At 70.4% G+C, this 51,026-nt stretch carries 58 protein-coding genes and 1 pseudogene; 31 read left to right on the top strand and 28 right to left on the bottom strand.

The window, feature by feature from the left end; all coding sequences use genetic code 11:
- Window positions 1–594: 594 nt before the first annotated feature.
- Window positions 595–1,023 (bottom strand): hypothetical protein, encoded by a 429-nt coding sequence (locus ACFYR3_RS30150; protein ID WP_389285214.1) that lies wholly within the window; start codon window positions 1,021–1,023, stop codon window positions 595–597.
- A gap of 393 nt (window positions 1,024–1,416) precedes the next feature.
- Window positions 1,417–2,154: an alpha/beta hydrolase gene (locus ACFYR3_RS30145; protein ID WP_355847804.1), complete on the bottom strand. Its 738-nt coding sequence runs from the start codon at window positions 2,152–2,154 to the stop codon at window positions 1,417–1,419.
- A gap of 351 nt (window positions 2,155–2,505) precedes the next feature.
- Between ACFYR3_RS30145 and ACFYR3_RS30140 the strand changes: the two genes are divergently transcribed.
- Window positions 2,506–3,039 carry a hypothetical protein gene (locus ACFYR3_RS30140; RefSeq protein WP_355847807.1) on the top strand — a complete coding sequence of 178 codons (534 nt, stop codon included), beginning with the start codon at window positions 2,506–2,508 and terminating at the stop codon, window positions 3,037–3,039.
- Between the two features lie 218 nt (window positions 3,040–3,257).
- Here the strand turns inward: ACFYR3_RS30140 and ACFYR3_RS30135 are convergent, their stop codons facing one another.
- Window positions 3,258–3,503: a WhiB family transcriptional regulator gene (locus ACFYR3_RS30135; RefSeq protein ID WP_355847810.1), complete on the bottom strand. Its 246-nt coding sequence runs from the start codon at window positions 3,501–3,503 to the stop codon at window positions 3,258–3,260.
- 271 nt (window positions 3,504–3,774) lie between these two features.
- Here ACFYR3_RS30135 and ACFYR3_RS30130 point away from each other — a divergent pair, with 271 nt between their 5' ends.
- Entirely contained in the window at window positions 3,775–4,566 is a 792-nt protein-coding gene (locus tag ACFYR3_RS30130; protein WP_356783268.1) for a VOC family protein, read from the top strand.
- Window positions 4,567–4,808: 242 nt separating this feature from the next.
- Here the strand turns inward: ACFYR3_RS30130 and ACFYR3_RS30125 are convergent, their stop codons facing one another.
- From ACFYR3_RS30125 to ACFYR3_RS30110, 4 genes are all read right to left on the bottom strand, one after another.
- Window positions 4,809–5,846, bottom strand: coding sequence for a LacI family DNA-binding transcriptional regulator (locus ACFYR3_RS30125; protein ID WP_355847816.1), 1,038 nt, complete (start codon window positions 5,844–5,846; stop codon window positions 4,809–4,811).
- 231 nt (window positions 5,847–6,077) lie between these two features.
- Window positions 6,078–7,109, bottom strand: a complete 1,032-nt coding sequence (ligD, locus tag ACFYR3_RS30120; protein ID WP_355847819.1) for a non-homologous end-joining DNA ligase — start codon at window positions 7,107–7,109, stop codon at window positions 6,078–6,080.
- A gap of 153 nt (window positions 7,110–7,262) precedes the next feature.
- The gene (locus tag ACFYR3_RS30115) at window positions 7,263–8,471 is read right to left on the bottom strand and encodes a tyrosine-type recombinase/integrase (protein ID WP_389285213.1); all 1,209 of its coding nucleotides are present in this window, start codon (window positions 8,469–8,471) and stop codon (window positions 7,263–7,265) included.
- A gap of 14 nt (window positions 8,472–8,485) precedes the next feature.
- Window positions 8,486–9,142 carry a hypothetical protein gene (locus ACFYR3_RS30110; RefSeq protein ID WP_389285212.1) on the bottom strand — a complete coding sequence of 219 codons (657 nt, stop codon included), beginning with the start codon at window positions 9,140–9,142 and terminating at the stop codon, window positions 8,486–8,488.
- Between the two features lie 108 nt (window positions 9,143–9,250).
- Between ACFYR3_RS30110 and ACFYR3_RS30105 the strand changes: the two genes are divergently transcribed.
- The 13 genes from ACFYR3_RS30105 (at window position 9,251) to ACFYR3_RS30045 (ending at window position 22,603) form a co-directional block, all read left to right on the top strand.
- Window positions 9,251–9,478 carry a helix-turn-helix domain-containing protein gene (locus ACFYR3_RS30105; RefSeq protein WP_389285211.1) on the top strand — a complete coding sequence of 76 codons (228 nt, stop codon included), beginning with the start codon at window positions 9,251–9,253 and terminating at the stop codon, window positions 9,476–9,478.
- A complete protein-coding gene (locus ACFYR3_RS30100) occupies window positions 9,478–9,693 on the top strand; it encodes a helix-turn-helix transcriptional regulator (RefSeq protein WP_389285210.1) in 216 nt (71 codons plus the stop codon). Before ACFYR3_RS30105 ends, ACFYR3_RS30100 begins: the two co-directional genes overlap by 1 nt.
- Window positions 9,694–9,837: 144 nt before the next feature.
- Window positions 9,838–10,293 carry a hypothetical protein gene (locus ACFYR3_RS30095; RefSeq protein ID WP_389285209.1) on the top strand — a complete coding sequence of 152 codons (456 nt, stop codon included), beginning with the start codon at window positions 9,838–9,840 and terminating at the stop codon, window positions 10,291–10,293.
- The gene (locus tag ACFYR3_RS30090) at window positions 10,290–10,841 is read left to right on the top strand and encodes a hypothetical protein (RefSeq protein ID WP_389285208.1); all 552 of its coding nucleotides are present in this window, start codon (window positions 10,290–10,292) and stop codon (window positions 10,839–10,841) included. Before ACFYR3_RS30095 ends, ACFYR3_RS30090 begins: the two co-directional genes overlap by 4 nt.
- 139 nt (window positions 10,842–10,980) lie before the next feature.
- Window positions 10,981–13,677, top strand: coding sequence for a hypothetical protein (locus tag ACFYR3_RS30085; RefSeq protein WP_389285207.1), 2,697 nt, complete (start codon window positions 10,981–10,983; stop codon window positions 13,675–13,677).
- Window positions 13,678–14,002: 325 nt separating this feature from the next.
- Complete coding sequence (locus ACFYR3_RS30080) at window positions 14,003–15,598, top strand: DEAD/DEAH box helicase (protein ID WP_389285206.1); 1,596 nt, start codon at window positions 14,003–14,005, stop codon at window positions 15,596–15,598.
- A 457-nt stretch (window positions 15,599–16,055) separates the two neighbouring features.
- Window positions 16,056–16,412 carry a helix-turn-helix domain-containing protein gene (locus ACFYR3_RS30075; protein WP_389285205.1) on the top strand — a complete coding sequence of 119 codons (357 nt, stop codon included), beginning with the start codon at window positions 16,056–16,058 and terminating at the stop codon, window positions 16,410–16,412.
- Window positions 16,413–16,500: 88 nt separating this feature from the next.
- A complete protein-coding gene (locus tag ACFYR3_RS30070) occupies window positions 16,501–16,683 on the top strand; it encodes a hypothetical protein (RefSeq protein ID WP_389285204.1) in 183 nt (60 codons plus the stop codon).
- Window positions 16,680–16,970 carry a WhiB family transcriptional regulator gene (locus ACFYR3_RS30065; RefSeq protein ID WP_389285203.1) on the top strand — a complete coding sequence of 97 codons (291 nt, stop codon included), beginning with the start codon at window positions 16,680–16,682 and terminating at the stop codon, window positions 16,968–16,970. Before ACFYR3_RS30070 ends, ACFYR3_RS30065 begins: the two co-directional genes overlap by 4 nt.
- A gap of 91 nt (window positions 16,971–17,061) precedes the next feature.
- A complete protein-coding gene (locus ACFYR3_RS30060) occupies window positions 17,062–17,709 on the top strand; it encodes a hypothetical protein (protein WP_389285202.1) in 648 nt (215 codons plus the stop codon).
- 144 nt (window positions 17,710–17,853) lie between these two features.
- On the top strand, window positions 17,854–18,075 hold the full coding sequence (locus ACFYR3_RS30055) for a helix-turn-helix domain-containing protein (RefSeq protein WP_389285201.1): 222 nt from the start codon (window positions 17,854–17,856) through the stop codon (window positions 18,073–18,075).
- A 65-nt stretch (window positions 18,076–18,140) separates the two neighbouring features.
- On the top strand, window positions 18,141–18,560 hold the full coding sequence (locus tag ACFYR3_RS30050) for a hypothetical protein (RefSeq protein ID WP_389285200.1): 420 nt from the start codon (window positions 18,141–18,143) through the stop codon (window positions 18,558–18,560).
- Window positions 18,560–22,603 carry a phage tail tape measure protein gene (locus tag ACFYR3_RS30045; RefSeq protein WP_389285199.1) on the top strand — a complete coding sequence of 1,348 codons (4,044 nt, stop codon included), beginning with the start codon at window positions 18,560–18,562 and terminating at the stop codon, window positions 22,601–22,603. The genes ACFYR3_RS30050 and ACFYR3_RS30045 overlap by 1 nt, the downstream gene beginning before the upstream one ends.
- Before the next feature lie 171 nt (window positions 22,604–22,774).
- Here ACFYR3_RS30045 and ACFYR3_RS30040 read toward each other — a convergent pair whose 3' ends face one another.
- The 5 genes from ACFYR3_RS30040 to ACFYR3_RS30020 all read right to left on the bottom strand — a co-directional run bounded on the left by ACFYR3_RS30040 (window position 22,775) and on the right by ACFYR3_RS30020 (window position 25,109).
- Window positions 22,775–22,978, bottom strand: coding sequence for a hypothetical protein (locus ACFYR3_RS30040; RefSeq protein WP_389285198.1), 204 nt, complete (start codon window positions 22,976–22,978; stop codon window positions 22,775–22,777).
- Window positions 22,975–23,436, bottom strand: coding sequence for a hypothetical protein (locus tag ACFYR3_RS30035; protein ID WP_389285197.1), 462 nt, complete (start codon window positions 23,434–23,436; stop codon window positions 22,975–22,977). Before ACFYR3_RS30035 ends, ACFYR3_RS30040 begins: the two co-directional genes overlap by 4 nt.
- A gap of 87 nt (window positions 23,437–23,523) precedes the next feature.
- Window positions 23,524–24,369 (bottom strand): helix-turn-helix domain-containing protein, encoded by an 846-nt coding sequence (locus tag ACFYR3_RS30030; RefSeq protein ID WP_389285196.1) that lies wholly within the window; start codon window positions 24,367–24,369, stop codon window positions 23,524–23,526.
- Window positions 24,366–24,902, bottom strand: coding sequence for a DUF6879 family protein (locus ACFYR3_RS30025; protein ID WP_389285195.1), 537 nt, complete (start codon window positions 24,900–24,902; stop codon window positions 24,366–24,368). The genes ACFYR3_RS30030 and ACFYR3_RS30025 overlap by 4 nt, the downstream gene beginning before the upstream one ends.
- Before the next feature lie 3 nt (window positions 24,903–24,905).
- Window positions 24,906–25,109, bottom strand: a complete 204-nt coding sequence (locus ACFYR3_RS30020) for a hypothetical protein (RefSeq protein WP_326787868.1) — start codon at window positions 25,107–25,109, stop codon at window positions 24,906–24,908.
- 229 nt (window positions 25,110–25,338) lie between these two features.
- Here ACFYR3_RS30020 and ACFYR3_RS30015 point away from each other — a divergent pair, with 229 nt between their 5' ends.
- On the top strand, window positions 25,339–25,833 hold the full coding sequence (locus tag ACFYR3_RS30015; protein ID WP_389285194.1) for a hypothetical protein: 495 nt from the start codon (window positions 25,339–25,341) through the stop codon (window positions 25,831–25,833).
- 187 nt (window positions 25,834–26,020) lie between these two features.
- Window positions 26,021–26,455, top strand: a complete 435-nt coding sequence (locus ACFYR3_RS30010; protein ID WP_389285193.1) for a hypothetical protein — start codon at window positions 26,021–26,023, stop codon at window positions 26,453–26,455.
- Window positions 26,456–26,633: 178 nt separating this feature from the next.
- On the opposite strand, the gene ACFYR3_RS30005 is transcribed toward ACFYR3_RS30010, so the two are convergent.
- The 13 genes from ACFYR3_RS30005 to ACFYR3_RS29945 all read right to left on the bottom strand — a co-directional run bounded on the left by ACFYR3_RS30005 (window position 26,634) and on the right by ACFYR3_RS29945 (window position 33,734).
- Window positions 26,634–27,011 carry a hypothetical protein gene (locus ACFYR3_RS30005; RefSeq protein WP_389285192.1) on the bottom strand — a complete coding sequence of 126 codons (378 nt, stop codon included), beginning with the start codon at window positions 27,009–27,011 and terminating at the stop codon, window positions 26,634–26,636.
- A gap of 288 nt (window positions 27,012–27,299) precedes the next feature.
- Window positions 27,300–29,411: a cell division protein FtsK gene (locus tag ACFYR3_RS30000; RefSeq protein WP_389285191.1), complete on the bottom strand. Its 2,112-nt coding sequence runs from the start codon at window positions 29,409–29,411 to the stop codon at window positions 27,300–27,302.
- Window positions 29,412–29,497: 86 nt separating this feature from the next.
- Entirely contained in the window at window positions 29,498–29,674 is a 177-nt protein-coding gene (locus tag ACFYR3_RS29995) for a hypothetical protein (RefSeq protein ID WP_389285190.1), read from the bottom strand.
- A gap of 2 nt (window positions 29,675–29,676) precedes the next feature.
- Entirely contained in the window at window positions 29,677–29,850 is a 174-nt protein-coding gene (locus ACFYR3_RS29990; protein WP_389285189.1) for a hypothetical protein, read from the bottom strand.
- Window position 29,851: 1 nt separating this feature from the next.
- Window positions 29,852–30,064, bottom strand: coding sequence for a hypothetical protein (locus ACFYR3_RS29985; RefSeq protein ID WP_389285188.1), 213 nt, complete (start codon window positions 30,062–30,064; stop codon window positions 29,852–29,854).
- A gap of 83 nt (window positions 30,065–30,147) precedes the next feature.
- Window positions 30,148–30,471, bottom strand: a complete 324-nt coding sequence (locus ACFYR3_RS29980; RefSeq protein ID WP_389285187.1) for a hypothetical protein — start codon at window positions 30,469–30,471, stop codon at window positions 30,148–30,150.
- Window positions 30,468–30,641: a hypothetical protein gene (locus ACFYR3_RS29975; RefSeq protein WP_389285186.1), complete on the bottom strand. Its 174-nt coding sequence runs from the start codon at window positions 30,639–30,641 to the stop codon at window positions 30,468–30,470. Before ACFYR3_RS29975 ends, ACFYR3_RS29980 begins: the two co-directional genes overlap by 4 nt.
- Window positions 30,638–31,858, bottom strand: coding sequence for a hypothetical protein (locus ACFYR3_RS29970; protein WP_389285185.1), 1,221 nt, complete (start codon window positions 31,856–31,858; stop codon window positions 30,638–30,640). Before ACFYR3_RS29970 ends, ACFYR3_RS29975 begins: the two co-directional genes overlap by 4 nt.
- A complete protein-coding gene (locus tag ACFYR3_RS29965; protein ID WP_389285184.1) occupies window positions 31,855–32,109 on the bottom strand; it encodes a hypothetical protein in 255 nt (84 codons plus the stop codon). Before ACFYR3_RS29965 ends, ACFYR3_RS29970 begins: the two co-directional genes overlap by 4 nt.
- Window positions 32,106–32,483, bottom strand: coding sequence for a DUF6907 domain-containing protein (locus ACFYR3_RS29960; RefSeq protein ID WP_389285183.1), 378 nt, complete (start codon window positions 32,481–32,483; stop codon window positions 32,106–32,108). Before ACFYR3_RS29960 ends, ACFYR3_RS29965 begins: the two co-directional genes overlap by 4 nt.
- The gene (locus ACFYR3_RS29955) at window positions 32,480–33,001 is read right to left on the bottom strand and encodes a hypothetical protein (protein ID WP_389285182.1); all 522 of its coding nucleotides are present in this window, start codon (window positions 32,999–33,001) and stop codon (window positions 32,480–32,482) included. Before ACFYR3_RS29955 ends, ACFYR3_RS29960 begins: the two co-directional genes overlap by 4 nt.
- The gene (locus ACFYR3_RS29950; RefSeq protein WP_389285181.1) at window positions 32,998–33,156 is read right to left on the bottom strand and encodes a hypothetical protein; all 159 of its coding nucleotides are present in this window, start codon (window positions 33,154–33,156) and stop codon (window positions 32,998–33,000) included. The genes ACFYR3_RS29955 and ACFYR3_RS29950 overlap by 4 nt, the downstream gene beginning before the upstream one ends.
- Window positions 33,157–33,266: 110 nt before the next feature.
- Window positions 33,267–33,734 carry a hypothetical protein gene (locus ACFYR3_RS29945; protein WP_389285180.1) on the bottom strand — a complete coding sequence of 156 codons (468 nt, stop codon included), beginning with the start codon at window positions 33,732–33,734 and terminating at the stop codon, window positions 33,267–33,269.
- A 213-nt stretch (window positions 33,735–33,947) separates the two neighbouring features.
- Here ACFYR3_RS29945 and ACFYR3_RS29940 point away from each other — a divergent pair, with 213 nt between their 5' ends.
- The 3 genes from ACFYR3_RS29940 to ACFYR3_RS29930 all read left to right on the top strand — a co-directional run bounded on the left by ACFYR3_RS29940 (window position 33,948) and on the right by ACFYR3_RS29930 (window position 36,525).
- Window positions 33,948–34,175 (top strand): hypothetical protein, encoded by a 228-nt coding sequence (locus ACFYR3_RS29940; RefSeq protein WP_389285179.1) that lies wholly within the window; start codon window positions 33,948–33,950, stop codon window positions 34,173–34,175.
- 132 nt (window positions 34,176–34,307) lie between these two features.
- A complete protein-coding gene (locus ACFYR3_RS29935; RefSeq protein WP_355847916.1) occupies window positions 34,308–35,378 on the top strand; it encodes an ATP-dependent DNA ligase in 1,071 nt (356 codons plus the stop codon).
- 178 nt (window positions 35,379–35,556) lie between these two features.
- On the top strand, window positions 35,557–36,525 hold the full coding sequence (locus tag ACFYR3_RS29930) for a DUF3048 domain-containing protein (protein ID WP_355848096.1): 969 nt from the start codon (window positions 35,557–35,559) through the stop codon (window positions 36,523–36,525).
- A gap of 138 nt (window positions 36,526–36,663) precedes the next feature.
- On the opposite strand, the gene ACFYR3_RS29925 is transcribed toward ACFYR3_RS29930, so the two are convergent.
- On the bottom strand, window positions 36,664–37,128 hold the full coding sequence (locus tag ACFYR3_RS29925; protein ID WP_389285178.1) for a MarR family winged helix-turn-helix transcriptional regulator: 465 nt from the start codon (window positions 37,126–37,128) through the stop codon (window positions 36,664–36,666).
- A gap of 271 nt (window positions 37,129–37,399) precedes the next feature.
- On the opposite strand from ACFYR3_RS29925, the gene ACFYR3_RS29920 reads away from it, so the two are divergent.
- The 7 genes and pseudogenes from ACFYR3_RS29920 to pcaC all read left to right on the top strand — a co-directional run bounded on the left by ACFYR3_RS29920 (window position 37,400) and on the right by pcaC (window position 42,843).
- Window positions 37,400–38,182 carry a CoA transferase subunit A gene (locus tag ACFYR3_RS29920; protein WP_389285177.1) on the top strand — a complete coding sequence of 261 codons (783 nt, stop codon included), beginning with the start codon at window positions 37,400–37,402 and terminating at the stop codon, window positions 38,180–38,182.
- Window positions 38,182–38,829, top strand: coding sequence for a CoA transferase subunit B (locus ACFYR3_RS29915; protein WP_389285176.1), 648 nt, complete (start codon window positions 38,182–38,184; stop codon window positions 38,827–38,829). Before ACFYR3_RS29920 ends, ACFYR3_RS29915 begins: the two co-directional genes overlap by 1 nt.
- Window positions 38,830–38,879: 50 nt before the next feature.
- Window positions 38,880–39,011, top strand: a pseudogene (locus ACFYR3_RS29910) (3-oxoadipyl-CoA thiolase); the annotation flags it as partial.
- A gap of 10 nt (window positions 39,012–39,021) precedes the next feature.
- On the top strand, window positions 39,022–39,792 hold the full coding sequence (gene pcaH, locus ACFYR3_RS29905) for a protocatechuate 3,4-dioxygenase subunit beta (RefSeq protein ID WP_389285175.1): 771 nt from the start codon (window positions 39,022–39,024) through the stop codon (window positions 39,790–39,792).
- A 2-nt stretch (window positions 39,793–39,794) separates the two neighbouring features.
- On the top strand, window positions 39,795–40,358 hold the full coding sequence (gene pcaG / locus ACFYR3_RS29900) for a protocatechuate 3,4-dioxygenase subunit alpha (protein WP_389285174.1): 564 nt from the start codon (window positions 39,795–39,797) through the stop codon (window positions 40,356–40,358).
- Window positions 40,355–41,704: a 3-carboxy-cis,cis-muconate cycloisomerase gene (gene pcaB / locus ACFYR3_RS29895; protein WP_389285173.1), complete on the top strand. Its 1,350-nt coding sequence runs from the start codon at window positions 40,355–40,357 to the stop codon at window positions 41,702–41,704. The genes pcaG and pcaB overlap by 4 nt, the downstream gene beginning before the upstream one ends.
- Entirely contained in the window at window positions 41,701–42,843 is a 1,143-nt protein-coding gene (gene pcaC / locus ACFYR3_RS29890) for a 4-carboxymuconolactone decarboxylase (protein WP_389285172.1), read from the top strand. The genes pcaB and pcaC overlap by 4 nt, the downstream gene beginning before the upstream one ends.
- 362 nt (window positions 42,844–43,205) lie before the next feature.
- Here pcaC and ACFYR3_RS29885 read toward each other — a convergent pair whose 3' ends face one another.
- The gene (locus ACFYR3_RS29885; protein ID WP_389285171.1) at window positions 43,206–45,872 is read right to left on the bottom strand and encodes an ATP-binding protein; all 2,667 of its coding nucleotides are present in this window, start codon (window positions 45,870–45,872) and stop codon (window positions 43,206–43,208) included.
- 501 nt (window positions 45,873–46,373) lie between these two features.
- Between ACFYR3_RS29885 and ACFYR3_RS29880 the strand changes: the two genes are divergently transcribed.
- Window positions 46,374–46,655, top strand: a complete 282-nt coding sequence (locus tag ACFYR3_RS29880; RefSeq protein WP_389285170.1) for a hypothetical protein — start codon at window positions 46,374–46,376, stop codon at window positions 46,653–46,655.
- Window positions 46,656–46,840: 185 nt separating this feature from the next.
- Complete coding sequence (locus ACFYR3_RS29875; RefSeq protein WP_389285169.1) at window positions 46,841–47,845, top strand: DUF2510 domain-containing protein; 1,005 nt, start codon at window positions 46,841–46,843, stop codon at window positions 47,843–47,845.
- A 213-nt stretch (window positions 47,846–48,058) separates the two neighbouring features.
- Here ACFYR3_RS29875 and ACFYR3_RS29870 read toward each other — a convergent pair whose 3' ends face one another.
- Entirely contained in the window at window positions 48,059–48,676 is a 618-nt protein-coding gene (locus ACFYR3_RS29870) for a TetR/AcrR family transcriptional regulator (RefSeq protein WP_356783257.1), read from the bottom strand.
- A 232-nt stretch (window positions 48,677–48,908) separates the two neighbouring features.
- Between ACFYR3_RS29870 and ACFYR3_RS29865 the strand changes: the two genes are divergently transcribed.
- Window positions 48,909–49,859 (top strand): phosphatase PAP2 family protein, encoded by a 951-nt coding sequence (locus tag ACFYR3_RS29865; protein ID WP_355847949.1) that lies wholly within the window; start codon window positions 48,909–48,911, stop codon window positions 49,857–49,859.
- Window positions 49,856–50,827, top strand: coding sequence for a hypothetical protein (locus ACFYR3_RS29860; RefSeq protein WP_355847952.1), 972 nt, complete (start codon window positions 49,856–49,858; stop codon window positions 50,825–50,827). The genes ACFYR3_RS29865 and ACFYR3_RS29860 overlap by 4 nt, the downstream gene beginning before the upstream one ends.
- Window positions 50,828–51,026: the final 199 nt, after the last annotated feature.

Genomic DNA, 51,026 nt, shown 5'->3' with positions numbered 1-51,026 from the left:
CTCGCCGTCAACCGGCTCTTCGGCCGACGGAGACTCTGCAGGCATGGTGACCTCCTGGGACTGGGCAGTGGAAAGCACAGCTTGTCACGGCGGGCCCCCTCGAGGCACCCGCTCCTCCCATCGCCAACCGCCATCGCGGCTCGTCCCTTCAGGGACAGCCGCCGTGCGTACGGTGCGGACGGCCCGTCCCGGCAGCTCGAATGCCGGGGACGGGCCGTTGTTCGTCCGATAGCGGGTCGGCCGAGCCGGACGATGTCCAGAACGGACAGGTGACGCGGGGACCGGTTCGCGAAACAGATGACGGACGAGTGGCCGACGGGCGCGATCCGGACGTCCTCGTCCTCGAGGCCTCACGTCAGCTGGTCCTCCCGGCATCCCCCGCCCAAGGCCCCACGTCAGCTGGTCCTCCCGGCCAGTCGTACCGCTACGGCACACGCGCCCGGAGGCCGTGGAGGGGGACCGACGAAGCTCGGCTCCGGAGGTGACGCAATGCACCGAGCGCGGGCAGCAGACCGGGGGGACGCAGCGTGTGTTGGCACGCTTGCCGGCCGCTCCGAGCGTGGCAGTTGGCCGGCTTGACGAGCGCCCTGCCGGTCAGCAATTGATGGGAGGGTTACCGGAAGCGACTCGGCAGTAGTCCGACCCGAGTCCGCCGTCGACGGTGCCGGCGTTCGGGCCGACGAAGATGGAGTCGCCTTCGGCTCCGCCGAGGATCTTGCCGGTCGCCGTGGTTCCTGTGTTGGCCGTGATGGAGTCGCCACCGGCGCCGCCGTCGACGGTGCCGGCAACGATGCCGTTGATGACGATGTAGTCGCTGCCGCCCAAGCCGTTGACCTTGTCGCCCGAGGCGAGGGCGCCACAGCTGATGTAGTCGGAGCCGGCAGTACCGCTGACGGTCGTACCGGACACGGGGCTGCCGTTGACCGTGCATGCCGTCAGGGCTTGTGCGGGCGTTGCCGTCAGGGCGAGGGGGGCGGCCACGAGGGCGGCGGCGCAGAGTGCACGTATCGCATGTCTGATCATGCGATGAGTGGCTCATGACGATTTCATGATCGCAATGCTGCACCATCGGTCGCGCCACCGTTCGGGGCAGTCTGCCCCCCGGACGGGCCATCGAGACCGACGGTCGGACGATCAGGGTTTGCGACGGGTGTCCGAGGCCGGAGTAAGGGCAGGTGTCCGAGGCCCGGGTAAGAGGGAGCCAGGGGTCCATCCCGCAGGTTCCCAAGCCGGGAACCTGCGGGAACCGCCCCCACCGACGACACCGACGCAGGGAAGTTTCGTTCGACCTTCTGCCTCAGCGAACCCGAGCGCGCGGTGCGTACGCTGGGGGTGGTGGATGGCCGGGGCCTGTCCTCGATGACGGCATCATGGCCGACGCCGCTTACCGTCTGCTGCCGGCCTGACGGCCCGGCCTCACTTCAGGTGCCGGGCGAAGAACCGAGCCCCGTCCTCCATCTCGGACCGCGGGACGCCGGTGTGCCCGCCGAGGTTGGCGTGCAGGGACTTCTCCTTGGAGCCGAAGGCGTCGAACAGGTCGAGAGCCGCCTGCCGGTCGTTCCCTTCGTCGTCCCACTGCAACAGGACCCGCAGCGGAATGGTGACCTGGCGGGCCTCCTCGAAGATGGCGGCGGGGATCAAACTCCCGGCGAAGAAGCCGGCAACCGCGATGCGCGGCTCGACCAAGGCAAGGCGGATGCCGATGGAGATCACTCCTCCCTCGAATCCGACCGGGCCGCCGATCTCCGGCAGCGAAAGGAGCGCGTCCAGGGCGGCCTGCCATTCCGGGACCGCCTTTTCGACCAGCGGGAGGACGAGGGCGTCGACGATCTCGTCGCCTACCGGCTCGCCGGCCGCCATCGCCCCGCGCAGGTCGGCGCGGGCCTGCTCGACGGCGGGCCAACGGGGCCGGTCACCGCTCCCGGGGAGCTCGATGGTGGCCGCGGCCCAGCCGTACTGCGCCGCGTAGTACCGGGCCCGCCCCGCCAGCCGGGGGTACATCTTGCGCAGTCCGAGGGGAGGGTGGCCGATCAGGATCAGCGGCGCCGGTGCTGATGCGGATGCGGGCGTCCACAGGATGCCGGGGATCTCGCCGAGGGTGAATTCGCGCTCGAGGACGCCGTCGTCGAGGCGCTGCTCAGAAGTGAATTGCATGGTCGTGCCTTTCGGGAGTGCTCATGTACGGCGCTCCCGGACGACCTATCGCCCGACCGTGACCCCGGAGGAGAGCACCCACGTCAATACGTTCACGGGTACCACCTCCTCGTTCTCTCGCACGGCCTCCCGAAAGTTAGCAGTCGTCTCCGTGGTCCGCCAAACGGGTTTTCGCGGAGGCTCTGGGGCCGGATGAGAGCGCCGCGGCGCGCGCACCGCGGGCCTGCGGCGGTGACGGGAGGGTCCTGTGGCCGGGTTGTCAACTTTGGCGTGTAATGGAAGGTGCGCGACGCGCGCCGACGTGCATCGGCGGCAAGACACTCCGAGGCGATCGCAGCCGGAGGACTTCTCGTGAAGTACCACACCCGAGCATTCATCGCAGCCACCGGAACGGCACTCTTCCTGTCCGCGGCCACCGTGGCGTACGCCGATGGCAGCAGCCACGGTTCGGCAGGCACCGTACAGGCAGCGCGATCGGCGGTGAGCGCATCGTCCTCCGCGACGGTGTCCACCAAGTCCGGTCCGCTCGGCAAGATCCTGGTCAACAGCAAGGGGCACACCCTCTACCTCTTCCAGGCCGACAAGACCAACAAGTCGACCTGCAACGGAGACTGCGCCAAGGCTTGGCCACCGCTGAAGGCGCACGGGAAGCCGACCGCCGGGGGCGGCGTCAACAGCAAGCTGCTGTCGACCACCACGCGCAGCGACGGCTCGAAGCAGGTCACGTACAAGGGGCACCCGCTCTACACGTTCATCGACGACACCAAGGCCGGGCAGACCAACGGGCAGGGGCTCGACGCCTTCGGCGCCAAGTGGTACGTGCTGGGCACCGACGGCAAGCAGATCACCAAGACCTCGTCATCGTCACAGAGCGGCGGCTACTGACCGGCCCGCCTGGCGCCGTCCGAACCGGTCACGGTCCCGGCGCCCGAAACCCGTTGAGCTGCCACAGCGCAGCTGTGTACCAGCGGTTTCGACGATCTGCTGCGGGGTCCGACCCTTGGGGGGACTGCGCCTGTCGACGGTGGAGCGGCGAACCCGATTTTCCGGTGCGGGCGGCGGGCACCCGCCGCGTCATGTGGCCGCGGACGACATGGTTCGCGTCATTCCATGGCGCGTCGCAGGCCCAGGCGCTCCTTCTCGGAGAGTCCGCCCCACACGCCGAAGCGTTCGTCGTTGCTCAGCGCGTACTCCAGGCACGCGGAACGCATCGCGCACATCCCGCAGATGCGTTTCGCCTCGCGCACCGAGCTGCCCGGCTCGGGAAAGAAGAAGTCAGCCCCCGTCTGCGCGCACAACGCCTGCTCCTGCCAGGCGAGGTCGGACGGAGTGATGGTTTCCAAGTACATGGTCAAGATCGTGCCTCGCGGCGAAAAACGTTCGATCAACGCAGGATCAACGCCACGTTCCAAGGCTCCCGGCGGCCTCGATGATGGCCCCGCGACAGGGCCCCGGGCACGGCGGCGCGCGGGAAGGACGAGAACAATACGAATCGCGGCGGCCACCAAGAGTAACGACAACTGTCGCTCCCGGGCGCTTTGCGCGTCTCGACGGCGATTGTCAGTGGGCGGTGGAAGACTCGGCACCAAAGGCAACGGGACCCCTCAAAGGAGGGCAATCATGCTCACCACCCACTTCGTCAACGGCGCCCCGAACTGGCTGGATGTCGGCACATCCGACATCGAGGGCGCCACCACCTTCTACGGAGGCCTTTTCGGCTGGCAGTTCCAGTCGGCCGGGCCCGACGCCGGTGGCTACGGCTTCTTCCAGATCGACGGAAAGACCGTGGCCGGCGGCATGCAGATCACCGCCGAGCAGGGCCCTCCGTCCTGGAACGTCTACTTCCAGACCGAGGACGCCGAAGGCACGGCCAAGGCCGTCGGGCAGGCCAAGGGCACGGTGCTCATGCCGCCCATGGACGTGATGGGCGAGGGCCACATGGCCATGCTCGCCGACGAGGCGGGCGTGACGTTCGGCATCTGGCAGCCGGCCCGGACCAAGGGCCTGGGCATGGCCGGTGACCCGGGCTCGCTGTGCTGGGTCGAGCTCTACACCCCGGACGTCGCGGCGGCCGCCGCGTTCTACAACTCGGTCTTCGGGTGGAACACTTCTGCGGTTCCGTTCCCCGGCGGCACCTATACCTGTATCAACCCAGCGGGGACCGAGGAGGAGAGCATGTTCGGCGGCGTCATGGCGCTCGCCGACGACCCGGTCGAGGCGAAGACGGGTGCGTACTGGCTGCCGTACGTCGAGGTCGCCGACACGGACGCCGTGGTCGCCAAGGCCCAGGAGCTCGGTGGCACGGTCCGTATGCCCGCGACGGACATGGAGGGCGTCGGCCGCATGGCCAAGCTCGCCGATCCGTACGGGGCACGCTTCGCGGTGATCAAGAGCGCACCGCAGCAGGGCTGACGTCTCCGATCGGCGGGACCCCGGCACGCGCGGCCCCGCCGATCACCGTCGCCATCACCCGCCACCCGCCACCCGCCACCCGCCACCCGCCACCCGCCACCCGCCAGTCTCAGGCGTCCCTCAGGCGTCCCTCGGGCGTCGCCGTCACGCGTCACTTCAGGCATCGGCGTCAACCGTGCCCACTCCGCCGCCACTTGAGCCCGCGCCGGGAGTGAGGAGACCTGCGCGGAGGCCTGTCAGACCTACGCGGAGACCCGTCGCACGACCGTCGTCGGCAGGACCACTCCGGAAGGCTCGGACACCGGGCCCTCCGCCCCCGTCCCGCCCTCCAGGCCGCGAATCAGCAGCCGGGCCATCAACCGGCCCATTTCCTCTATGTCCTGACGAACCGTCGTCAGCGGCGGATCCGTCTGCTCGGCGATCGGCAGCATGTCGTCGAAGCCGATCACGGCGACGTCCTCGGGCACCCGTCGCCCGTTCTCGCGCAGCACGCGCAGCACACCGAGGGCCGACAGGTCGTTCGCCACGAACACCGCGTCCACGTCGGGGCACCGCTCCAGCAGCTCCCGCATCGCGCGTTCGCCGCCGGCGGGTGTGAAGTCGCCCTGCGCGACGAGCGCCGGATCGGCGTCCGCCATGACGTCCCGGAAGCCGTCCAGCCGGTCGACCGCGGACGTCTGGTCGAGGGCACCGGTGATGTGGGCGATGCGCGTCCGCCCGAGACCGAGGAGGTACCGAACGGCCTGCCGGGCGCCGCCCCGGTTGTCGCAGTCGACGTAGACCGCCTCGCGGACGCCCTCGCCCCAGCCGGGCCGCCCGCCGAACACGGTCGGCACGCCCGCGCCGTGGATCAGGCCGGGCAGCGGGTCGTCGAGGTGCAGCGAGAAGACGAGCGCACCGTCGACATGGCCGCCGGTGAGATAGCGGGCGACGCGGGCGTGGTCGTCGCGGCCCTCCGTGAGCAGCAGCACGAGCTGCGAGTCGTTCGCTGTCAGTTCCTTGCTGATGCCGCGGAGTTGGAGTGCGAAGAAGGGGTCGGCGAAGACCCTGGTCTCCGGCTCGGCGATCACGACGGCCACGGCGTCGTGGCGCCGGGTGACGAGGCTGCGGGCGGCCTGGTTCGGCACGTACCCGAGTTCTTCGACGGCCCGGCGCACCCGTTCGACGAGCGGTTCGCGGACCCCGTCCCCACCGTTCACCACCCGCGACACGGTGGCCCGGGAGACCCCGGCCCGCGCGGCCACGGCCTCCAGCGTGGGGCGCGACACTGTCTCGGTCACCTCAGGGCACCTCCTCGGCGGATGCGGATCAGGATAACCGCGCGGCCGCTCCCTCAGTGAGAGCGCTCCCCGATCATCGAAAACGGCTCGAACCGATCACATGGAGGGGCCTGGAGGGGGTGCCTGCCACGAGGGTGGAAATGGGCCCGGCGGCCGCGCCCGCCCGCCGCTGACCCGCGCCGCTGATCCGCCCGCCGGACGTCCGGCCGAGAGAGAGCCGGCCAAGGGAGATCAACTGCTAGGCGGCTGAGCGTCCTCGTGCTTGGCGCGGCTCGGTTGTACCCGCTTGGGCTCGCCCGGCATCTTCGGGTACTCGGGCGGGTACGGCAGGTCGCCGAGGCCGTGGTCGTGCTCGTCGCGGCTGGCGAGTTCCAGCAGGGCCTCCAGGGAGAAGGCGTGGTCGTCCATGTCGGCGTGCACATCGCCGAGTTCGGCGAAGCGTCCCGGCATGGTCGCCAGGTCGAAGTCCCGGGGTCTGGCGTCCTCCACCTCGTCCCAGCGCAGCGGCGCGGAGACCGGGGCGTGCGGGCGGGGGCGTACTGAGTAGGCGGAGGCGATGGTGCGGTCCCGCGCGGTCTGGTTGTAGTCCACGAAGATCTTTTCGCCTCTCTCCTCCTTCCACCAAGCGGTGGTGACCCGGTCGGGCATACGGCGTTCGAGCTCGCGGCCGACGGCGATGGCGGCCCTGCGTACCTGGGTGAAGGTCCAGCGCGGCTGGATCGGCACGAAGACGTGCAGCCCGCGGCCCCCGGAGGTCTTGGGCCAGCCCCGCAGATCGCCGTACTCGTGGAGGACCTCGCGCAGTTCGTGGGCGGCGCGCACCGCGTCGGCGTAGTCCGTGCCGGGCTGCGGGTCGAGGTCGATGCGCAGTTCGTCGGGGCGGTCGACGTCGTCGCGGCGGACCGGCCACGGGTGGAACGTGAGCGTGCCGAACTGCGCGGCCCACAGCACGGCGGCGGGCTCGGTGGGGCACATCTCGTCGGCACTGCGGCCGCTGGGGAAGGTGATGTGGGCGGTCGGGATCCAGTCGGGCATGTTCTTGGGTGCGCGCTTCTGGAAGAAGGACTCGCCGGTCACTCCGTCCGGGTAGCGCTCCAGGGTGGTGGGGCGGTTGCGCAGGGCGCGCAGGATGCCCTCGCCGACGGCGAGGTAGTACTGGGCGAGGTCCAGCTTCGTGAAGCCGCGCTCCGGGAAGAAGATCTTGTCCGGGCTGGACAGACGTACGCTCCTGCCGGCCGCTTCGAGTTCCACCGCATCGCCCATGCGAGCCACGGTAGGCGCACCGCGCAGACCGCGCACACCGGGCGGATGCCCGCGCCGCCGCGCAGAATCGAAGCATGGTTCTGCGAGACTTTCGATAGATGCAGGTCAGACGCCATATTTGCCCACCGTCTCACGCTGTTCTCTCACAATCTCTCACCCCAGCCCGTGTAGGCCGTCGAGCGCGGCGGCCGCCGAACGAAGATCCTCGGCGTCCGGAGCGACGTACTTGGCCTTGGTGAAGGCCGCGTTGGTGTGCCCCGCCCACGCCGCGAGGACGACATCCGTGACGCCGTTCACGGCGAGGTACTTGAGGACGGCATGCCGCGCGTCGTACAAGCGCACCCGCCTCAGGCCGAGTTGCTCCATCAGCCCGCACGCGTGGTCCCGGAGGTTCCTCGTATCGAGCGGCAACCCGAGTTCGTCCACGAGCACGTACCCGGAGGCGGTGTATGCCTCGCCGGCCGCGAGGCGCTCGCGGGCCTGCAATGCCTTGAAGCTCTTGAGGGAGTCCCAGACCAACCGCGGGAGCGGCAGGGTGCGTTCGCCGCTGGTGGTCTTGGTGTCCTTCTCGACGGTGTAGTGATTGCGGACCATCGTCCGGGTGTTGAGCACCGACACGGTGCCGCGCACCAGGTCGACGTCCGGCTCCCAGCGCTGACCCGCGACTTCGGCCGGGCGCATCCCCATCAGCGACTCCATGAGCGGAGCGCACAGCCGATCGCTACGGATGCCGGAGACGTACTGCTGTACCTCCGCGACGTTCCACGGCTGGACCTTGGTGCTGCGCCGCTTGTCCTGCTTGCGGACCTGCTTAGGAACGTGCACGTACTCGGCGACATTCGCCCGCACCATCTGCCGGACGAAGGCACGGCCGAGGATCTCCTTCAAACGGGAGAGGATCGTGTCGACGCTGGTGGGGCGCAGCCCGGTCAGGGTCTCGACCGGCTGCTCAGGGTTTCCGGTCTGCACGATGATGGGGCGCCGGCGCCCTTGAGTGAGCAGCCACTGCACGAAGTGGATGCAGTCGTCCTCGGTGAGGGCCTGGAGGCGGGTATCCCCGAGCCGGTTCTTGATGTAGCCGAGCTGGGTCTCGTAGCTGGGGATCGTGGTGGGCTCCAGGTCCTCCTTCTTCTTGGCGAACCACTCGTCGACCCACTCCCCCACTGTGATCTTGTTGGGGACGATGAGCGTGCCCGCGTCGCGCTGGTGCCGGATGCGGGCGTACTCGGCTTCGGCCTCCTTCTTCGTGTCCTTGGTGATGGTGAGTTGCTTGCGTTTGCCGGTCTCGTCGCGGCCGACGTCGACCACGAACCGGTATCGGACCCTGCCGTTCTTCAGCGGGATCTTTTTGATCTCGGCCATGTACTCCCCCTTCTCTATCCAGGCGCAACCGCGACCACGGAAAAGTCCGGGGCAAGCTGCGCGTCCAGACCTTCCTTCTTCGCGTGGTGCAACCACGTATTCACGGTGGCGGTCGACGCATCACGCTTCTCCGCGACAACCGTTGCCGGAGCCTTCTCTCCAGCCGCCGCCGCTGCGTTGTACTCAAGTTGCACCTCTGCAAGCCGGATAAGGCGCCTCCAGCGCCGCAGCGCACCAGGGCCACCGTCCGGGTCCACGTCCGGATGGTTCGCCCGAACCATCTCCTCGGCACGCTCCGGAATCTTCTCAATGGGCGGCGGCGCCTCGAACAGGCCCGCGCTCATATCTAGCGGTGCTCCTTGCGGAGTTCGCTGTCCGAAGGTGAGGGCCAGTCGAGCAACCCGCTCCAACTTCACGAAGGGCAGATCTCGCACGAGCGTGGCGCCCACCGGCTTCCAGGCTTCGAGGGGTACGTCGTCGGCTTGCTGCACTCGGACCCCGTAGGGCCCCTCGACTTTGTGGCCGCCGAGGAGGACGTACTGCAACCGCACCACGACATGCGGGTGGCTCGCAGGCACGAGGGACACGAAGACCTCGCAGTCTCCGTTGGAGGCGCCCTCGATCGGCTCAGGATCGGAGAGCCAGATGAGGTGCTGAGGCGGAGTGGTCATGCCGTACATCGTGCCCGCCAGGCAGTCAGATTGCAATGCAAAGGATTGCCTCTCGAAAGATGACGGAAAGCCTTTCGCAATGTGGCGGGATACCTTTACGATGGAGGCATGAGCCCCGAAGACCTTCGGCGGATCAGCGAAGTTCGCGCGCTTGTCGCCAACGGCAAGGCTCGTGAGCAGCGCGAAAGCCGCCGACTCAAGCTCCAAGAGATCGCCGACGCCGTCGGCGTCACCCCCGTGACCGTCTACCGCTGGGAGCGGGGCATCACAACGCCTCGCGGCGCAGCGGCGCTACGGCTGGCCGAAGTCCTCGAGATCACCGCGAGCGCCGTCTGATGGCCGCGAAGAAGGCGGAGTCGCCGACGCTCGCCGAGGTGAAGAAGTGGCCCGCCACGGTCAACGTCCCCCGTGCCGCCCTCGCCCTCGGCTGTAGCCGGTCGCAACTCTACGAACTCATCAAACGTGGCGAGGCGCCGATCCGAACCCTCTCGTTCGGAAGCCGTCACGTCGTGGTCACTGCATCTCTCGTGGCGGTTCTCGAAGCCGCCTGACCGCACAAGACGACCCCTCTCGCGCCGGCACTACGAATGCCGACGAGGGAGGGGCCTCAGCAACAGACCCACACAGCGAAGCCCCTGGCTCATTGCTTGGACAGCCGGGCCGGGGGCTACGCGGAACAGAACGGATCCATCACCATGCACGAGTCTAAGACCGGCCAGGCCGCGACCGCGACCGCCATTGCCTCCGAGCCGCGCATCAGTCTCGTCGACGCCGGCCTCTACGTCGCCGCCGCCGCATACGACGAGGCGCTCCGCAGGCCGAACCCCGTGGCCACCCTCGACCACATGGTCGAGACCGTCGCCGAGATCATGCCGAACATCGTCAAGGTCGTGAACGCCAAGGGCGGCGGCGAGTTCGCCGAAGCCCTCCGAATCGCCACCGTCGCCCCGCTCCTCGCGTTCACGGCCATCGAGCACGCCCGCGCGGAAGTCGACCCCGACTACGGCTACCTCTTCGACTACCTGGTCAAGAACCTGCGTGCCGGTGCCGACCCGCGCGCCGTCAGGACCGCCGCCGAGGACACACCCCAGCGTCTCCGTGAAGCCGCCGAGCAGGCCGACGCGATGACCGACGAGCAGACCCGCGCATGACCGGCCACAGCACCACCGTGGACACGGCGGGGAGCCTGGCTGACGAGGCGTACGACCTGCTCCAGTGGGCCGACCGCCTCACCACCAGCGAACTCGACTGGCTCATCGGTCTCGCGGGCCGCACCTACGGTCCGACGTTCCTCGCGGAAGCACTCGCCGAGGACAAGATCACCGCGCGGACCGTTGCCGATCTGGTCGGCGGTATCTGGTCCGGGGCGGAGTACCCGGACCGGCACCATGACCGTGATACGTGGCGGTGGCTGTTCGACACGGCCGGTTTCACGGTCGACGGTGAGCGGGCCGCGCGCCCGGCCGAGCCGCTGACCCTTTACCGCGGCTCGGTTCCGGAGCGTCGTACGGACTGGTCCTGGTCCCGGGATCGGGCCGTGGCCGAGCGGTTCGCCGAGGGTGTTCGCGGCCGAGCGCCGGGCCGTCTGTGGGTGTGCGAGGTTCCGCCCGCGCACATGCTCGCGGTCAACACCGGCCGGGACGAGGCCGAGGTAGTCGTCGACACCCGCGGCCTCCAGATCACCGAGGCGCCTGCGTGATTCCCCGTCCTGGCAACTGCCGTCCCTGCTCGGTCGCTTCGGCGGCCGGGCGGGGACGCGGCCGGACCTTTTGCTTCGCCCCCTTCAGATCGCCCCGCGACCGAGCCGTCACGGCCGCCTTCCCCGCGAGGACTTCAGCGTGAACGACCGTACGACCCCCGAGAACCCCGACGCCGACCAGGCGCCCGGGGAACTCGACATGCGCGAGGCAGCTCGCGAATTCGACGACGCGGGACTGTGCCTGCTGCCGGTCAAGGCGGACGGCAGCAAGGCGGCCGACGTTCGTAGCTGGACCTCCTACAAGGTCAAGCGGTCTACCCCCGAGGAACACGACCAGTGGTGGGGATTCCGCGGCGGGCGGCCGCGCGGGATCGCCGCCGTGTACGGCGCCGTCTCCGGCAACGTCGAGATGATCGAGTTCGAAGACCACGCCGTTCGCGAGGGCATCCTCGACGAGGTCACCGAACTTATGGAGAACTCGGGGCTCGGCGAACAATGGCACGCCATCCTCAATGGCTGGGTGTCACAGAGCCCCGGCGGTGGCGGACAGGGGATCCACGTACGCGCGCGTGTCGAGGGCGCCCCCGTTCCTGGGAACACCAAGCTCGCATCCCGCCTCGCCCGGGAAGACGAGTACACCGACGAGGAGCGTCAACGCCTCCGCGAGAAGCCGAACGCCAAGATCGTGCGTGTCCAGATCGAGACGCGAGGTGAAGGCGGGTACGGCCTCGTCGAGCCGTCCGGCGGCACCGTTCATCCCAGCGGAAGGCCATACGTCCGAATCGCCGGCGGGCCAGCCACCATCCCCACCATCGACGCCGACGTCATGGACGCGATCCGCGACGTCTGCCGCATGATCGACACGCTGCCCCGCGAGGAGAAAGCGAAGACCGCCCCGCGGCCGAAGCGAGAGCTGCCCGCCGGCACCGTACGACCGGGCGACGACTTCGAGAACAAGGTCGACTGGCCCGACATCATCGGAGACGACCTCGACCCCATCTTCACGCGCGGCAGCACCACCTACTACCGCCGAAAGGGCAAGTCCCGTGGCATCTCCGCGACCACCGGTCACGCCTCGGATCGCGACCGCCTGTACGTCTTCAGCACCTCGACCGTCTTCGAGGCTGAAGTTCCGTACGACAAGTTCGCCGCCTACACCCTGCTCACGCAAGGCAGCACCACGGCGGCCGCATTCAAGCAGGCAGCCGCAGAACTCCGTCGCCGCGGATACGGCTCAGAGCCCACACGGCGTCGACTGACCGTTGTCTCCTCGCAGTTCAGCGACGGATCCTCCGCTCTCGAACCCGACCTCACGCCGGATGAGGCCGAATCGCAGGGCGCCAGGCCGCGGGCGGCAGGCCAGCGCCCCGAACTGGACATCACCAACGAGGCCGAGGCCATCGAGGGAATCCTCGCCATCATGGCCGCGGAGCAACTCCCCGGCCTCTACAAGCGATCCAGCGGCCCGTGCTGGGTCTACCAGGACGACCAGAGCAACCCGCTCGTCAAGCAGCTGGGTACCGACAACCTGCGCGCCTACCTCGCCGAATACGTCCTTACGTACTCCGTCGTCCCCGACCCAATCACCCAGGGCATGAAGGAAGACCGAGCGTTGGTGATGCCGAAGACCTGCGGCACCATCCTCGGCCGTCGGGACTGGCCGCTCATGCCTCTGCGCGGGATCGTCACGGCCCCCGTCGTACGACCGGACGGCACCATCGTTCAGACGGTCGGATACGACCACGCGACAGGCCTGTACATGCACCCCCGGGTACCGCTCCGACGGCTCCAGGCGGACGTGACGGAGGAGTCCGTCGAGCGAGCGAAGACGGTCGTCCTCGACCAGATGCTCGCGGACTTCCCCTTCGTCGCGGCCTCCGACCGGGCGCAGTACCTGGGGGCCCTGCTCTCGCCGATCATTCGCCACTACGTCCCCGGACCGACCCCGCTCCTGGTCATCACCAGCACATCGCAGGGCTCCGGCAAGACCCTGCTGATGGATGCCTTCGGCTACATCTACGGCCTCGCCGTGACGCAGTGGCCCGAGAACGACGCCGAACTACGGAAGGCCGTCACCGCCAAGCTGTGGGACTGCGGTGATCCCGTCATCGCGATGGACAACCTGCCGAACGGGCACGTCATCAAGTCGCCCATCCTGTCGTCCCTGGCGACGTCGGCAACCTGGAGCGACCGCCTGCTCGGGAGCACCAGCTCGGTCAGCATCCCGAACGACCGACTGTGGGTGCTCACCGGCAACAACCTGAGCACCGGCGGGGACAACGCACGCCGCACACTCTGGGTCCGCCTCGACCCCAACTGCCCCAACCCGGACCAGCGCGACGACTTCACCGTCGGCGACCTCCGGCAGTGGCTGGAGGAGAACGGCTCCACCGTCGTCGCCGCACTCGTGACCATGGTCCGCGGATGGCTCGCGGCCGGCGGCAAGACCATCACCACCCGCATGGGCGACTACTCCCGATGGGCGTCAACGGTGGCGGGCATCCTCGACTACCTCGACGTACCCGGCTGGCTGGCCAACCGGGACGCAGCGACAGCCACGATGGACGAAGAGACCCAGGAGTGGGCCGCGTTCCTGACGGCCTGGCACGGCACCGCCGAACTCAGCGCCCGGACCGTCACCACGAAGGAGCTGCTCGCCCTCAAGGAAGCCATCCCGCGCCTTCAGAACGGCGACGTGCCGTCCCCCAAGCAGCTCGGCCACTGGCTCAAGGCGAGGCAGGGCCGGTACTTCGAGGACTTGAAGATCAGCCTCGTCTACGACACCCACCGGAAGCAGAACCTGTGGCGCGTCGAGAAGTACGAGGGCGGCCGATGACCCGCACATCCCCGCAGGCTGCGGGGAAGTTGCGGGGATCCCGCATCGCCTCTGACCTGCGGGGATGCGGGGATGCGGGGATGTGCGGAGTTGGCCGCTATCCCCGGGCATACGGGAGCGTCACGCAGACCTCACGTGCAACACGCATCTGCATGCGGCGTAGCGCTGGTGAAGCGCTCCCTATATGGCGGCCTAGAGAAACATTCCGCACAACCCCGCAAACCCCGCAGAACAGCAGGTCAGCGGCCATGCGGCCCAGCCGCAACTTCCCCGCAGACATCCCCGCAACTTCCCCGCAGAACCCCGCAGAGCCGAGGTGATCCCCGTGCCCGAAGCACTCCCCCTACGCGACTACCAACGCGCCGCCATCGACGCACTCCACAACGGATGGCAGGCCGGCGGCCTCCGCCTCGCGGTCCTGCTCCCCACCGGCAGCGGCAAGACCGTCGTCTTCTCCCACCTCGCCGCAGAGCAGCACGCCCGCGGTGTCCGCACTCTCGTCCTCGCCCACCGCGACGAACTCCTCCAGCAGGCCGCCAACAAGATCCGCGCGGTCGCTCCCCATCTCCGCGTCGGAATCGTCAAGGCCGAGTGCGACGAGCACCAGGACGTGGACGTCGTCGTCGCCAGCGTGCAGACCCTCGCCAACCCCCGCCGCCGCGAGGCCATCCGCGGAATCGGGCTGGTCATCGTCGACGAGGCGCACCACGCCGCCGCGCCCACCTACGTCGACGTCCTCAAGCACTTCGGCTGCTTCGATGCCACCCCCGCCGCCGGGTTCACCGCGACCATGCACCGCGAGGACGGTGGCCTCGCCGACGTCTGGGAACGCATCGTCTACACCCGCGACATCCTGGAGATGATCGCCGACCGGCACCTCGTCAACGTCCGCGGCAAGGCCGTCCACGTCGGAGGCCTCGACCTCGATACGGTCAAGACCCGGCACGGCGACCTCCAAGACGGCCAGCTCGCCCGCGCCCTCGACGAGTCCAACGCCGCCGACGTCGTCGCGGACGCGTACACCGAGTTCGCCGCGGACCGGCCGGGCGTCGTCTTCACCCCGACCGTCGACACCGCGAAGTCCATGGCCGACGTGCTCAACTCCCGCGGGATCCGCACCGCCACGGTGTGGGGCGACATGCCCCGGGAGGAACGGACCGCCACCCTCAAGGCGTACGCGGACGGCAGCATCCAAGTCCTCTCCAACTGCATGGTCCTCACGGAGGGCTTCGACGCGCCGTGGGCGTCGTGCGCGGTGATCGCCCGCCCCACGAAGTCGGCCAGCCTGTACGTGCAGATGGTGGGCCGGGTGCTGCGCCCCTGGCAGGGCAAGCGCGACGCCCTGGTCCTCGACGTCATGGGCGCCTCGACCCGGCACAAGCTGGCCACCCTCGCCGACCTCACCGAGCGCGAACTGACGGTCGACGACGGGGAGTCCCTCGCGGCCGCAGCCCTCGACGACGACCCCGACGCCCTGCCAGGCCTGCGGGCCGTCGCTGTCGACTGGCAGGACATCAGCCTCTTCGACGACTCGGCCGTGCGGTGGCTGCGCACCAGCGGCGGCACCTGGTTCGTCCCCGCCGGCGACACCCTGTACTTCCTCGTCCCCGCCGAAGAACCGGGCTCGTACCGGATCCGCCGCTGGACGCCCGCAGAGGGCGTACGAGCCCCGTCGCCGGACCCGGAGTACCCGCTGGAGTTCGCGATGCAGTGGGCGGAGCTGTACGCACAGCGCGCCGCCCGGTCTCTCGCGATCCGCGGCGCGGGCTGGCGGCAGCGACCGCCGTCGGTGAAGCAGCTGAACTACTGCCGCTTCAAGCGGATCCCGGTGCCCCCGGACGCCACGGCCGGGCAGGTGTCGGACCTCCAGGCGGTGCACCAGGCATCCGCTCGGCTGGACGGCTACGCCCGCGCAGCCTGACCCGCAGAGTTCCGGCCGTCGTCCGGCGGCCGGCCAGGACCGAGGAGAGAGGAGCGTTCGGTGACTGAGTCCACGGGTCTGGGCCAAGCAGCTTGGTCCCTGGTGTTTCACCTTCTCCGTATGCCGGGTTGGTGGGTGGGGTGACGCGTCGTGGTGGGCCGTATCCGCATCTGCGGCTGGATGTGGGGGTGAAGGCCGGTCAGGGGTTGGCGGTGGCGGAGTTGGTGTTGGGGCGGGGGTTGTCGTTTCGGCAGGCGGCGGCGGAGTTGGGGATGAGTCCGACGACGGCGTGGCGTCGGTATCACTGGTTGAAGGACTGGTTGTTGCCGGGGTTGTGGGGGGTGGCGGGTCGGCAGTGTTTGCCGCCGATGCGGGGGACGCGGGCGTGTCCGCGGGGGCGTCCGTTCATCAAGGGGCTGGATGGTCCGGGTGGGCCTTTGTATCGAGGAGGCGATGTATGAGCAGGTTGGATCCGCGGAGGCGGGTGGATGCGCTGTTGCTGTTGGCGGGGGGTCGGTCGCAGCGGGCGACGGCGGCTGAGGTGGGTGTGCATCCGAGCACGGTCGGTGTGTGGGCGAAGGATCCGGTGTTCGTGGAGGAGTTGGTGCGGGTGCGGGAGGCGGTGGCGGTGCGGCCGTTGGATCCGGAGCGGTTGATGGCGGTGGTGGATGAGTCGGCGGCGCGGCTGGGTGGTCGTGATCGGGGGCCGGTGACGGTGGTGATTCCGGTGGGGGCGTCTCCGGCTCGGCGTCGGCGGTTGGTGGCGGATGGGGTTGCTCGGGTGCTGGAGCGGAGCGAGGGGGACCGGTGGTGAGGGACGGCGGGGGTGAGGCGGCGTCGTGGGCGCGTGAGGAGTTGGCGGTGTTGGTGTTGGCGGCTGAGCGGTGGCGGGAGGGGCAGCGGTGAAGGGGCGTTGGGGGCGTGCGGTGCGGGGGCTGTTGGCGGTGCGGTCGACGCTGCTGGACGCGGTGGGGTTGGGGCTGTTGGCGGTGGCGGCGTTCACGTGGTCGACGACTGCCGGGTTCGTGGCGGCGGGTGTCGCGACGCTGGCTCTGAACTGGCGTCTGAACGAGGGGCGTGAGTGAGCGGGCATCACGCTGCGGGTGCGCGGCCGGTGGGTTCGCTGGGGATTCCGGGCTTCGTACTGGACGCGCGGGAGCCGTTGCTGTGCCGGGCGGATCCGGACGCGTACGTCGCGGACGGCGTGCGGCCGCGTGCGGCTCGGGCGTTGTGTGCGGGGTGCGGGTTCCTCGAGGCCTGCCGCTCGTACGCGTTGGATAGGCCGGCGTTGTGGGGGGTGTGGGGCGGGACGACGCGGTTGGAGCGGGTGTCGTTGCGGCGCCGAGCGTCCGCGGCCGTGGGGTCCGGGTAGTCGGGCCCCCTGGTGGTGAGTAGTAGGCCCGGGCGGCGGTGTGCCCACCGGGTTACTGGTAGATCAGCTCAAGAGGTAACGGAGGAACACCATGATCGCAGTGACGACGGAGCAGTTGGAGCAGGTTGAGCGGGAGGCCGAGCAGGCGCAGGGGGTGCTGCGGGAGGCGGAGCGGGAGTATGCCGCGAACCGTGCATCGCAGACGGCGTACGGCAAGCACAAGGACGCTGTGGAGGCGGCGGACCATGTGGCGGTGCGGGCGCGTCTGCTGCGCCAGGACTGGGAGGTGCAGGAGGAAGGGCGCCAGCGGCGTGCGGAGGAAGGTGAGGCGGCGGCGCTGGAGATGGGCCGGGATGTCGACGGTCTCGCGGCGTCCCGGGCAGCGGCTGTGCAGGCGGTCGTGGCCGCAGGGTCGGCGATGCGGGCGGCGCTGGACGCGCTCGCGGAGCACGACGAGAGGGTCCGTGTTGTGGGCGCGAAGCTTGCGGCGCGCGGGCTGCGGTGCTGGGACGGCGAGCCGACGGGCGCGAGCCTCGACGGATCGGTGTGGATGCGGGGCGAGTTGTGGCCGCTCGTCGACGGGGGTGCGGTGCTCGGCCGGCTGCTCGCCGAGGTCGTGGCCGAGGCCTATCCGCGGCATCCGCTGGCGCGGTTCTCTGCGCCTCCCTACGGGGGCGTGACGGCGGCGAAGGGCCGGGACGAGGTGCTGGCACTGGTGCGGGCGGAGAGGGGCCGCTGAGCGGCTTTGTTGCGGGCGGCGCCCGGTTCTTCCTGCGGGGAGGATCGGGCGCCGCTGTTTTGTTGGGTCTCCACAACATTGCACGGCCGATTTGGCGTGAAGAGCGGTATTCAGCCGTACGATCTTTGTAGGAGGTGGACATCAATGGACGCAAGTGGACGTGACGAGCTTCCCCCGCGGGTGCGGGCGGCGGTGCTGCTGGCGATGGGCCGGCCCACAGAGGAGATCGGGCCCGAGGTGGGTGTGTCGGGGCGGACGGTGCGCCGGTGGCGTGCACGACCTGAGTTCCGGTCGGACATTCGCAGGGTGCGGCTGCGGCTGCTGGACGGGGCTGCGGTCTCCCTGACGGTCGGGCGGGAGCGGTGAACCGGGCGGCGAGGCGTAGGAGGGGCTGGAAGGCGCCGGTGGGCGCTGCTGGCGGGCCTCGGCTCTTGGCGGACCTCTTCCACCATGTGGCGCCTGACGGGGTGAAGGCGCTGCTCGTCTCCGACTACGCGCGCGGGGATTCCGAGCTGCTCGACGTGGTGGTCGAGCGGGTCCTCACCCGTGATCTGCCGCGCTGTGCGCATCTTCGGCGCCGGCCGAGCCGGGGCTACGTGTTCGCGACGGAAGGCTATGCCCGCTGTCTGGCCTGCCACTTGGAGCGGGCGGCGACCGGCATCCCGGCGGGCGGGGCAACCCGGTGCGGTTGCTGCTCGGGCGAGATGACTGCCGGGGCACGGCCGCTCGTGGTCGAGATGACGTCGTGGGTCGTGTTCTCGACGCTGTGTCTTGACTGCGCCCAGCTGGTGCTGGACGAGGGGCAACGGCCGGCCTCACCGGCTGTTCCTGCGGGTGGGGGTGGTGAGTGATGTCGAACGTGGTGGAGATTCTGGTTACGGCTAAGAATCTCACCGGCCCCGCAATGGCCTCGGTCAACGCGGAGGTGAACAAGGCCGGTTCGGGCATGCGCGCCTTCCACAAGACGACGTTGATCGCGGGTGCGGGCCTGGCGGTCATCGGTGTCGAGTCGATCAAGATGGCTGCGAAGTTCGACTCCAGCATGACGCTGCTGCACACGCAGGCGGGTGTGGCGCAGTCCAAGATGGCGGGCCTGAAGTCGGGTGTGCTCGCACTGGCGGGGAAGGTCGGCCAGGACCCAGACAGCTTGGCTGAGTCGCTGTTCCACGTGGAGTCCAACTTCGAGTCCATGGGCATCAGCTCGAAGAAGGCACTCTCCCTCACAGAGACTGCGGCGAAGGGCGCCACGGTCGGTCACGCGGACCTCGTTGACGTCACCAACGCGCTCACCGCTGCGGTCGCTTCGGGTATTCCGGGTGTGCAGAATTTCGATAAGGCGATGGGTGTCCTGAACGCCACCGTCGGTGTCGGCGACATGAAAATGCAGGACCTGGCGAACGCTTTCGGGTCCGGCATGGTCGCCACCGTCAAAGGATTCGGCCTCAGCATTCAGGACGTCGGCGCCGGGCTCGCAGTTTTTGGCGATAACAATATCCGCGGTTCGTTGGCGGGTAATCAATTGCGCATGTCCGTGATGGCCCTCGCCCACCCGGTCGCAACGGCCGGAGACACGCTCAAAAGGCTGGGCTTGACGACGGACACGCTCGGCAAGGACATGCAGAAGGGCGGCCTGAAGCTCGCCCTCGAAGACCTCGTCGGCCGTATGAAGAAGGCAGGCGTCTCCTCCAAAGAGCAGGGCCAGGTCATCACCGACGCGTTCGGCCGGAAGGCGGGCGCAGGCCTGAACGTCCTGGTGTCGCAGATGGACCGCCTGGAGTCGAAGTACCCGGCGCTGGCTGAGGGCGCGAACAAGTTCGGCAAGAGCTGGGCTGACACGCAGAAGACGTTCGCATTCCAGATGAAGGCGCTGCAAGCCAGCTTCGACGCGCTGCTGATCACCGTCGGGCAGAAGCTCATCCCGCCGCTGCAATCCGTGGTCGGCGTGATGCTCGCCCACAAGGGCGCCACCGTAGCCCTGGCAGGCGCGCTCGCGGGACTCCTCGCCGCGACCGTGGCGGTGTCGGTGGCGATGAAGGCAGCCGCGGCCGCGACGATGCTGTGGAGCGGCGTGACGAAGGGCATCTCAGCCGTCACGGGCGTGTTCGAGACGGTCGCCCTGAAAGCCATGTACATGCAGGACGCTTTCGTTGCGGCAGGTGGCGGCGTGAGGGGGCTGCGGGCGGCGTTCGCATCGCTGGGCACGGTCGCCAAGGGCAGCGTCATCGTGGCTGGCCTGGCGCTGCTGGCTGTGGGTGTGCAGAAGCTGGCGGAGAAGGCGCGGGGCGCGCCCCCGGACGTCGACAGGCTGACGACGAGCCTCCAGCACCTGGCCGCGACGGGCAAGTTCAGTGGCGAGCTGAAGTCGACGTTCGGCAGCTTGGACGGGTTCGTTGCGAAGCTGGACGCACTGAAGAAGGGGCAGTCGGACCTCGATAAGGGGCTGGAGTGGCCGAAGAAGATCGCTGGCGTCGGTCCGCTCATTGATGCGATCACCCCGAAGATTGATGACCTCGTCAACGGTTCGCATTCGCTCGGGGCGACGAAGGATGACTTCGCCTCGTTCGACAAGGCGTTCGCGCAGTTCGCGGGCGGCGGGCATGCGAAGGAGGCGGCCGATCAGTTCGAGCAGTTCCGGGTCAAGCTGAAGGGTGCCGGCTACTCGGCGAAGGAGATTGCGGCACTGTTTCCGCAGTACACGGCTGCGGTGGCTGGGGTGAGGTCGGAGCAGGAGCTCACTGCTAAGAGCATGGGCGTGTTCGGTCAGGCGGCGGTGGACACGCAGAAGAATCTCGACGCGGAGGCGATGAGTGCGAAGGGCCTCGAACAGTCGATCATGGCGCTGAACGCTGTGCACCGCGCTGCGTTCGACGCCGAGACGGCGTTCGAGCAAGCCATCTCCGACTCGTCAAAGGCCGTCAAGGAGAACGGTCGCACCCTCAACGTTCACTCGGACGCGGGCCGTAAGAACCGCGAGGTGCTGTCCCAACTTGCTGCGAAGACCGACGATTACGTCGACAAGATGGACAAGCAGCACTTCTCCGTCACCAAGATCAACAAGGTGTACGGCGAGGGCCGGAAGGCGTTCATCGACACGGCGACGGCGATGGGATCTACCCGTAAGGCTGCGGAGAAACTCGCCGACACGCTGCTGAATGCGCCACCGGCTGCTCCGGTGAAGTTCAAGGTGGACAGGAAGGCTGCGACGGCTGACCTGAAGGCGTTCAACGCCGAGGTGAAGAAGTCGCCCGGCTCGAAGTCTGTGACCTTGAAGGCGCTGTCCAAGAGCGGCGAGAAGGTCTTGGAGGCCTTCGGGTTCAAGGTCAAGCACCTGAAGAACGGCCAGGTCGCGATCTTCGCGAAGGACGGCCAGGCCCTCGGCGTGATCGGCAACGTCAACTCGGCGATGAACGCCCTGGACGGCAAGACTGCGACGACCTACGTCATCACCAAGACGCACACCTCGAACGCAGGGGACGTCTACCACGAGGGCGGCAAGTACGCGCAGGGCGGTCTCGTCCGCAAGTACGCGGATGGCGGTCGCATCGAGGGCGGCTCCGGCAGCAAGGATGACGTACCGCTGTTGGCGATGGGCGGCGAGTACATCGTCAACAAACGCCAGACGTCGAAGTACCACGCCCTGCTGGAGGCGATCAACGAGGACCGGGTGCCGCACTTCGCGAAGGGCGGCAAGGTCAAGAAGTTGACCAAGGCGCAGAAGGCGGCGAAGGCGCAGGCGGAATCGGAGCGGCAGGCGCGCTCGGATGCCCGCGGTGACCTGTCCATCAGCCATTTCGGGCACATGGCGGGCTACCCGCGGAGCGAGTTCGGGTCCGGGCTGGGCAGGCCGGATTCTGTGGGTTCGCTGGTGGATGCGTTGAACAAGTGGCGCGGCATCATCCTCAAGTCGACGCACGGTGGCACGGAGAATCGGCTGCTGAAGCAGCTCGACTCGACCGGCCGCAAGCTCCTCGGCTACGAGAAGGCCCTCGCGAAGGTCACGGCGTCGCTGGAGAAGGCGAAGGACAAGCTCAACTCGCTGAAGGATTCCGCGGCGCAGCTGTCCGACTCGGTGAAATCGAACCTGATCGGCTCGGCGAACATCACCAAGGGTGCGGGCGCGGACAGCACGGTGACGCTGGGGTCGATCCGTGGGGGAATGACTGCCTCGCGGGACAAGGTGACCGCGTTCGCGTCCGCACTGAAGCAGTTGAAGGCGAAGGGGTACAGCAAGTCGATCATTCAGCAGGTTGCCGAGGCCGGGGTCGATGGCGGCGGGCTGGAGACTGCGGGCGCCCTGTTGGAGGCGTCGTCGTCCGAGGTGTCGTCGATCAACTCGGTGCAGGGTCAGATCGAGAAGGCTGCCGGGTCCGCGGGGAAGACGACGGCGGACACGGTGTACGGGGCTGCGATCAAGGCTCAGACCGCGGTCGTGAAGTCGCTGACGAAGTCGCAGGAAAAGCTCACCAAGAGCATGGACAAGCTCACCAAGTCCATGGAGAAGGCCATCGAAAAGGCGTTCAAGGGCAAGGCGTCTGGCGGGATCGTCGGCGCCGCTGCGTCGGGCGGGATCCGGGGCGGGCTGACGTGGGTGGGCGAGCAGGGCCCGGAGCTGGCGCAGCTGCCGGTGGGGTCGCGGGTGTGGTCGAACCCGGACAGCCGGCGGATGGCGTCGGGCCAGCTGCCGTGGGCGTCGATGCTCAACACCCCCCGGCGACCGGCTGGCGCCGCGGCTGCGGGCGCGGGCGGCAGGCAGGACGTCAACGTCATCTTGGAGATCCGCTCGTCGGGCGGCTCGTCTCGATACGAGGAGTTCCTCCTGAACGAACTCCGCACCATGGTCCGCGCGCGCGGCGGCAACGTGCAGAACATCCTTAGTCCGCCCCGCGGACGGTAGGTCGGTCCCGTCGGCCGAGGCGCCTGCACGGCTTGGCCGTCACCTGCCCGCCCTCATATCGCCTGGGAAGCGGAGGGCGGGCAGACTGCCGTCACCGGCCTGCCTCGCGGGTGTAGACGGGGCGGGCCGGCCCCTGCTCGCTGCCGGCCGCTCGGGCTGGCAGCGAGAGCTTCACGACCGGTGCCGGCCCCGGTGAGGGTGGTTGCGGATCTCGATGTTGCAGTCGGATGCCTTGGAGTAGTCCCCGACGGCCACGGCCTCAGCGCCCTGCCGGGTCAGAGCCGCGCACACTCCGCACTGCGGTGCTGGCTCCGGCCTGTCCAGCGGCAAGGGCAGGTCGATGGGCCCGTCGTCCATGGTGGTCTGCTGCTTCATCCGAAGGCCTCCGCAGGGAGTCGAGAGCCGCCCGGTCCGAGGGCGGCGCCGAGCAGGACAGGGTCGGTCAGGCGCCCGGTGCCGTCCGGTCGTTCGATCCACACGCGGCCGCGCACCGGGTACAGGACGGGCGGGCACCGGAGCGTCCAGCCACGGGGGTGAATCGTGATGGTGCAGACGTCGTCGAGTTCGTCGCCGAGGGTCGGCGGCAGGAGCCACCAGGCGATGCCCTGCGTCACGTCAGCCAGGACCGGGCCACGGCGTGGCGAGCCGATGAGCTTGATCGCGTCCATGGTGTGGGCGAGGGACGCCTCGGCGACCATCCAGTGGCCACCGGTGGGGAATGAGCCCAGCTCGTCCGCGTCCCACAGGGACCGGACTTCAGCGGGGGTATCGGCGCAGGAGAGGAGCCAGTCCTGTCCCGCCTGCCGTACGTACGGGGCGAGGTGTAAGGCCATGACCAGGAACGTAGGGACTGCGATTGCGGGCACGTGCGCTGATTGCAGCGGATTGCGCGCGCTACACCGGGAGTTGCCGCGGGTTGCTCACGACAGGTTCAATGCGGCCCGCGCCCGCCCGATCAGCCGGTGTGCCGGCGCCCCGTGAACTGCGGACTCGGCGAGCCACTCCCACGCCCGTTCGTACAGGGCGAGGCTCTCCTCGTCGTCCAGCCACATCTCCGTGCTGAGCGTCTCGACGATGACCAACCGTCGGTCGTAGATCCAGAAGCCGTGCGAGGGGCTGCGCCGGAGCTGCGCCGAGAACGGCACGATGCCGAGCTCCACGGTGTCCAGGCCGATCAGGGAGACCAGCCGGTCCAGTTGGGCCGCCATCACCTCACGCGGGCTTGTGAGGGCGTACAGGGCGCCTTCCCAGATGAGCATGCGGAAGGAGCGGCCCGGCTCGTACAGCGCGCCCTGACGGCGGATACGGGCCCGCACGGCGTCCTCGATGTCCATGTCGGGGATCTGCCGGAACGCGGCGTTCGCAGCGAAGACGTGCCGGGCATACTCGGCGGTCTGGAAAATGCCGGGGATCCGTACGACTTCCACGCCGCGGATCGTCTGCGTCTGCTCGGTCTCGGCGACCGCCTGCTCCTGGCGGGCGCGGTGCCCGTTCGCCAACTGGCGGCGCATCGACCGGTACTGCGTCTCCAGTCCGGTGAGGCGCCCGGACAGTTCGGCCGTGACGTCCGCCCGGTCGACGGCCTCGGCCCACAGCCTCAAGTCGTCGCTGCTCGGGGTCTGCTTGCCGTTCTCCAGGCGGGACACCTTGGAGCGCTGCCAGCCGAGGCGTTCGGCGATGCTCTTGCCGTCCAACCCGGCCTCGGTGCGCAGCTCCCGGAGGCGCGCACCGAGGGCGACCCGGGCGGACTGGTAGTCGGTGCTCACACTGTGGAAGCTACCCGCCTGGCGAAGTCGGCGGTACGGATCGCGTAGTGCCAGGCAGCATCCCGTACCTGGCACGCGGCGAGGACGTCGGCCGGCTCCTGCGACACGGTCACGCCGAGGGTGGTGTCCGCGTCGTCGAAGACGAACCGCAGCAGGGTCCGCGAGTCGATGAGCCAGAAGTCGAAGTCCGGCAGGCCGAGCCGGGCCGCCTCCGTGCGGAGCAGGTAGCGGACCTCGTCGCCCGCGGCCACGTTGCTCGGCGCGCGGGCGAGGAGGAACTCCTGCCCCTCGGTGAGCGGTTCGTCGACCACGCGCACCCTGCCGAACCGTTTGCCCCGCGCGGTCTGTTCAGCGACGTTGCTGCGCCACGCGTCCGGCGGCTCGCTGGTGATGTCCTCGCGGGCCTGCCACCGCGCCCACACGTCGCTGCGCCGGTCCGTGGCGTAGCCGCGACGGGTCTCGAGCCTCCACGCGGTGTGCTCGAAGGACTTGAAGACGTGCGAGATCTCCTTGAAGGGGATCACCTCCGGCACGGGCTACTCCTTCGGGGCGAAGCGGGTGAGCAGCTCGCGCGGGATGACGACGAACGTCTCGGAGTCCTTCACGTCCCGCAGTTGTGCGAGGTGTTCGGGGTCGGTGAGCTTGTCGCCCTGGACGACGATGTCTCCCGTCTCCTCGACCTCGTAGAGGGTGGGGCAGTCGCCGCCGTCGCTGGTGGTGCCGAGGAACCTGAGCGTCATCTCGTCCTCCGTCTGGCCGGGTTGGAGACCCCAGGATGCGCGGGATTCCTCACCACCGCTGTCAGATTGCTCGGGATTGCCAGCCACAACCAGGCGCCGCCGATTGCGCGCAATCATGCCGCTTCGTACCGGGAGCATGACTTCGTGTCACGGAAAGGACACAACGCCCACATGCCGCGATGCGACAGAGCAGCATCCCTCATCTGACTCATCTGTCCTTGGGGGGACCATGCGCACCAGACCTGCGGTTGTAACGACGGGCGTCGCGCTCATGCTCATGCTCACAGGCTGCGGTGGCACCAGCGCCACGCCCAAGCAGTCAGCGACGACGTCAGCGTCGGCAAGCCCCAGCGCCGATCCTGCGACCAAACTCCGCGACTGGGCAGACGCGGGCGGCACCGACACTCTCGGCGTCCTCATGAAGGGCCTGAAGCAAGTGGACAAGGACTCGCACCCGGTCGACCTGGCGGCACTACAGACCAGCTGCGCGCAACTCACCGCAGATATCGAAGCGGCAGCCGAGGAAGACCCGATGCCGGACGAGACGCTCGCCAAGCGCTGGAAACTGGCGCTCGATCACCTGGGGAAGTCCGCATCGGCCTGCACCGTGGGCGCAGCAAGCGAGGACCAGGCGTCGTTCGATCTGATGGCCGCCGAGATGTCCATCGGCACCGACCACCTGAACGCCGTCGTGAAGCGAGTCGGGGAGATCGCCGGGAACTAGTCGGCAGCTGGCACGCTGCCCGAGACCAGTGCGGCCCGCTGGCAGGGGGCCCTCTTGCCTACCGCGGCCTGCGATGTACTGTCCTGCCGAAACAGCCTCTGAGCAGGTACGACCGTGAAAGACGGGTGGGCACGTGAGCCAGTGCACGACTACGACAAAGCGTGGGGCCCGCTGCCGTAATTCGTTCATGGTCTGGTTCGGCATCGGCCCTCACCCGCAGGTCTGCGAGCGCCACGCCACCCCGGAGCAGAAGGAGGCCTCAACGGCGGCGCTTGACGCTCCCGTTAACGTCGCTACCGCGGACCCCGCCACGGTGTTCCCCATGGTGTCGATCACCCCGAAGCGAGTCATCAGTGACAGCCCGATCGGCTGGGTTGCCAAGATCCGAGGCACGAACGAGAAGTACGTGTACGCACGCACGTTCCTCAACCGTAGCGGCCCGCCTTACGGATGGCCGCTACCCGGAAACGGCTTGTACGAGTGCCGGGAGATCGGGGCGCGCGGGAAGTTCTCCGGCTTCTTCGTGGTCAAGGGCGCCTTCCGCAGCCGGGTGGAATTGGTGACTCCAGAGCAGGCAGCCCAGATGGCCCGCAAGATGGGCAACAAGCCCGCTGCGGATTGATCTGCAACGCTCCGGCGGCGATCCCTCTTACCGCATAGGGGATGCGGTGTGGCGTTCCTGACCTGCGGATACTCGGGGTGATGGCACTCGTCTGGCACACGTGGGGGCTGGCGAGCGGGCATGCGAAAGGCCCCCTGCTCGGTCGGGATGACCATGCAAGGGGGCCGAACCACGCACGCTACCGGGCGGGTGTGACAACGGCAGGCGCACCGGGCGGGGGCGTCGCCCAGCCGTCGAAGTAGCCGAGGACCTGACCGCACGGCGTCCAGCGGTCCCTGGGAATCTCTCCGCGGTCGTCGGCATCGGTGCAGACGTCGGGCGTCGGCACGCTCGACAGGCCGTCGTCGACGACCTCGTCCGGGACGTCGTCAGACAGACTTGGCTCTATGAGCTGGGTCTCGATGACCGTGACGGTCGGTGCTGGGGCGGGATCGTCGTCGGAGCCGAACAGGAAGTTGATCCCGCCGAGGAACATCACGATGGCGCAGGCCGCGAGGAACAACCACCAGAGGGCGACGAGCAAGCTGGGTTCCGAGGCGGGGCGGCGGGTTGGCATGGCACATCTTCCCGTTCAGCGGGTGCCAGCGTCATGGGTTCGGCGCCAGGCGTTGTGCGCGCGCCGGCCGACCCGCAGCCGGAGCTTCCTCCCGAGGCAGCCCGGACATGCCTAGCGATACGACGGGGAGGGAGGCGAGGCGGGGGAGGCTGAGCAGCCCGATTCCCGATTCCTCGCCTCCCACGGATGAGCCTCCCTGGCCTCCCTGAACCCGCATAACCGCAGGTTGCTACGGGGGAGGCTGATCAGGGAGGCGGCAGGGAGAACTCCCCAAGATCCCCGGCGTCCCTACTCGTCGTCGAAGTCGTCGACGTCCTCAGCGAGGCGCTCCAGCACAGCGTCCTGGACCCGGTCGCGGGCCACGACCATCACCCCGTTCGACTTGTACTGCTCGGCCCCGTAGGGCTCCAGCGCCCGCTTCAAGTCCGTCGGCCCCCAGGCGCCGTATGCCTCCGGGTTCCGGGCCGCGAGCCGGTGCAGCACCTCCTGCGCGAGCACACGCGCCTCATTGCCCAGGATGGCCGCGACGTCGGCGAGCGGGTCGGCCGGCTGGAACGTCGGCTCCTCGACCGCCGCACCGCCCTCGTACAGGCCCATCGCCCGGACGACCACCGGGGTCACCTCGTCGATGCCCTTGTCCGGGTCACGCGCCACATAGTGGGAGCGCACCACCTCGAACGGCTTGCTGCTGAACCCCACGGTCACGGCCGTGCCCACGTCCTCGCCAGGGATCAGCGTGGTCGCGGTGACGCCGGCTTTGTGGCGGCCGGAGCCGAGCAGCCCGTCGTTCGCCACGTGGTCCCCGACCGCGAACGCCACCCGGTGCGAGGTGTTGCGGGTGACGTCCCGCGGGAGGCTGTCCGCGGTCGGGGAGACGGTGACCCAGATCAGGGTGATGGCCGTCTTCCTGGCCTTCTTCATCACCTTGATGGCCAGCTCAGCGGCCTCCTTGCCGTACTCCTTGTGCATGAACAGCTCGTGGCACTCGTCGAACACGACGACCTTCGGCCGCATCCGCGGGTCCTTCAACGCCAGCTCCCGCGTCACCTTCGTGGCTCCGTCGCCGAGTTCCTCCAGCAGCTTGCCGCGGGTGGTCACCTCGTCACGCAGGCTGCGCAGCGCCTTCAGCGCTGCCTCGATGTCCTCGTCGTCGTCGCCCTTGACCAGCGTCTTCAGGCGCGGCTTCAGCGGGTCGTAGTCCGTGTTGTAGGCCATGACGTAGGCCTCGACGATGACGAGCGGGTCGAGGATCGCGCCGAGCAGCAGGGCGATGACCAGGGAGGATTTTCCGGAGCCCATGATGCCGCCGACCATGTAGTTCGCGGCCATCAGCTTGCCAACGACCGGCTCGCCGCGCTGCGAGACCGCGACCGGCACGCCCGCGAAGTAGTCGGTGGTTCCCTCGGTGAGCAGCGGCCACGGCGGCACCGGCCCGGACAGCGAGCCTTGGTCGGCGACCCACAGGTCGAGGGTGCCGGGCTGCTTCGGGGGCTCGGTCGGCCACACCTCGACAGGCTTCCTGAGCAGGTTGTGCGCCAGGACGTTCTTCTTCCCGCAGATCATCTCCACGGTGACGCCCATGGGCAGCTGCAACTGCGTGTGCCAGCCGTTCCCCGAGCGGGTCGTCGGCTGCTCCCACCGCGGCTGCCAGCCGTCCTTGATGGCCTTGTTGAGTGGGGCGATGCCGAGGTTGCCGAGCGCGCGCAGGATGGCGCCCTCGTCGGGCACGACGTCCCGCTCGTCGCTGCCCACGGGCAGCGCCCACGACGGGGCGGTCTGCCGGTGCCGGCCGACTGCCCACACCCCGGTGAGGGCCAGCCACGGCAGGGCGTACAGCAGGGGTTCCCAGATCACGCCCGCGAGGAAGGAGACCCAGCCGACGAACTCGATGACCGTGGCAAGCGGGGTGAGGACGTCGCGGACGTCGCGGTTGTACCCGGCCATCATGAGGCCGAGGACGAACAGGACGCCGGCCCCGGTGAGTACGGCGGAAGCCAGGGCCTTCGGGGCGTTGAGCATCATCTGGAGGATGTCCATGCGCCGCTTGTGGCGGGCGAACCGGTACGCGTACGCGCGCTGTTCCCACTGTCGTACGAGTTCCTCGTTCCCTGCGATCTCCGCGGCGCGCATCATGCGGGAGTGCATGGCGGTGGTCCGGGCTTCCCACGCGCGGCGGGTGAGGACGCGGGTACCCCCGAGTACGTAGGCGCCGTGGCGGACGAGGAGCCGGTACGCGGCGTGCTCGCGGGCCTCGACGACGATCCGTCGAAGGGTCTCGATGCGGAGCCTGCGGCTGGCCTTCGGCGAGGCTGCGGGTACGGGTGTACCCGGCTGCTTGGGTACGGCGGGTACGGGTGTACCTGCGTGTTCTGTGTTGGCGGGTACGGCGGTGTCCGTCATGCTGTGCTCTCCGGTCGCTGTGATGGCTGATCGGGGCCCGGGACGGCCGTCGCCCGGCCAGGTAGAGCGGCCGTCCCGGGGCGTACCTACTTCTTGCCGCGCTCGTTTTCGCGCTGCTGCGCCTTCTCGCGGATGCGCTCGACGCGGTTCTCCAGCGCCTTGACGGGCTTGCCGCGGGCCTGGCGGCGCTCGATGCGGACGCCGAGCAGGATCACGGCCGCCAACTCGCCGGCGTTGTGCGGGTCGTGCTTGGAGACGGGCATGGTCAGCTCCCGTTCTGCCGGCGGACGGCATCGGTCATGTCGGCCACGGTCTGCTCGAACGGGGCGTCGTTCTCGTGGATGGCCTCGATGAGCGCGTGGGCCAGGCCCTGCGCGTCACCGGCCGCGTTGGCGGCGAGGGCCTCGGCGGCCTTGGTCTCGATGAACTCGTTCGCCATGTCAGGCCTCCGGGGCGATGTCGTCGGTGCTGGTCATGGCGGCGGCGATGGCGGCGTGGCTGTCGGCGACCTGCGCCCACAGCCCGCCAGCTGCCGCGAGCGGTACGGCGATGGCTCGGGCGTCGCCGCGGGCGGCCATCTCGGCGTCGCGGGCGAGGCTGGCGGCCCGGTCTAGGGCGTGCCCGGCCAACTTCAGGTGCGTGTCACGGTTCACGGGTTCTCCTTGGTCGTGGGCCGGGTTGTCCGACCCCACCGCACCCGCACGGTCGTTATGGCCGTGCAGGACGGAAGGGCAGGTCAGCGGCCCTTGGCGAAGTCGCGCCACATCGAGCGCAGGATGAGCAGGCAGGCGGTCGCGCAGCACGCGCCGATGGCGATGGCGATCGAGGCCAGGGCGAAGGCGATCGAGCAGACGCACGCGGTGCCGCCGATGACGAGCCACTTCTTCGCGTCGAACTGCGAGGCGGGCGCGGCCTGGTGCTGGCAGGCCGGCGCCTGCTTCTGGGTCTGTGCCAGCTTGGCCAGCTCGACCGCGGCGAGAGCGACCTGCACGGCGGCCGTGTTCACCGCGGCCTCGGCGGCGGCGGCCTCAGCCTTGGCGAGCGGGTTGGACTCGGTCACCGCGTCCACCTCCGCAGGTGGGGCAGGCGGGTACGGACCGCGAGGCCGAGGCCGAACGCCACCGCGACGGGCTTGGACAGCACCGCGACGACGACCGCGAGGACCAGAGCGAGCAGCGGCGGGAAGGCGAGCAGGAGACCGAGCAGGGCGCCTAGGAGAAGCCACTTCATGCCCGCACCCCCATCAGCTCGTCACGGATGCGCTGGGCGCGCGGCTGGCCGATCCCGTACATCTCCTTCAGGCGCCGTACCCCGGGTACCTCGGTGCCGAAGTCGGCCCGTACCTGGTTGAGGAGCGGGTCCGGGTCGGGGGTGTCGTCCTCGGGGTCGTCGTCGGCACCGTCCGGGTCCGGGTACTCGGTCGGCTCGATGGTGTACCAGGGGCGTTCCTGCGCCGCGGGTACCCGTACCTCCGGCTCGGGACCGGGGAACGGCTCGGGGTCCACGGGACGCTGCGGAGGGAGCCCGCAGGACGTCGCGGTGGGCAGCAGCCGGGCGCCCGCGGGTACGGCCTCGGGCGGGGCGGGTACGCGTACCTCGATCGCCGGGTACACCTCGGGTACATCAGGTACACGGTGTACCTCGACGGTCACCTCAGGCTCCTCGACCACGAACGGCGAGGGGAGTTCAACGGTCGCGAGAGTGCCGGCACCCCGCCGCGCGGCGAGCATCCGCATCATCACGTCCAGCTGCTCAGGATCCGTGCCGACCCCGGACCGGGCCACGGCCGAGGCGAGACGGGCCTTACCCCAGCGGCGCAGGCTCGGGCGGGCCGCGAGCTGCACCGCGCGGGCGGTCGCCCGGTCCCGGGTGATCTGCTCGGCGCTGCGGTCGCGAGTGGCCAGGCCGAGCCGGGACAGCAGGCGCTCGCGCAGTTCCCTGCCGATGACCGCGGCCAGGGACTGCGAGCCGGCGCCGGGCTTGGCGTGGCGTAGCTCGATGCCCATGGCCAGGTGCCACAGCATCGCGGCCATGACGGGGCCGACCACGGCGCGCACGGTGCCGCCGACGAGGCCTGACTCCGAGTAGGCGGGGATCACCTGCACCCCGGTGATGAACCAGACCAGGGCCCCCGGGGTGCCGGGCGCTCCCTGGGGGCCTCGCAGGTTCTGCCGGGCCATCAGGGCGCAGGAGAACAGGGCCAGTTCGGCGGCGGCGAACATGGCGCCGCGCTCGGTGGTCGACGTCATGTGGAGCCGGTGTTCGGCGAAGCCCCACGAGGTGTCGCCGCTGTACGCGGTGCACGCCATCGCGGCGAGGGAGGCGACCACGACGGCGGCCGGGGCGCGGGTGGCCTTCAGCAGGGCCACCAGCACGGCGAGCGGCAGCACGGCGGCCGCGGCCGTGGGTAGCGGGTGGGCTTGGGCCCACATCAGGAGGGAGGTCATCGCTTCCCGTCCTCTCGGAAGGTGGCGTAGTCGCCGGGCGGATAGACGTAGTTGGACAGGGCGCCCTCGGCGGCCACGGCAGCGGCGCCGAGTCCGGCGACGACCGCGGCGGCGCCAGCGTGTCCGTGCTGCGCGGCAGTGTTCGCCGTCACGGAGGCGACCTGGGTGGTGCGACGGGCCGAAGCGGGCGAGCCGTCCGGGTTCGTCATCGCCGCGTACAGGGCGGTGCGTGCGCGGTCTCGGAGGCTCACTGGCCATCACCGCGGAGTGCGTCGAGTTGGTCGGCGAGGGAGCGGATCTTGTCGGAGAACCGGTCGAGGTCGGCGGCCAGGCTGTACAGCTCGGTGGGGTCGAGGGTCTGGCCGAGCGGGTAGACGGAGACGCCGGCGGCCTGGCCGCCGAGGTGCGGGTCGGAGAAGTTGGCGTAGGGGGACTGGACGATCTCCGCGGCGAGCAGCGTGCGACCGAGGTGCACGCACTCGACGACGGCGCTCGCGTGGATGAGGTCGACGCGCTGTGTCTGGGGGTCGTGGTGGCTGTGGCCCGCGCACCAGGACGGTTCCGGGAGGGTGATCTCCCCGTGGTCGGCGGTGGTCAGAGTGACGGTGCGGGGCTCGGTGGTCACCGGTCCTCACCTGCCGCTCGGTTCTCGGCGCGGCTGCGCTGCGACGGCCGGGTACGCGGGCTGTCCATCCACGGGAAGGGGCGGGTGCCGTCGGCGGCGGTGAAGACCCTGATCGCTGCGCCCTCGGGGGCGTCGGGCAGGGGGTAGACGCGGCCGCCGTCGAGGGAGGCCAGGAGGCGGGCGCCGTGGTGCTCGCATCCGTTGGCGCCGGCGTTGCGGGAGTCGAGGATGGTGACGACGGCCGGGCCGTCGCACGGGGTGGGGTCCTCGGGGTGCGCGGCCGGGCAGCGTTCGCCCAGGTCGTCCAGCTTCCCCGGTCGGGGAACCTCGGCGTCGAGGGCGCGGAGCAGGATGCGGAGGGCTTCGGTGAGGGCGCCGTGCGCACGGTTCACGGCGAACAGGTCGCGGTGGTCGACGCGCTCGTGCTCGGCAAGCAGCAGCTGCGCAACACGGGCAGCGACGGCAAGGGCGCTCGGATCGGCCGGGTTATCCACACTGTGGATCGAGGTGTGGATCATCGGGTCACCTGCTTGCGGATGGCCCCGGTGACGCCGGCCTCGGTGATGCGGACGTCGATGGTGCGGCTGATGATTCCGGCGGCGATCAGGCGACGGCCGGGGGCGGCCTTGATCACGATGGGCGGGGTGACGGGGGAGGCTACGCTGGTACCCAAGGTCGTTCTCTCCCTAGGTTGTGGCGGGGTTCGGCCCTAGGCCCCGGCGGGTGCTCGCTACACCTGCCGGGGCCGTCTGCTTTTGCAGGGGCCGTGGGGCGGAGAGCGGGTCAGGCGGTGAGGGCCGGGACGTCGACGCGCTCGACCTTGAGGGACGGCGCGGACTGCTTCATCGGGACCGGGCCGAGGCCGAGCCGCTCGTAGGTGGCGCGGATCGCTTCGAGATCGGCGGTCTGCCGACTGCTCGGGGTGCGGGAGACGAGCCATCCGCCGTACAGGCCGGCCGGGAGGCGGTCGAGGAGCTTGCGGGTCTTGCGCTTGGCGCGGTCCGCGGTGCGGGCCTGGTCGGCAGCCGCCGCGAACTCGGCGGCGGCGGTCTCGATGGCCTCGACCTCCGGCAGCTCGTCGGCAGCGTAGACGCTGGCCGGGTCGGGGGCGGTCTCCGTCTCGATGGTCTCCAGCTGCTGCGCCTCGATGAGGGCGGCCGGGGTGATGACCGAGCGGACCGCGTCGGCGACGGTGCCGAGCAGGCCGCGGACGGTGCGGGCGGTACGGGGGCTCATGAGAAGGTTGAGCATCGGTTCTCCCTGTTAGCGCAGGTGGATTCCGTAGGCCCTCGGCCGGTGTTGACGCACCGTCGGGGGCCGCTTGCGTTGTCGGGGCTGGTCTCCCTTGCCGACACCTCCACTCTAGGGAACATCATGTTCCCTCGTCAAGCATCGCAGCCATGGACATTGACGCCTTCGTAGGTAACATCGTGTTCCATGACGACGGATGGAACACTGTGTGCCATGGATAAGCGATCACTGGCGCAGTTCGCGCAGCGCTTCAGGGATGCCGAGCAGCGGGCGGAGGTCCTGCGGCAGGAGCTGGCCGCGGCCATCCGTCAGGCGGACGTCGACGGCGTCGCGCAGAAGGACATCTGCGAGGCAACGGGGTACACCCGCCAGCAGGTTCGGCGGATCGTGCTCGCCAGCGATGCCGATACGAACAAGCCTGAGACGGCCACCGAGCCGTAGCCGGCGGGGCGGCCGTCTCACACTCGTCTCACAGTGCTGCCATCAGAGGACGGCAAAAGCGCAGGAAGAACGGCGTCTGCCGGACGAACCGTGCAGCGCGCGGACACCATGGACGGCTCTTAGAGTCGAAGCATGGACCTGCCGGTGATGCCGCCCGTGAAGCCGATGCTCGCCAAGTCCGTGGCGAAGATCCCGCCGGACATGCACTACGAGGCGAAGTGGGACGGTTTCCGGGCCATCGTGTTCCGCGACGGCGACGAGATGGAGCTCGGCAGCCGCACCGGTAAGCCGCTGACCAGGTATTTCCCCGAGCTCGTGGAGGCGTTGCGGGAGCGGTTGCCGGAGCGCTGTGTGATGGACGGGGAGATCGTGATCGCCAGGGACGGGCGGCTCGACTTCGACGCGCTCACGGAGCGGATCCACCCGGCGGACTCACGGGTGCGGATGCTGGCCGAGAAGACCCCCGCCTCTTTCGTGGCCTTCGACCTGCTGGCGCTGGCCGACGAGTCGCTGCTCGACGTTCCGCTGGGCGACCGGCGCGCGCTGCTGGTGACGGCGCTGTCCGGGGTGACGGCGCCGGTGCATGTGGCGCCGGCGACCACGGACCGCGAGGTGGCGCAGCGGTGGTTCGAGCAGTACGAGGGGGCGGGGCTCGACGGGGTCATGGCGAAGCCGCTCACGCTGCCGTATCTGCGGGACGAGCGGGCCATGTACAAGATCAAGCACGAGCGGACGGCGGATGTCGTCGTCGCCGGCTACCGCTTCCACAAGAGCGGACCGGTCGTCGGGTCGCTGCTGCTCGGCCTGTACGACACCGGGGGCACGCTGCAGCACGTGGGCGTGAGCGCAGCGTTCACGATGAAGCGGCGTGCGGAGCTGGTGGAGGAGCTGGAGCCGTTGCGGCTGGAGGACGCGGCCGAGCATCCGTGGGCGGCCTGGGCGCAGGAGTCGGCGCACGAGACGGCGCGGTTGCCGGGCGCGCCCAGCAGATGGTCGGCGAAGAAGGATCTGTCCTGGATCCCGATCAGGCCCGAGCGGGTGGCCGAGGTGGCGTACGACCACATGGAGAACGGCGTACGGTTCCGCCACACGGCCCGCTTCCGCCGTTGGCGCCCCGACCGCACCGCCGAGAGCTGCACGTACGGACAACTGGACGAGCCGGTCGGCTACGACCTCGCGGAGATCCTGGGCCCGCAGGGCTGACGGGCCGGGCGCGGAACGGCCTCCTCCGCGCCTCCGTTCCGCCCTGCCCCGGATCCTCCCGCTGAGCCGGCCGGCTCACTCGACGCGCGCAATCAGAAACGATCGGGTATGGCCACCGATGAACTGATGAGCGCACAATCGATGGCACGGGACAGGTGGCACGGTGGGCATGCGAGAGATGGTGCGGATGAGGCGCGGCGCATGGACGGCGGCGCTGCTGGCCGTCACGGTGACGGGCTCCCTGCTGACGGGCTGCACCTCGGGGGGCGGACCGACCGACGACGGCCGGGGCCGGACCCCGAGCCGGAGCCCGAGCGAGAGCGGCAGGCCGAACACCGGCTCGGTGCTCGCGGTCAAGATAGACAATGTGCCCGCGGCCCGCCCCCAGACGGGGCTCGACGCGGCGGACGTGGTGTACGCGGAGCAGGTCGAGGGCGGTCTGAGCCGGCTGATGGCGGTCTTCGCGAGCACGCTGCCCAAAGCCGTCGGCCCTGTGCGCAGTGCCCGCGAGTCGGATCTGGAGCTGCTGAGACAGTTCCACGAGCCGACGCTCGCCTTCTCCGGGGCCCAGCGCAGGTTGCTGCCGCTGATCGACGACGCTCCGTTGAATCCCGAGCCGCCGGGGAAGATGTCCGGCGCCTGGTACCGGGGCGCGGGCAAGGCCGCGCCGCACAATCTGTATCTGCACCCGCAGGACCTGGTGGGCTCCGCGCCGGGCGACGCCGCGCTGACCACCGGCTTCCGTTTCGGTGCGCCGCCCGCGGGCGGCACCCCCGAGTCCTCCCGCACGGTCCGCTTCCCGTCGGCCCGCTTCACGTTCACCTGGTCCGCCGAGCGCGGGCGCTGGCTGGTGGCCATGGACGGCACGCCGACGGTGACGACCGACGGCGCCTCGGTGGCTCCGGCGACGGTGGTCATCCAGTACGTGAAGGTGCGCGAGTCCAAGTACCACGACGTCCTCGGCAACAATTCGCCGTACACGGAGTCGGTGGGCTCCGGCACGGCGCAGGTGCTGCGCGACGGCCGCGCCTTCGACGCGAAATGGACGCGACCGGACGCCACCGACGGCACGCGCTTCACGACCCCGGACGGCACGCCGATGAACTTCGCGCAGGGTCAGGTGTGGGTGGTCCTCGCCAAGGCGTGAGCCGGCAGCCGGCCTGCGGGGCCCGGCTCCCACCGGCCCCCGCGTCCGCGCCACGGCCCAGGCCGGCTCCGCATCCGGGGCCGCCTCACCACCTCGCCTCGCCTCGTCACCTCGCCACCTCGCCTCGCCGGGCAGCCCTCAGCGCTGTGCGCCGAGGGGTTCCGCGGGATTGCGGAGCCCCTCGGCGGCGTCCGAGACCCGCTGGATGAGGTCGAGGAAGAGGGTCTGTTCCTCGGCGGAGAGGGGGGCCAGGAAGACCTGGTTCATACGCGCCGTGCGGACGGTCAGTCTGCGGTGGATGCGAACCCCGTCGTCCGTGAGGCGGAGCAGGAAGCGCCGTCCGTCCTGCGGATCGCGCACCTTGTCCAGCAGGGCGCGCCGTCCGAGCCGGCTGATGACCTCGGCGATCGTGGACCGGTCGAGCCCGACCCTCTCCCCCACCGTGCGCTGGTCGAGGCCGGGCTCGGCGACGAGCGCGTTCAGGACCGCGAACTGGGGCGAGGTGATCTCCTCGGAGACCATCGCGTTCCACAGCAGGTAGTGCGCCTGCTGCAGTCGCCGGGCCAGGTGCCCGGGGTGGGTGGAGAGGTCCACCGCGGCCATGTGCGCTCCTCGGGTCCGGTACACGCTGGTGACGTGCGCGCCAGGGTCGTATGTGTTGATGCGCTGAATTCGTAGGTGCACTGAACAATACCTGTCCTCCCGTACGCTGTCCCGACCTCCGAGCACCCTCGACAGCCTCGCGAATTCAGGCCCTCATCTGGGGTCTTGACGGACCGAAGTCCGGGTGGCAGCGTGTGGAGAACTTCGGAGAATTAGTCAGTGCCCTGATTAATTCGAGCGCTGGACCCTCGGGAGAGATGAGGCTCAACGGATGGACAAGGTGGTCGCCACAGCACGGGAGGCGGTGGCCGATGTACCGGACGGCGCGACGCTGGCGGTCGGCGGATTCGGCCTCAGCGGTGTACCGAACGTGCTGATCGAGGCGCTCCACGAGCTTGGCGTCCAGGGGCTCGGGGTGGTCTCCAACAACTGCGGGGCCATGGACTCCGGGCTCGCGACCCTGCTCGCCGCCGGACGCATCGCCCGTGTCACCGGCTCGTACATCGGCGCGAACAAGGAGTTCGCCCGGCAGTACCTGGCCGGCGAGCTGGAGGTCGAGATGATCCCGCAGGGCACGCTGGCCGAGCGGCTGCGCGCGGGCGGCGCCGGGATTCCCGCCTTCTACACCCCCGCCGGGGTCGGCACGCAGGTCGCCGAGGGCGGGCTTCCGTGGCGGTACGACGGCCGTGGCGGCGTCACGCTGGCCTCCCCGCCGAAGGAGGTGCGCGAGTTCGACGGCACCCCGTACGTACTGGAGCACGGCATCCGCACCGACTTCGCCCTGGTACGGGCCGCGAAGGGCGACCGGCACGGCAACCTGGTCTTCAACAAGTCCTCCCGGAACTTCAACCCGCTCGCCGCGATGGCCGGCCGGGTGACGATCGCCGAGGTCGAGGAACTCGTGGAGCCGGGCGGGATCGATCCGGACGCGGTGCATCTGCCGGGCATCTTCGTACAGCGCGTCGTGGCTCTGACCCGCGAGCAGGCGAACGCCAAGATGATCGAGAAGCGGACGGTCTCGGCGTCCGCGGCGGACGGAACGGTGAGCGAGTAATGGCCTGGAGCAGGGAGGAGATGGCCGCCCGCGCCGCGCGTGAACTCGCGGACGGCCAGTACGTGAACCTCGGCATCGGCCTGCCCACGCTGATCCCCAACCACCTCCCCGCGGGCGTCGAGGTGATCCTGGAATCGGAGAACGGCATCCTGGGCACCGGCCCCTACCCGGCCGAGGACGAGGTCGACCCCGACCTCATCAACGCGGGCAAGGAGACCGTCACGGTCCTGCCCGGTGCCTCGTACTTCGATTCCGCGCTGTCCTTCGGGATGATCCGCGGCGGGCACATCGACGTCGCGGTGCTCGGCGCGATGCAGGTCTCGGCCGGCGGCGACCTGGCCAACTGGGCCGTCCCCGGCAAGATGATCACCGGCATCGGCGGCGCGATGGACCTCGTCCACGGGGCCCGTACGGTCATCGTCGTGATGACCCACACCGCCAAGGACGGCTCACCCAAGATCCTTGGGGAGTGCGAGCTGCCGCTCACCGGAAAGGCGTGCGTGAACCGGATCATCACCGACCTGGGCGTCCTCGACGTCACCGCCGAGGGCCTGCTCCTGGTGGAGACCGCGCCGGGTGTCACGGCCGAGGAGATCGCGGCGAAGACCGCCGCCGAGATCCGTGTCGCGGAGGGGGCCCAGTCGTGAAGGACGTCTACATCGTCGATGCCGTCCGGACGCCGGTGGGCGCGTACGACGCCCTCGGCGCCTCCGGTGCCCGGCTCGCCGGCACCGTCGCCAACCAACTCGCCCGCAGGGGCGGCGGAGTTGGTGTCGCCACCCCCTGTATCGGCGTGGGCCAGGGCCTCGCCGTCGTCCTCGAACGCTAGGAAGTCGACCATGGCTCTCACTCAGTCGGACATCGACGTCGAGATCAAGGATCTCCAGGACGCGTACGACAAGGCGGTCGCCGGCGGCGCGCCCGCGCGGCACCATCCCGATCGCGACTACGCCCCGTACCGCAGCTCCCGGCTCCGCCACCCGAAGCAGCCGCTGGTCGCCGTGAGCGGCGGCGACCCGGAGACGGTCGAGCTGTCGGGCCCGGTCTTCGGGGTCACCGACATCACCGAGATCGACAACGACCTCACCCTGCAGCACCGGGGCGAGCCCATCGGCGAGCGGATGACCGTCTCGGGCCGGCTGCTCGACCGCGAGGGCCGTCCGGTGCGCGGCCAGCTCGTCGAGATCTGGCAGGCCAACGCCGCGGGACGGTACGCCCATCTGCGCGAGCAGCACCCGGCGCCGCTCGACCCCAACTTCACCGGTGTGGGACGGACCCTGACGGACGATCAGGGCCGCTACACCTTCACCACGATCAAGCCGGGGCCCTACCCATGGGGCAATCACACCAACGCGTGGCGGCCCGCCCACATCCACTTCTCGGTCTTCGGCACGGCGTTCGCCCAGCGGCTGGTGACCCAGATGTACTTCCCGGGCGACCCGCTCTTCCCGTACGACCCGATCCTGCGGTCCGTGACGGATACGGCGGCCCGCGACCGGCTGATCGCCGGCTACAACCATGATCTCTCGCGGCCCGAGTTCTCCCTGGGCTACGAGTGGGACATCGTCCTCGACGGTCCCTCCGCCACCTGGATCGAGGAAGGCCGTTGAGCATGGCCGAGCGGTTGCTCCCCACCCCGTCCCACACCATCGGCCCCTTCTACGGCCACGCGCTGCCCTTCCCGGGTGGCGGCGAGATCGCGCCCCAGGGCCACCCCGACACGATCACCCTGCACGGCCATGTCCTCGACGGCGCGGGCGCGCCGGTCCCCGACGCCCTGCTGGACTTCTGGCAGGCCGCGCCCGACGGCTCTCTCACGGGCGCCCCCGGCTCCCTGCGCCGCGACCCGTCGACGGGCGGCTTCCTCGGCCGCAACGGCGTCGACTTCACGGGCTTCGGCCGCGTCGGCACCGACGCCGACGGCCGCTACGCGCTGCACACGCTGCCGCCGGGGAACACCGGGCTGCCGTACATCGGCGTGTGCGTGTTCGCGCGGGGGCTGACGCACCACCTGTTCACCCGCGCCTATCTGGCCGACGGCACGGACCCGCTGCTCGACGCGCTGCCGGCCGAGCGGCGCGCCACGCTGATCGCTGCCGAGGGCGCGCTGCGGACGTACCGTTTCGACATCCGCCTTCAGGGCGAAGGCGAAACGGTCTTCCTGGAGTTCCAGTGACAGCTGCCGATCCCGTCGTGTCCGACACCGGTCTGCTCGCCCCCGGCCGGGCGGGCTCCCCGGCGTCGGCCGCGACGAGCGACACGGCGTATCTGCGCGCCCTGCTCGACGCGGAGGCCGCGCTGACCCGGGCCCAGGCGTCACTGGGGCTGGCCCCGGCCGAGGCCGCGACGGCGGTGACCTTCGCTGCCGACGGCGCGGACTTCGACATCGCCTCGATCGCGCTGCGCGCCCGAGGCGGCGGCAACCCGGTGATCCCCCTGGTCGCGGATCTGACGGCCGCGGTCGCCGCCGAGTTCGCCGCGTACGTCCACCGGGGCGCGACGAGCCAGGACATCCTGGACTCGGCCACCATGCTCGTCGCGGCCCGCACCCTGGACCTGGTCCTGGGCGACCTGGACCGGGCCGGACGGGCGCTGGCCCGGCTGGCGGAGGAGCACCGGGACACGGTGCTGCCGGGCCGCACGCTCACCCAGCACGCGGTGCCGACGACCTTCGGACTGAAGGCGGCGGGGTGGCGTTCCCTGGTGCTCGACGCCCGGGACCGCGTGCACGCCGTACGGTCCTCCCTGCCCGCCCAACTGGGGGGAGCGGCAGGCACCTTGGCCGCCTTCGCCGCTTTCGGCGCGGATGACACCCCGGCCCTGGTCGCCGCCTACGCCCATGAACTGGGCCTCGCCGAGCCCCTGTTGCCCTGGCACACCCTGCGCACGCCGATCGCGGACCTGGCCGGAGCGCTGGCGTTCACAGCCGGCGCGCTCGGCAAGACCGCCGTCGACGTACTCACTCTCTCGCGCACCGAGATCGCCGAGCTGGCCGAGGGGTCCGGCGGCGGCTCGTCCGCGATGCCGCACAAGGCGAACCCGGTTCGGGCCACTCTCGTGGCCGCCGCCGCCCGGCGTGCCCCCCTGCTCGCGGCCACCTTGTACGGCGCGATGGCGGCCGAGGACGAGCGGCCGGCCGGGGCCTGGCACGCCGAGTGGGAGCCCCTGCGCGATCTGCTCCGGCTGGTGGGCGGGGCGGCACGCGACACGGCCGAACTGACCGAGGGGCTGCGGGTGAACGCCGAGGCCATGCGCGAACACCTCGATCTCACCCATGGGTTGATCGTCTCGGAGCGACTGGCCGCCGAACTGTCCCCGGTGCTCGGCCGGGCGCCCGCCAAGGAGTTGCTGACGCGAGCCGCACGACGGGCGGTCGCCGAGCGGCGGCCCCTCGCGGACGTGCTCGGCGAGGAGCCCGGCCTGAAGGACCTCCCGGGCGTCGACCTCGCGGACCTCACCGACCCGACCCGCTACACGGGCTCCGCCGGAGTCCTCACCGACCGTGCTCTGGAGCGACGTTGACCGTGAAACTGCTCGACCACCGCACCGAGGGATCCGCCACCGCTCCCCCGCTGCTCCTCGGACCCTCGCTCGGGACGTCGTACGCCCTGTGGGACAGGATCGCGCCCGAACTGTCCGTCACCCACCGGGTGGTGCGCTGGAACCTCCCCGGGCACGGCGGCGCACCGGCCGGCCTGATCGGTCCCGGGGCGACGGTCGCCGACCTGGCCGCGCTCGTGCTCGAACTGGCCGACTCCCTGGGCATCGAGCGTTTCTCGTACGCCGGTGTGTCGCTGGGCGGCGCGGTGGGCCTGCAGCTGGCGGTCCATCACCCCGAGCGGCTCTCGTCCCTCGCCGTCATCTGCTCCTCCGCCCACTTCAACGGGTCGAAGCCGTGGGAGGAGCGGGCCGAGCTGGTGCGCCGCGAAGGCCTCGGGCCCGTCGCCGCGACCGCCGACACCCGGTGGTTCACGGCCGGTTTCACCGTTCCGGAGTTGATCGAGGATCTCCGGGGCGCCGACCCGGAGGCCTACGCCGCCTGTTGTGACGCCCTGGCCGCGTTCGACATCCGGGACCGGCTGGCGTCGATCACCGTACCGACGCTGCTGATCGCCGGGCGCGAGGACCCCGCGACGCCGCCCGCGCATCTGCGCGAGATCGCTGACGTGGTGCAGGGCGCGGCGCTCGTGGAGATCCCCGGCGCATCGCACCTGGCGCCCGCGCAGTGCCCGGAGGCCGTGTTGACGGCCCTGCGGGCGCACTTCTCGACAGGGGGGACCCGGCGCGGCATGGAGGTGCGCCGTCAGGTGCTCGGCGACGAGCACGTGGACCGTGCGCAGGCCCGCCAGAGCCCGTTCACGGCCCGGTTCCAGGACTTCATCTCGCGCTACGCCTGGGGCGAGATCTGGACCGATACGACGCTGACACGCCGTGAACGCAGCATGATCACGCTGACCGCGCTGGTGGCGCACGGCCACTACGAGGAGTTGGCGATGCATGTCCGCGCGGCGCGGCGCAACGGGCTCACGCCCGAGGAGATCGGCGCGGTGCTGCTGCAGACAGCGGTCTATTGCGGTGTCCCGGCCGCCAATTCGGCGTTCGCGGTGGCCCAGCGGGTGCTGGCGGAGGAAGCCGCACAGGACGGCCCCCGCTCGGACTGACACCGGCAGGTGGGGAACCTCGCGGCCCGGTGGGGAGGGCCTTCAGACGGGACAAGTGATGCTTGCGGGCCCGGCGTCGCGGTGACCGATGTGGTGCGGCTCGAAAGCCCCGCCAAGGTCGTCCTGAGGGAGGCCGAGAGTGCCGGGCTGCTGGTCGGCTTCGCCACCGCAGCCCTCGGGAGCGGCTCGCCTTCGCCACCTTGGGCCTCCTGAGCGGCTCGCCTTCGCCACCGTGAGCCTCCTGAGCGGCTCGCCTTCGCCACCGTGAGCCTCCTGAGCGGCTCGGGGCTGCGCACCCGGGACTCGCTCCACGAACGCCGGGCCACGGCCGATCCTGCCGTGGTCCGGTGCCGGGCAGCGGGCTACAGGCCCGTCAGTGCCGCCTCCGCCTTCGCCACCAGGCCGTCCGCCCCACAGGCGCGCGCCAGTGTCAGGCCCTTGTTGAGTTCCATCACCGAGCGGGACACGATGCCGTACTCGATACGGGCCGCCGCGTGTTCGTACTGGCAGGGAGAGGCTTCCAGATAGGTGACCGCCTGGGCTGCCAGCCGGACCGCGCGCTGGCCGGTTTCGAGGGCGGCGGCGCAGCGGAGCGCTTCGCCGATCGCCGTGTCGGTGCCGAACCGCTCGGCCTGACGGCGGGCGTCGCCGGCCAGCGCGGCGGCGCGTGACGGGTCCTCGGTGGAGAGCGCCCGCGCGAGGTCGACGGCCCAGGGAGCGAGCACCGTGTTGTGGTGACCGCGGGCGGCGGCGGCCTTCTCCGCCGCCTCCAGTTCGTTGATGCCCTCCTTGGTGCGGCCGACGGCGAGCAGCAGACGGCCGCGCACCGAGCGGGTGTCGGGAAGGACGATGGTGGAGGGGTACGGAGGTGTGAAGCCGTAGCCCTCGGCGATCTCCGCGGCCTGCTGGACGTGCCCGCGGGCCAGCAGGGTGTCGATGAGCCCGCAGGTCGCCGACCAGTACAGGGGCAGCCCGCGTCCGACCCGCTCCGCGAGGCGCAGCGATTCGCGCTGGTAGTGCTCCGCGTCGGCGAGGCGGCCCCGCCTGCGGTGGGCGAGTCCGAGGTAGGCGTTGGCCAGGGACAGATGACCGCCGCTCCAGCCCGCCTTCACGTAGGCGTGCAGGGCCTCGCTGAACAGGCTCTCGGCGCGGTCGAGCCGGTCCGCGTAGGCGTACGCGCTGCCCAGCATGAGCAGGAGTTCGACGCCCCACTCGGTGTCGGTCCAGGCGAGTCCGGGTGCGAGGCGGCCGTTGACGAGGGCCCGGTCGCAGAGTTCCACGACCTCCTCGGCGTTCTCGCCGCGCGTCATCGCGTCGAAGCCACGCAGTATGAGAAGCGCGCGCTCGGAGTTGTCGCGCCCGGTACAGGTCGTGACGAGTTCCGCGAGACCGCTGGAGTGTCCGGCTCGCTCCTCGCCCGCGTGGATGCCCTCCCACATGTAGTGCACGGCCTGGAGCCGCATCCGGGCGGGTCCGGGCTCCAGCCGCTCGACCTCGGCGTCGACCGTGCGGACGGCTTCGTCCAGCTGGTTGTTGTGGAGCAGCGCCTGGGAGAGCCGGAAGACGGCGTCCACCCGCACGGTGTCTTCGAGGCCGGGCCGTTCGAGCGCGGCACGCAGATGTCCGATGGTCGTGGACGGCGCGGTCAGGAGGGTGGCACAGCCCAGCTCGTAGAGCACCCGCGAGTGCACCTCGGGAAGCGGTGGCTCCTTCAGGGCGCGCTCCAGGCAGCGCCTGGCCGCGTCCGGGGCACCGACGGCGAGGTGTTCGCGGGCGGCCTCACGCATCTGCTCGACGAGTTCGGGATCGTCGTCCGGATGCACTTCGAGGAGGTGGCGGGAGGCCGCAGCCGCACCCCGTCCGGACTCGGTGACCGCCCAGGCCGCCTGACCGTGCATCGCCGTGCGCAGGGCGTCCGGGATCGAGCGGTAGACCGCTGTCGCGATCAGCGGGTGCACGAACTCCAGGTCGCCGTCCGGCCGTTGGCCGTTCGCGGACCCTGCCGCGGTCAAGATGCGGGCTACGCCCAGCAGTTCGGCGCAGCGCGAGGCCTCGTCGTCCGGCATTCCGGCGAGTTGGGCGGCGAGATCGAGGGAGATCCCGGTGCCGAGGATGGCTGCCGCCCAGGCGAACCGGGTGGCGTCGACGCCGAGTCCTTCGAGGCGGGCGACGAGTCCGCGGCCGCGGGCCGAACGGTTCAGGTCGCGCAGATCGGCGGCCGAGCCCTCGCTCGGCTCCAGGTCGCTGTCCTGGACCTTGGCGAGCAGTTCGACGGTCTCGTACGGGTTGCCGCCGGTGACCGCCCACACCTCGCGGCAGAACGGGGCGTCGGCGTGCTCGCCGAGCGTGGCGCGGGTGAGTCCCTCGGTGGCGGCCGGGGTCAGTGCGCTCAGGGTGGAGATCGGACGGGCCGCGGCGGCCACCACGTCGAGCAGCCGGGCACTCTCGCCGCCGACCCCGCCGGGCCTGCGGGCCACCACGACGAGGACGGAGAGGTCGTCGAGGCGCTCGGCGAACGCGGCGAGCCAGCGCAGGGTCTCCTGGTCGGCCCAGTGCGCGTCGTCGATGAGCAGGACGAGCGGCCAGTCCCGCTTCGCGAGCCGCCGCACCGCGGCGACCAGGCCGTCGCAGACGCCCTGCGGGTCGGGCTGCCGGTCGCCCGGTTCCGCGATGCCGAGGGCGGGTCCGGCGATGTCGTACCAGTCGCCCAGGTATTCGCGTGCCTCCTCCGGAAGCAGCGAGACGAGGGCCGGCTGGAGTAACTGCCGTACGACGTTGAAGGGGACGGACGTGACGGTTTCGCCGCCGCGTGCCGACCACACCGCACAGCCGCTGCCCTCCGCGATCCGGCGCGCCTCGGCGAGGAGGGCGGTCTTGCCGAGCCCCGCCTCGCCGCTGAGCACCAGCAGGGTGCCCGAGGTCGCGGAGTCCGCGCGCAGCGCGGTGATCGCCTCTTCGAGGGTGGCGACCTCCTCATCGCGCTCCCACAGGGAAGCCGAGGCGACCGTTCCGGGCCGTACCTCCGTCATCCCGCTACCTCCCCAGGTCGCCCAAACGACGTAACTGCAATGAGCCTAGCCTCCGGGAAGGCACGGTGGAGGCGGGACCCCGCAGCAGTTGCCGGGACGAGTGACGACGATGTCGCGGAGGCGACGCCACCGGGCGCCCAACGGCCCCGGGGTCCCAGTTGCCGACGGTCAACTGCGGGGAAAATAAAGGTAATGTTCCGCCTTCGTCCGCGCCGCCGGGCCGGGATCGACCGACCCCCGTACGCCCCGGGAGGGACCGGCACGAGAGCCCCGGCGCGTGACTGTGACCTGCGCGCCCTCCGGTCCGGCACTCCCGCGGAGCCGTACTCGCGGGCTCCGTGGGCAAGTTCATCGGGGTGGTACGAGTCCGGCGTCCACGGCTGTTCCGCGACGGTCGTCGTGGCCCGCCTGCGCACTCCGGGGGCGGCGGCGGGCCCGAGGCATTCGCGAGACCTACGCGCCCTTGGCACTGGCGTTCTTCATCCGTCCGGTGAGGCCGTCGTGTTCGTCCTGCCGCTCGGCGACCGCACCGGACGGCCGCCGATCCCGATCACGGTCTTCGTCCCGCCGCCGGCCGCCGACACCGTGATCGGAACCCTGCCCGCGTACGGCACCGTCGGCACCCTGACCCCGTGGCCGCTCACCGTCCTCCGGGTGGGCGTCCCGGCGTGCTCGGACCGGTCACCCCAGGCCGAGGCGGGCCGCGGCCGCCGCCGTGGGCGGAGCGGGAGGGGAGATGGCGGAGCCGGCCGAGCGGGCACCGGTGCGCCTCGTCTGGAGTGAACCCGGCCACGGTCCCCGGCCTCGTCGGCATGCCCGCGCCAGATCTCGGAGCGGGCCCCCGGCGGGCCTCCGGGCGCGCTTCGGGGAAGGTCTTCGCCCCTCCCGGGCACTCGCGGCACGTCCCGGAGCGGGCTACGGGGGAGCCCTCTCATCAGCCTTTCACCCTGGGCTCATACGGTGGGCCCATGACGCAGGTGACTCCCCCCGGCTGGTATCCCGACCCCGGGCAGACAAATGACGCTCCCGCCACCGAGCGTTGGTGGGACGGTAAGGCATGGACGGACCAGGTCCGCCCCGTCGGGTCGGCGACCGTATGGGGTCCCCCGGGACACCCGCCGGAGGCCGGACCGTATCCGCCGCACCCCCCGGGTGGCCCGCGGCGCGGGCTGCGCACGGGCATAGCCGTCACGGCGGCGATCGCCGTCCTCGTGGGCATCGGCGGCGGCGTGTACGCGCTGACCAACGACAGCGGAGGCGGCGGCAGCGCGGCCTCCCAGGGCCCCGGCGGGTCGAACGGCCAGGGCGGACCGGGCGGACCCGGCGACGGCCAGGGCGGCTCGGGCGGTCCGAGCGGCGCTCCTGGCGACTCGGGAGGCTCCGGTGGTTTCGGCGGCCGGACGCCGTCGCCCGGCGCGTCGGGTCAGCCGCAGACCGAGGACGGCTACGCCACGGACGTCTACAACGGCATCAGCATCCCGGTGCCGGACGGCTGGACCGGCCAGAGCGGCGCGGGCACGGCCGCGGTCTCCACCAAGGACACCTACAAATGCCCGGGCGACACCTCGCAGGACTGCCAGCGCGGCGGCGCGTACTCGGCTCCGGCCAAGGCGCAGAAGCTGAAGTCCACGACGGCGGAGGCGGCGGCCAAGGAGGACATCTCCAAGAACGCCACCGAGTCGTACGGCAAGGGCTACGGCTCGATCACCTCGCACACGCAGCTCGCCTCCAAGGCGGTCACGGTGGCCGGTGAGAAGGGCTATCTGGTCCGCTGGAAGGTCGCGACGAGCAAGGGCGACGACGGTTATGTCGAATCGCTCGTCTTCCCCTCTCCCGCCGACCCCGCCTCGCTCGTCGTCGTCCGCTTCGGCGTCGACATCAGCTCCAAGGCCCCCGAGCAGTCGATCATCGACACGATCACGAAGGGCATCAAGGTTGCCGCCGGTACCGGCGGCAACGGACAGAACGTCTAGGACCACCACCGCTGGGCATCCCTGTCCCAGCCCTGCTCGGACAGCTCGGAAAGCTCGGCCACCTCGCCCACCCCGGACATGGATCGGCCGGGTGGAGCGCCCCTCCGCTCAAGGGGAACCCCACCCGGCCGGGGGGTGCGCGCCGCCCCCGTCCCCACGGTGCGGCGCGTTACAGGCCGACGTCCGGTCATCCCACGGACGGCGGCCTGAGTCTTAAGTGAGCCCGAGCGTCGGCAGCACGACCGCCTCCACGAACCGTGTGAGATACGCCGCGTCCGCGTACTGGCCGTCCAGGAGCGGGCGCACCCGCAGGACGCCGAGCATCTGGGCCGGAATGAACTCCAGCGCCGGATGGCCGGCGGCGACCTCGCCGCGCTCGACACCACGGCTGACCATCTGCCGCAGCTCGGCGACCTCGGGTTCGACGAGCGCGTCGCGGAGCGCCTGCTGGAGCTCCTTGTCCTGCATCACGGCGTTGCCGAGGCCCTGCAGCAACTGCGTACTGTCCCTGGCCGACCATTCGCCCGCGGCCCTGGCCGCCTCGAGCAGGTCTCCGGCGAGCGAGCCGGTGTCGATCCCCGTGAACCGCGGACAGCGGTTGCTGCGCAGCGCGGCGGCCACGAACTGGGGCTTCGACTTCCACTGACGGTAGAGCGTGGACTTGCTGCACCGGGTGCTGGCGGCGACGCCCTCCATGGTGAGCGCCTCGTAGCCGCATTCCCGGATCTGTTCGAGCACTGCGTCGTAGAACTCCCGCTCACGCTCGGGCGTGATCTTGGAGCGGCGCGAGGCGACGACCGTCTCCGGTCCGTCCGCGGCCTGCGACGTCATGGCGCTTCTCCTCGCTCCATCCGGCTCGGGCCGGTGCGGTCTTGCGCTCAGTGTAATCGATACGCGAGGGTACCGGTACGCATCCGTATCGGTACCCTTGCGTATCGGTACACTGCCGTATCGATGAGTCTCGGACAGGATCCACTCCTCCCGCACACGGAGGCCGAGTGGACCCTGTCCTGGGCTCACCGCGCACCACTCGACACGAGACCGTCAGCAAGGGGGCCGGGGGATGGATTCCCGAACCGAGCCTGCAGATTCCGCATCCGAGTCCGCATCGGAACCGGAGCCGCCCGACGCGGCCATACCCGCGGCCGCGTCACCCGACACGGCCGCCCGGGCGCACCCGCAGCCGCGCCCGGACCCGCACGCCCACCCAGGTGCGGACCCGGGTGCGGACCCGGACGACACCGCGGCGCGCCCGCCGCTCCTGCGGGAGCTGCTGCTCGTCGTCGGGCTCTTCGTCGTCTACAAGGCCGGCCGTCTGCTGGCCACCGGCCACACCGACGAGGCCTTCGCCAACGCGCACCGCGTCTGGGGCTGGGAACGGTCCCTGCGCCTGCCGGGCGAGGGCGCCGTACAGGCCACGCTGCTGCACAGCGACCCGCTCGTGCACCTCGCGAACACCTACTACGCGACCGTCCACTTCCCGGCCACCGCCGCCTTCCTGGTGTGGCTGTATCTGCGACGCCCCGCGCACTACGTGTGGGCCCGCCGGGTCCTGGCCCTGGTCACCGCCGCCGCCCTGGTCGGGCACCTCACGTTCCCGCTCGCACCGCCGCGGCTGCTCGCCGAGGCGGGTCTCGTCGACACCGGCCAGGTGTACGGGCCCACGGTGTACGGGGCCCACCCGGCGACCGACGCGCTGGCGAACCAGTTCGCGGCGATGCCGTCGCTGCACTTCGGCTGGGCGCTGATGGTCGCGATCGGCCTGATCACGGCGACCCGGTCGCGCCTTCGCGCGCTGTGGCTGCTGCATCCCCTGCTCACCCTGCTGGTGATCGTCGGCACCGCGAACCACTACTGGCTCGACGCGATCGTCGCGACAGCGCTGCTCTGCGTCGCCCTCGCCGTGGTCCGTCCGCCGCACCGGACGGTGACGACCGTGAGGGCCGGCCAGGCACGTGGGCACGCCGAGGTCCCCGTACCGGATCTGCCCGAACTCGTGGGAGCGGGGCGATGAACCCGACGCTCGCCGCCATCGCCCTGTCCCTCTTCTCCGCCGTCGCGTACGCCTCCGCGGCCGTCGCCCAGGAGCGGCTGGCCGCCCGGTCGGCCGGCTCGGGCACACTGCGCCTGCTGGCCCGCGGCGCCTGGTGGTGGTCGGTGGCACTCAACGCCGCGGCCGCGCTGCTGCACGTCGCGGCCCTCAAGTACGGAACGCTCACGCTGGTCCAGCCGCTCGGGGCGCTCACGCTCGTGGCGGCGGTGCCGCTGGGCGCGCGGATCGCCGGACGGCGGGTCAGCACGGTCGAGTGGCGCGGTACGGCGCTCACGCTGATCGGCCTCGCGGCGCTGCTCGTCACGGCGTCCGGACCCGCGCCGGACGATGTGCTGAGCCTGCCGCAGGCGTTGGCCGTCGCGGGCACCACCGCCGTACTCATCGGCGGGCTGTCGCGCGGTGCGCGGCCGGGCCTGCGGCACGCCACGGCCTCCGGGTTCGCCTCGGGCGTGGCGTCGGCGCTCACCCAGACCGTGACGGTGGCCGCGACGGACCGCTCGGACTCGCTGCTGAGCGCCCAAGTCGTCGTGGTGGCGCTGCTCGTGGCGGTCTTCGCGGCGGGCGGACTGCTCCTGTCGCAGACCGCTTACCAGGGCGGACTCGGTGCCCCGCTGGCCGTCGTGACGCTCGCCAACCCGCTGGCCGCGGCGGTGATCGGGCTGTCGATGCTCGGCGAACGTCTCCAGGGCGGCACGGCCGGCCTGCTGCTCGCGCTCACGGGGGCGTCGATCGCCGGGTGGGGCGTGGTGACACTGTCCCGCTCGGCGCCCGAGCCGGCGGCGACCCCGCTGGACGCTCCCCTGGACGCCTTCATGGACGGCGACGACCACCCGGTCGCCGCGGTGCTGGCACTGGAGCCGGGATCGGCGGCGTACGAACCCTCGTTGGTGCCCCAGCAACCCAACTCGGGCCATCTCACGTCGCTGTAGGAACAGGCAGCTCGCATCACTGCGGACAGCCGGCCCACATGACCGAGAAGGTCCGGCTCACGTCGTTGACGGGAACAGACGGAAGGGGGGGGGGGGGGGGGGGGGCCGGCCCCCCCCCCCCGGCCCCCCCCCCCCCCCCCCCCCCCCCCCCCCCCCACCGACCCCGGGGGGCGGGGCGGGGGCCCCGGCGCGCCCCCCC

Origin of the sequence: Streptomyces sp. NPDC005784 (assembly GCF_042871525.1) — a bacterium.
In the GTDB taxonomy this organism is placed as follows: domain Bacteria; phylum Actinomycetota; class Actinomycetes; order Streptomycetales; family Streptomycetaceae; genus Streptomyces.
This window is presented reverse-complemented; position numbering and strand designations above follow the sequence as displayed.

Bases quoted from the DNA above. Each gene is read 5' to 3' on its own strand.
- ACFYR3_RS30115 (WP_389285213.1), bottom strand. From the start codon at position 8,471: ATGGCCGAGATCAAAAAGATCCCGCTGAAGAACGGCAGGGTCCGATAC.
- ACFYR3_RS30035 (WP_389285197.1), bottom strand. From the start codon at position 23,436: ATGGCCTTACACCTCGCCCCGTACGTACGGCAGGCGGGACAGGACTGG.
- ACFYR3_RS29860 (WP_355847952.1), top strand. From the start codon at position 49,856: ATGAACCCGACGCTCGCCGCCATCGCCCTGTCCCTCTTCTCCGCCGTC.
- ACFYR3_RS29930 (WP_355848096.1), top strand. From the start codon at position 35,557: ATGGTGCGGATGAGGCGCGGCGCATGGACGGCGGCGCTGCTGGCCGTC.
- ACFYR3_RS30090 (WP_389285208.1), top strand. From the start codon at position 10,290: ATGACCGGCCACAGCACCACCGTGGACACGGCGGGGAGCCTGGCTGAC.
- ACFYR3_RS29925 (WP_389285178.1), bottom strand. From the start codon at position 37,128: ATGGCCGCGGTGGACCTCTCCACCCACCCCGGGCACCTGGCCCGGCGA.
- ACFYR3_RS30095 (WP_389285209.1), top strand. From the start codon at position 9,838: ATGCACGAGTCTAAGACCGGCCAGGCCGCGACCGCGACCGCCATTGCC.
- ACFYR3_RS29865 (WP_355847949.1), top strand. From the start codon at position 48,909: ATGGATTCCCGAACCGAGCCTGCAGATTCCGCATCCGAGTCCGCATCG.
- ACFYR3_RS29885 (WP_389285171.1), bottom strand. From the start codon at position 45,872: ATGACGGAGGTACGGCCCGGAACGGTCGCCTCGGCTTCCCTGTGGGAG.
- ACFYR3_RS29955 (WP_389285182.1), bottom strand. From the start codon at position 33,001: ATGATCCACACCTCGATCCACAGTGTGGATAACCCGGCCGATCCGAGC.
- ACFYR3_RS30145 (WP_355847804.1), bottom strand. From the start codon at position 2,154: ATGCAATTCACTTCTGAGCAGCGCCTCGACGACGGCGTCCTCGAGCGC.
- ACFYR3_RS29870 (WP_356783257.1), bottom strand. From the start codon at position 48,676: ATGACGTCGCAGGCCGCGGACGGACCGGAGACGGTCGTCGCCTCGCGC.
- ACFYR3_RS30100 (WP_389285210.1), top strand. From the start codon at position 9,478: ATGGCCGCGAAGAAGGCGGAGTCGCCGACGCTCGCCGAGGTGAAGAAG.
- ACFYR3_RS29970 (WP_389285185.1), bottom strand. From the start codon at position 31,858: ATGACCTCCCTCCTGATGTGGGCCCAAGCCCACCCGCTACCCACGGCC.
- ACFYR3_RS30135 (WP_355847810.1), bottom strand. From the start codon at position 3,503: ATGTACTTGGAAACCATCACTCCGTCCGACCTCGCCTGGCAGGAGCAG.
- ACFYR3_RS30015 (WP_389285194.1), top strand. From the start codon at position 25,339: ATGCGCACCAGACCTGCGGTTGTAACGACGGGCGTCGCGCTCATGCTC.
- ACFYR3_RS30075 (WP_389285205.1), top strand. From the start codon at position 16,056: ATGAGCAGGTTGGATCCGCGGAGGCGGGTGGATGCGCTGTTGCTGTTG.
- ACFYR3_RS30130 (WP_356783268.1), top strand. From the start codon at position 3,775: ATGCTCACCACCCACTTCGTCAACGGCGCCCCGAACTGGCTGGATGTC.
- ACFYR3_RS30110 (WP_389285212.1), bottom strand. From the start codon at position 9,142: ATGACCACTCCGCCTCAGCACCTCATCTGGCTCTCCGATCCTGAGCCG.
- ACFYR3_RS30000 (WP_389285191.1), bottom strand. From the start codon at position 29,411: ATGACGGACACCGCCGTACCCGCCAACACAGAACACGCAGGTACACCC.
- ACFYR3_RS30005 (WP_389285192.1), bottom strand. From the start codon at position 27,011: ATGCCAACCCGCCGCCCCGCCTCGGAACCCAGCTTGCTCGTCGCCCTC.
- ACFYR3_RS30020 (WP_326787868.1), bottom strand. From the start codon at position 25,109: ATGACGCTCAGGTTCCTCGGCACCACCAGCGACGGCGGCGACTGCCCC.
- pcaH (WP_389285175.1), top strand. From the start codon at position 39,022: ATGGCTCTCACTCAGTCGGACATCGACGTCGAGATCAAGGATCTCCAG.
- ACFYR3_RS30045 (WP_389285199.1), top strand. From the start codon at position 18,560: ATGTCGAACGTGGTGGAGATTCTGGTTACGGCTAAGAATCTCACCGGC.
- ACFYR3_RS29945 (WP_389285180.1), bottom strand. From the start codon at position 33,734: ATGCTCAACCTTCTCATGAGCCCCCGTACCGCCCGCACCGTCCGCGGC.
- ACFYR3_RS29935 (WP_355847916.1), top strand. From the start codon at position 34,308: ATGGACCTGCCGGTGATGCCGCCCGTGAAGCCGATGCTCGCCAAGTCC.
- ACFYR3_RS29990 (WP_389285189.1), bottom strand. From the start codon at position 29,850: ATGGCGAACGAGTTCATCGAGACCAAGGCCGCCGAGGCCCTCGCCGCC.
- ACFYR3_RS30055 (WP_389285201.1), top strand. From the start codon at position 17,854: ATGGACGCAAGTGGACGTGACGAGCTTCCCCCGCGGGTGCGGGCGGCG.
- ACFYR3_RS29920 (WP_389285177.1), top strand. From the start codon at position 37,400: ATGGACAAGGTGGTCGCCACAGCACGGGAGGCGGTGGCCGATGTACCG.
- ACFYR3_RS29940 (WP_389285179.1), top strand. From the start codon at position 33,948: ATGGATAAGCGATCACTGGCGCAGTTCGCGCAGCGCTTCAGGGATGCC.
- ACFYR3_RS30010 (WP_389285193.1), top strand. From the start codon at position 26,021: ATGGTCTGGTTCGGCATCGGCCCTCACCCGCAGGTCTGCGAGCGCCAC.
- ACFYR3_RS30040 (WP_389285198.1), bottom strand. From the start codon at position 22,978: ATGAAGCAGCAGACCACCATGGACGACGGGCCCATCGACCTGCCCTTG.
- ACFYR3_RS29875 (WP_389285169.1), top strand. From the start codon at position 46,841: ATGACGCAGGTGACTCCCCCCGGCTGGTATCCCGACCCCGGGCAGACA.
- ACFYR3_RS30105 (WP_389285211.1), top strand. From the start codon at position 9,251: ATGAGCCCCGAAGACCTTCGGCGGATCAGCGAAGTTCGCGCGCTTGTC.
- ACFYR3_RS29995 (WP_389285190.1), bottom strand. From the start codon at position 29,674: ATGCCCGTCTCCAAGCACGACCCGCACAACGCCGGCGAGTTGGCGGCC.
- ACFYR3_RS29915 (WP_389285176.1), top strand. From the start codon at position 38,182: ATGGCCTGGAGCAGGGAGGAGATGGCCGCCCGCGCCGCGCGTGAACTC.
- ACFYR3_RS29975 (WP_389285186.1), bottom strand. From the start codon at position 30,641: ATGAAGTGGCTTCTCCTAGGCGCCCTGCTCGGTCTCCTGCTCGCCTTC.
- ACFYR3_RS30150 (WP_389285214.1), bottom strand. From the start codon at position 1,023: ATGATCAGACATGCGATACGTGCACTCTGCGCCGCCGCCCTCGTGGCC.
- ligD (WP_355847819.1), bottom strand. From the start codon at position 7,109: ATGGGCGATGCGGTGGAACTCGAAGCGGCCGGCAGGAGCGTACGTCTG.
- pcaG (WP_389285174.1), top strand. From the start codon at position 39,795: ATGGCCGAGCGGTTGCTCCCCACCCCGTCCCACACCATCGGCCCCTTC.
- ACFYR3_RS30060 (WP_389285202.1), top strand. From the start codon at position 17,062: ATGATCGCAGTGACGACGGAGCAGTTGGAGCAGGTTGAGCGGGAGGCC.